Source organism: Methylobacterium carpenticola, from assembly GCF_042748905.1.
GTDB classification, from domain to species: Bacteria; Pseudomonadota; Alphaproteobacteria; order Rhizobiales; family Beijerinckiaceae; genus Methylobacterium; species Methylobacterium carpenticola.
Window position 1 is genome coordinate 6,564,888 of the sequence record NZ_JBHZEO010000001.1, and the last position, 56,700, is coordinate 6,621,587.

General features: G+C 72.5%; 49 protein-coding genes and 2 tRNA genes (2 of these 51 running past the window's edge). 26 read left to right on the plus strand and 25 right to left on the minus strand.

Annotated features, from left to right (window positions below; all coding sequences use genetic code 11):
• A protein-coding gene (locus ACE101_RS30375; RefSeq protein WP_379137955.1) for a hypothetical protein crosses the window boundary here: on the minus strand, window positions 1-119 show its beginning. It extends 193 nt beyond the left edge of the window; 119 of the gene's 312 nt are visible here — the first part of the coding sequence; it begins with the start codon at window positions 117-119; its stop codon lies off the left edge, out of view.
• Between the two features lie 151 nt (window positions 120-270).
• Window positions 271-1,686, minus strand: coding sequence for a DHA2 family efflux MFS transporter permease subunit (locus tag ACE101_RS30380; RefSeq protein WP_379137958.1), 1,416 nt, complete (start codon window positions 1,684-1,686; stop codon window positions 271-273).
• An 86-nt stretch (window positions 1,687-1,772) separates the two neighbouring features.
• Here ACE101_RS30380 and ACE101_RS30385 point away from each other — a divergent pair, with 86 nt between their 5' ends.
• Window positions 1,773-2,345, plus strand: coding sequence for a DUF2239 family protein (locus ACE101_RS30385; protein WP_379137960.1), 573 nt, complete (start codon window positions 1,773-1,775; stop codon window positions 2,343-2,345).
• Window positions 2,346-2,366: 21 nt separating this feature from the next.
• On the opposite strand, the gene metW is transcribed toward ACE101_RS30385, so the two are convergent.
• A complete protein-coding gene (metW, locus tag ACE101_RS30390; RefSeq protein ID WP_379137963.1) occupies window positions 2,367-3,029 on the minus strand; it encodes a methionine biosynthesis protein MetW in 663 nt (220 codons plus the stop codon).
• Window positions 3,026-4,198, minus strand: coding sequence for a homoserine O-acetyltransferase MetX (metX, locus tag ACE101_RS30395; protein ID WP_379137966.1), 1,173 nt, complete (start codon window positions 4,196-4,198; stop codon window positions 3,026-3,028). The genes metW and metX overlap by 4 nt, the downstream gene beginning before the upstream one ends.
• Window positions 4,199-4,376: 178 nt before the next feature.
• Between metX and ACE101_RS30400 the strand changes: the two genes are divergently transcribed.
• A complete protein-coding gene (locus ACE101_RS30400; RefSeq protein WP_379137969.1) occupies window positions 4,377-5,228 on the plus strand; it encodes a chorismate mutase in 852 nt (283 codons plus the stop codon).
• Window positions 5,229-5,357: 129 nt separating this feature from the next.
• Here ACE101_RS30400 and ACE101_RS30405 read toward each other — a convergent pair whose 3' ends face one another.
• The 9 genes from ACE101_RS30405 to ACE101_RS30445 form a co-directional block, all read right to left on the minus strand.
• Window positions 5,358-5,519 carry a hypothetical protein gene (locus ACE101_RS30405; protein ID WP_379137972.1) on the minus strand — a complete coding sequence of 54 codons (162 nt, stop codon included), beginning with the start codon at window positions 5,517-5,519 and terminating at the stop codon, window positions 5,358-5,360.
• 395 nt (window positions 5,520-5,914) lie between these two features.
• Window positions 5,915-6,322, minus strand: coding sequence for a tol-pal system-associated acyl-CoA thioesterase (gene ybgC, locus ACE101_RS30410; RefSeq protein ID WP_379137974.1), 408 nt, complete (start codon window positions 6,320-6,322; stop codon window positions 5,915-5,917).
• Complete coding sequence (locus tag ACE101_RS30415; RefSeq protein ID WP_379137977.1) at window positions 6,319-7,275, minus strand: metallophosphoesterase; 957 nt, start codon at window positions 7,273-7,275, stop codon at window positions 6,319-6,321. The genes ybgC and ACE101_RS30415 overlap by 4 nt, the downstream gene beginning before the upstream one ends.
• Entirely contained in the window at window positions 7,268-8,371 is a 1,104-nt protein-coding gene (ruvB, locus tag ACE101_RS30420; RefSeq protein ID WP_379137980.1) for a Holliday junction branch migration DNA helicase RuvB, read from the minus strand. Before ruvB ends, ACE101_RS30415 begins: the two co-directional genes overlap by 8 nt.
• Before the next feature lie 60 nt (window positions 8,372-8,431).
• The gene (locus ACE101_RS30425) at window positions 8,432-8,890 is read right to left on the minus strand and encodes a hypothetical protein (RefSeq protein ID WP_379137983.1); all 459 of its coding nucleotides are present in this window, start codon (window positions 8,888-8,890) and stop codon (window positions 8,432-8,434) included.
• An 842-nt stretch (window positions 8,891-9,732) separates the two neighbouring features.
• Window positions 9,733-10,230 carry a bacterioferritin gene (gene bfr, locus ACE101_RS30430; protein WP_379137986.1) on the minus strand — a complete coding sequence of 166 codons (498 nt, stop codon included), beginning with the start codon at window positions 10,228-10,230 and terminating at the stop codon, window positions 9,733-9,735.
• Window positions 10,231-10,365: 135 nt separating this feature from the next.
• The gene (locus ACE101_RS30435; protein ID WP_379137990.1) at window positions 10,366-13,461 is read right to left on the minus strand and encodes an efflux RND transporter permease subunit; all 3,096 of its coding nucleotides are present in this window, start codon (window positions 13,459-13,461) and stop codon (window positions 10,366-10,368) included.
• Between the two features lie 149 nt (window positions 13,462-13,610).
• Entirely contained in the window at window positions 13,611-14,702 is a 1,092-nt protein-coding gene (locus ACE101_RS30440) for an efflux RND transporter periplasmic adaptor subunit (RefSeq protein ID WP_379137993.1), read from the minus strand.
• Window positions 14,702-15,796 carry an efflux RND transporter periplasmic adaptor subunit gene (locus ACE101_RS30445; RefSeq protein ID WP_379137996.1) on the minus strand — a complete coding sequence of 365 codons (1,095 nt, stop codon included), beginning with the start codon at window positions 15,794-15,796 and terminating at the stop codon, window positions 14,702-14,704. Before ACE101_RS30445 ends, ACE101_RS30440 begins: the two co-directional genes overlap by 1 nt.
• A 284-nt stretch (window positions 15,797-16,080) precedes the next feature.
• On the opposite strand from ACE101_RS30445, the gene ACE101_RS30450 reads away from it, so the two are divergent.
• Together ACE101_RS30450 and ACE101_RS30455 are read left to right on the plus strand one after the other, a co-directional pair.
• Window positions 16,081-16,692: a TetR/AcrR family transcriptional regulator gene (locus ACE101_RS30450; RefSeq protein ID WP_379137999.1), complete on the plus strand. Its 612-nt coding sequence runs from the start codon at window positions 16,081-16,083 to the stop codon at window positions 16,690-16,692.
• Window positions 16,693-16,886: 194 nt separating this feature from the next.
• Window positions 16,887-17,171 carry a hypothetical protein gene (locus tag ACE101_RS30455; protein WP_379138001.1) on the plus strand — a complete coding sequence of 95 codons (285 nt, stop codon included), beginning with the start codon at window positions 16,887-16,889 and terminating at the stop codon, window positions 17,169-17,171.
• Window positions 17,172-17,184: 13 nt separating this feature from the next.
• Here the strand turns inward: ACE101_RS30455 and ACE101_RS30460 are convergent, their stop codons facing one another.
• Window positions 17,185-18,252, minus strand: a complete 1,068-nt coding sequence (locus tag ACE101_RS30460; RefSeq protein ID WP_379138004.1) for an AI-2E family transporter — start codon at window positions 18,250-18,252, stop codon at window positions 17,185-17,187.
• A gap of 110 nt (window positions 18,253-18,362) precedes the next feature.
• Window positions 18,363-18,818 carry a molybdenum cofactor biosynthesis protein MoaE gene (locus ACE101_RS30465; protein ID WP_379138006.1) on the minus strand — a complete coding sequence of 152 codons (456 nt, stop codon included), beginning with the start codon at window positions 18,816-18,818 and terminating at the stop codon, window positions 18,363-18,365.
• Between the two features lie 129 nt (window positions 18,819-18,947).
• Here ACE101_RS30465 and ACE101_RS30470 point away from each other — a divergent pair, with 129 nt between their 5' ends.
• Entirely contained in the window at window positions 18,948-19,985 is a 1,038-nt protein-coding gene (locus tag ACE101_RS30470; protein ID WP_379138009.1) for a gamma carbonic anhydrase family protein, read from the plus strand.
• A gap of 22 nt (window positions 19,986-20,007) precedes the next feature.
• Here ACE101_RS30470 and ACE101_RS30475 read toward each other — a convergent pair whose 3' ends face one another.
• Entirely contained in the window at window positions 20,008-20,181 is a 174-nt protein-coding gene (locus ACE101_RS30475) for a hypothetical protein (protein ID WP_379138012.1), read from the minus strand.
• Between the two features lie 330 nt (window positions 20,182-20,511).
• Between ACE101_RS30475 and ACE101_RS30480 the strand changes: the two genes are divergently transcribed.
• Complete coding sequence (locus ACE101_RS30480) at window positions 20,512-21,444, plus strand: 50S ribosomal protein L11 methyltransferase (protein WP_379138015.1); 933 nt, start codon at window positions 20,512-20,514, stop codon at window positions 21,442-21,444.
• On the opposite strand, the gene ACE101_RS30485 is transcribed toward ACE101_RS30480, so the two are convergent.
• Window positions 21,425-21,892, minus strand: a complete 468-nt coding sequence (locus ACE101_RS30485) for a hypothetical protein (RefSeq protein ID WP_379138018.1) — start codon at window positions 21,890-21,892, stop codon at window positions 21,425-21,427. The genes ACE101_RS30480 and ACE101_RS30485 overlap by 20 nt on opposite strands.
• 123 nt (window positions 21,893-22,015) lie before the next feature.
• Here ACE101_RS30485 and ACE101_RS30490 point away from each other — a divergent pair, with 123 nt between their 5' ends.
• The 3 genes from ACE101_RS30490 (at window position 22,016) to ACE101_RS30500 (ending at window position 23,982) form a co-directional block, all read left to right on the plus strand.
• Entirely contained in the window at window positions 22,016-23,449 is a 1,434-nt protein-coding gene (locus ACE101_RS30490) for an NAD-dependent succinate-semialdehyde dehydrogenase (RefSeq protein WP_379138021.1), read from the plus strand.
• A gap of 148 nt (window positions 23,450-23,597) precedes the next feature.
• Window positions 23,598-23,674: transfer RNA gene (locus ACE101_RS30495), tRNA-Arg, on the plus strand.
• Between the two features lie 231 nt (window positions 23,675-23,905).
• A tRNA-Arg gene (locus ACE101_RS30500) sits at window positions 23,906-23,982 on the plus strand.
• 192 nt (window positions 23,983-24,174) lie between these two features.
• On the opposite strand, the gene ACE101_RS30505 is transcribed toward ACE101_RS30500, so the two are convergent.
• Window positions 24,175-24,600, minus strand: a complete 426-nt coding sequence (locus tag ACE101_RS30505; RefSeq protein WP_379138024.1) for a MerR family transcriptional regulator — start codon at window positions 24,598-24,600, stop codon at window positions 24,175-24,177.
• A 71-nt stretch (window positions 24,601-24,671) separates the two neighbouring features.
• Between ACE101_RS30505 and ACE101_RS30510 the strand changes: the two genes are divergently transcribed.
• The 12 genes from ACE101_RS30510 to ACE101_RS30565 all read left to right on the plus strand — a co-directional run bounded on the left by ACE101_RS30510 (window position 24,672) and on the right by ACE101_RS30565 (window position 38,407).
• Window positions 24,672-25,823, plus strand: a complete 1,152-nt coding sequence (locus tag ACE101_RS30510) for an SDR family oxidoreductase (RefSeq protein WP_379138027.1) — start codon at window positions 24,672-24,674, stop codon at window positions 25,821-25,823.
• 329 nt (window positions 25,824-26,152) lie between these two features.
• On the plus strand, window positions 26,153-28,072 hold the full coding sequence (locus ACE101_RS30515; protein WP_379138030.1) for a methyl-accepting chemotaxis protein: 1,920 nt from the start codon (window positions 26,153-26,155) through the stop codon (window positions 28,070-28,072).
• Window positions 28,065-29,390, plus strand: a complete 1,326-nt coding sequence (locus ACE101_RS30520; RefSeq protein WP_379138033.1) for a chemotaxis protein CheW — start codon at window positions 28,065-28,067, stop codon at window positions 29,388-29,390. The genes ACE101_RS30515 and ACE101_RS30520 overlap by 8 nt, the downstream gene beginning before the upstream one ends.
• The gene (gene cheB, locus ACE101_RS30525) at window positions 29,387-30,460 is read left to right on the plus strand and encodes a chemotaxis-specific protein-glutamate methyltransferase CheB (RefSeq protein WP_379138036.1); all 1,074 of its coding nucleotides are present in this window, start codon (window positions 29,387-29,389) and stop codon (window positions 30,458-30,460) included. Before ACE101_RS30520 ends, cheB begins: the two co-directional genes overlap by 4 nt.
• A complete protein-coding gene (locus tag ACE101_RS30530) occupies window positions 30,460-31,062 on the plus strand; it encodes a HEAT repeat domain-containing protein (RefSeq protein ID WP_379138039.1) in 603 nt (200 codons plus the stop codon). Before cheB ends, ACE101_RS30530 begins: the two co-directional genes overlap by 1 nt.
• A gap of 1 nt (window position 31,063) precedes the next feature.
• Window positions 31,064-31,939, plus strand: a complete 876-nt coding sequence (locus tag ACE101_RS30535) for a CheR family methyltransferase (protein WP_379138042.1) — start codon at window positions 31,064-31,066, stop codon at window positions 31,937-31,939.
• Window positions 31,932-32,324 (plus strand): response regulator, encoded by a 393-nt coding sequence (locus tag ACE101_RS30540; RefSeq protein ID WP_379138045.1) that lies wholly within the window; start codon window positions 31,932-31,934, stop codon window positions 32,322-32,324. Before ACE101_RS30535 ends, ACE101_RS30540 begins: the two co-directional genes overlap by 8 nt.
• On the plus strand, window positions 32,321-34,543 hold the full coding sequence (locus tag ACE101_RS30545; RefSeq protein ID WP_379138048.1) for a chemotaxis protein CheA: 2,223 nt from the start codon (window positions 32,321-32,323) through the stop codon (window positions 34,541-34,543). The genes ACE101_RS30540 and ACE101_RS30545 overlap by 4 nt, the downstream gene beginning before the upstream one ends.
• Window positions 34,540-34,782 (plus strand): hypothetical protein, encoded by a 243-nt coding sequence (locus tag ACE101_RS30550; protein ID WP_379138051.1) that lies wholly within the window; start codon window positions 34,540-34,542, stop codon window positions 34,780-34,782. The genes ACE101_RS30545 and ACE101_RS30550 overlap by 4 nt, the downstream gene beginning before the upstream one ends.
• A 115-nt stretch (window positions 34,783-34,897) precedes the next feature.
• Entirely contained in the window at window positions 34,898-35,281 is a 384-nt protein-coding gene (locus tag ACE101_RS30555) for a response regulator transcription factor (RefSeq protein WP_379138054.1), read from the plus strand.
• Window positions 35,278-35,916: a chemotaxis protein CheX gene (locus ACE101_RS30560; RefSeq protein ID WP_379138057.1), complete on the plus strand. Its 639-nt coding sequence runs from the start codon at window positions 35,278-35,280 to the stop codon at window positions 35,914-35,916. The genes ACE101_RS30555 and ACE101_RS30560 overlap by 4 nt, the downstream gene beginning before the upstream one ends.
• A gap of 46 nt (window positions 35,917-35,962) precedes the next feature.
• A complete protein-coding gene (locus ACE101_RS30565) occupies window positions 35,963-38,407 on the plus strand; it encodes a PAS domain-containing protein (protein WP_379138060.1) in 2,445 nt (814 codons plus the stop codon).
• 32 nt (window positions 38,408-38,439) lie between these two features.
• Here ACE101_RS30565 and ACE101_RS30570 read toward each other — a convergent pair whose 3' ends face one another.
• Complete coding sequence (locus tag ACE101_RS30570; RefSeq protein ID WP_379138063.1) at window positions 38,440-41,139, minus strand: bifunctional diguanylate cyclase/phosphodiesterase; 2,700 nt, start codon at window positions 41,137-41,139, stop codon at window positions 38,440-38,442.
• 459 nt (window positions 41,140-41,598) lie between these two features.
• Between ACE101_RS30570 and ACE101_RS30575 the strand changes: the two genes are divergently transcribed.
• On the plus strand, window positions 41,599-42,519 hold the full coding sequence (locus tag ACE101_RS30575) for an alpha/beta fold hydrolase (RefSeq protein WP_379138066.1): 921 nt from the start codon (window positions 41,599-41,601) through the stop codon (window positions 42,517-42,519).
• A gap of 46 nt (window positions 42,520-42,565) precedes the next feature.
• Here ACE101_RS30575 and ACE101_RS30580 read toward each other — a convergent pair whose 3' ends face one another.
• From ACE101_RS30580 to ACE101_RS30600, 5 genes are all read right to left on the minus strand, one after another.
• Window positions 42,566-42,844 (minus strand): GCG_CRPN prefix-to-repeats domain-containing protein, encoded by a 279-nt coding sequence (locus ACE101_RS30580; protein ID WP_379138069.1) that lies wholly within the window; start codon window positions 42,842-42,844, stop codon window positions 42,566-42,568.
• A gap of 302 nt (window positions 42,845-43,146) precedes the next feature.
• Window positions 43,147-43,854 (minus strand): response regulator, encoded by a 708-nt coding sequence (locus tag ACE101_RS30585; protein ID WP_379138072.1) that lies wholly within the window; start codon window positions 43,852-43,854, stop codon window positions 43,147-43,149.
• Window positions 43,855-43,978: 124 nt separating this feature from the next.
• Entirely contained in the window at window positions 43,979-44,767 is a 789-nt protein-coding gene (locus tag ACE101_RS30590) for a substrate-binding domain-containing protein (protein WP_379138074.1), read from the minus strand.
• Window positions 44,768-44,878: 111 nt separating this feature from the next.
• A complete protein-coding gene (locus ACE101_RS30595; protein ID WP_379138077.1) occupies window positions 44,879-46,186 on the minus strand; it encodes an MFS transporter in 1,308 nt (435 codons plus the stop codon).
• A gap of 457 nt (window positions 46,187-46,643) precedes the next feature.
• Window positions 46,644-47,738: an ABC transporter substrate-binding protein gene (locus tag ACE101_RS30600; RefSeq protein ID WP_379138079.1), complete on the minus strand. Its 1,095-nt coding sequence runs from the start codon at window positions 47,736-47,738 to the stop codon at window positions 46,644-46,646.
• A 127-nt stretch (window positions 47,739-47,865) separates the two neighbouring features.
• On the opposite strand from ACE101_RS30600, the gene ACE101_RS30605 reads away from it, so the two are divergent.
• Both ACE101_RS30605 and ACE101_RS30610 read left to right on the plus strand, forming a co-directional pair.
• Window positions 47,866-48,531, plus strand: a complete 666-nt coding sequence (locus tag ACE101_RS30605) for a response regulator (RefSeq protein WP_379138081.1) — start codon at window positions 47,866-47,868, stop codon at window positions 48,529-48,531.
• Window positions 48,528-49,931, plus strand: coding sequence for a sensor histidine kinase (locus tag ACE101_RS30610; RefSeq protein WP_379138084.1), 1,404 nt, complete (start codon window positions 48,528-48,530; stop codon window positions 49,929-49,931). Before ACE101_RS30605 ends, ACE101_RS30610 begins: the two co-directional genes overlap by 4 nt.
• A 53-nt stretch (window positions 49,932-49,984) precedes the next feature.
• Here ACE101_RS30610 and ACE101_RS30615 read toward each other — a convergent pair whose 3' ends face one another.
• On the minus strand, window positions 49,985-52,294 hold the full coding sequence (locus ACE101_RS30615; RefSeq protein ID WP_379138087.1) for a PAS domain-containing protein: 2,310 nt from the start codon (window positions 52,292-52,294) through the stop codon (window positions 49,985-49,987).
• A gap of 232 nt (window positions 52,295-52,526) precedes the next feature.
• Between ACE101_RS30615 and ACE101_RS30620 the strand changes: the two genes are divergently transcribed.
• Both ACE101_RS30620 and glgX read left to right on the plus strand, forming a co-directional pair.
• Window positions 52,527-55,472 carry a response regulator gene (locus tag ACE101_RS30620; RefSeq protein WP_379138090.1) on the plus strand — a complete coding sequence of 982 codons (2,946 nt, stop codon included), beginning with the start codon at window positions 52,527-52,529 and terminating at the stop codon, window positions 55,470-55,472.
• A 287-nt stretch (window positions 55,473-55,759) separates the two neighbouring features.
• Window positions 55,760-56,700, plus strand: the beginning of a protein-coding gene (gene glgX / locus ACE101_RS30625) for a glycogen debranching protein GlgX (RefSeq protein ID WP_379138093.1). The gene runs 1,303 nt beyond the window's last position; only the first 941 of its 2,244 coding nucleotides appear in the window; its start codon is at window positions 55,760-55,762; its stop codon lies off the right edge, out of view.

Sequence of the window (56,700 nt, forward strand, 5' to 3'; positions counted from 1 at the left end):
ACCGCACCGAGGGCGAAGGCCGGACCCGCCCGCCAGCGCGCCTCGGCCGGAGAGGCGCCCGCGAGGGCGACGCCCGCCAGGGTCATGGCGGCCACGGTGGTGGACACGATGCGCTTCATGGCAGTTTCCCTTGAGACGAATTCGTTCGCAATCGGCCCCGAAGGCCGCGGGCGGCGCGCGATTTCGCCACCGCCAAGCTCACTCCACCTACGTACAGCCGCGCGACTGAACGGAGACTGAAAGCGGAGCCGGGCGCGAATTCATCTCGCGTCAGGTCGCGTCCGCAGTCGGCCGGGTCTCGATGCGGCGGTGGCCGGAGACCTCGGCGCCCGCCGTCGGCGAGAGCCGCGCGAAGGCGAAGGTCGACAGGCCCGAGACGACCGCCACCGCCAGGAAGGCGGGCCAGAAATCCTCGCTCCGCACCGCGGCCCGGCCGTGCCATTGGGCGGCGCTCTCCAGCGCGAAGGCCCCGAACGCCACCCCGACGCTGAGCGAGAGCTGCTGGGCGACGCTGGCGAGGCTCGTCGCCGCGCTCATGTCCCGCGGATCGACATCCGCATACGCGATGGCGTTGACGGCGGTGAATTGCAGCGAGCGGAAGCAGCCGCCGACCAGCAGCACCGCGACGATCAGGGCGTGCGGCGTCGCCGGGGTGAAGAGGCCGCTCGCCCCGAGGAGGAGCGCGGCGATCACCGCGTTGAGCGTGAGCACCGTGCGGAAGCCGAGGGCGCGCAGGATGCGCGCGGCGAGCGTCTTCATGAACAGGGCGCCCGCCGCCGCCGCGAAGGTGAGCAGGCCCGAATGCAGCGGATCGAGGCCGAAGCCGAGCTGGAGCATCAGCGGCAGCAGGAAGGGGATCGCCCCGGTGCCGATGCGGAACAGACTGCCCCCGGTGATCGCCGCGCGGAAGGTCGGGTAGCGCAGGAGATCGAGGCGGATCAGCGGATGGGCGATGCCGCGGGCGTGACGCCAGTAGAGGGCGAGGAGCAGCAGCCCGGCCCCCGTGCAGCCCCAGGACACCGCCGGCGGCAGCAGGTGGCGCCCGCCCGAGGCGAGGCCGAGCATCAGGCTGGCGAGGCCCGCGCCCGAGAGCACGAAGCCGGTCGTATCGAGGGGCGGGCGCTCGGCCTCGCGCAGATCGGCGAAGTAGCGCGTCGCGAGCAGGATGCCGGCGAAGCCGATCGGCAGGTTGATGAAGAAGATCCAGCGCCAGTGCAGCGTCGTGGTGATGAGGCCGCCGAGCGGCGGGCCGATCACCGGGCCGACGAGGGCCGGGATGGTCAGGGTGGCGAGCGCCTGGACCAGCTCGGCCTTCGGCACGCTGCGCAGCAGCACGAGGCGCCCCACCGGCACCATCATGGCCCCGCCCATGCCCTGCAGGAAGCGCGCGCCCACGAACCAGCCGAGCGAATCCGCCGCCGCGCAGGCGAGCGAGCCGGCCATGAACACGGCGAGCGCCCAGCGGAACACCGTGCGGGCCCCGAACCGATCGGCCATCCAGCCGCTGACCGGGATGAAGATCGCGAGGCTCACCAGATAGGCGGTGAGCGCGAGCTTGAGGGCGATCGGATCCTCCCCGAGATCCGCCGCGATCGCCGGCAGGGAGGTCGCGATCACGGTCGAATCCGTGTTCTCCATGAACAGGGCCGTGGCGACGACCAGGGGCACGATCCGGGCGGGGCGCATGGGCCGACGGCCTCCCAATTTTATCCGGGTGATATTGACGACAGGATATCACCCGGGTCATTCCTCCGGCAGAGGAGGATGACGCGATGGACCCATGCTCGACTTGCACGGCCTTCCAGGGGGAACGGCGGCTCGCATCCGGAGTGCCCTGGGAGGTGGCCCTCGCGGTCAAGGCCGCCCAGGGCGGGGCGGACGGAACGCCGGTCCAGGTCTTCGACGACCGCAGCGGCCGGCCCCTCGACTTCGACCTGCGCGGCAGCGACGCGGAGATCGTGGCCCGGCTCAGGCCGGCGGAGGCCGCGCCCGAGGCGCCGCGGATGCCGGGCCGACCGAAGCTCGGCGTCGTCGCCCGCGAGGTGACGCTGCTGCCGCGGCACTGGGACTGGCTCGCGGCCCAGCCCGGGGGGGCCTCGGTGACCCTGCGCCGGCTGGTCGAGGCCGCCCGGGCCGGGGGGAGCGGGCGCGAGCCGGTGCGGCAGGCGCAGGAGGCCGCCGACCGCTTCATGGGGGCGATGCTGGGCAACGCGCCGGGCTACGAGGAGGCGGCGCGGGCGCTCTATGCGGGGGACGGGGCGCGGTTCCGGGCGCTCACGGAGGATTGGCCCGTGGCGCTGCGCGACCATGCCCGCCGCCTCGCGGGCCCGGCCTTCGCCGCCTGACGCCCCCTGGAAGCCCGCGCCTCACCGCCGGCGCAGCAGGAACACCCCCTGGGCGCCGACGAGATTCCAGATCCACCAGGGCAGGGAGAAGCGCATCGGCTCGCCCTCCGCGTCGAGAGCGGAGGCGCGCTCGATGCGGGCGCCCACGAGATGGCACAGGCCCACGAAGTCGCGGATCGTGCAATGGTGGATGTTCGGCGTCTCGTACCACGTGTCCGGCAGGTACTCGGTCACCGGCATCCGCCCGCGCAGCAGCAGCTCGGTCCGGATGCGCCAATGGCCGAAATTCGGGAAGGACACGATCGCCTTGCGGCCGATGCGCAGCAGGTGCTCCAGCACGATCTTCGGGTGGCGCGTCGCCTGGATCGTCTGCGACAGGATGACGTAGTCGAAGGCGTCGTCCGGGTAGTCGGCGAGGTCGGTGTCGGCGTCGCCCTGGATCACCGGCAGCCCGCGGGCGAGGCAGGCATTGACGCCCTCGCGCGACAGCTCGATGCCGCGCCCGTCGACGCCGCGCCGGTCGCGCAGCAGCGCCAGCAGCGAGCCGTCGCCGCAGCCGACATCGAGCACCCGCGCCCCCGCCTCGACGAGGCCGAGGACCACCCGATGGTCGGCGCGGGCGGTCGCGAGGCCCGGCTCCTCGGGCAGGCCCGCCGGGGCCAGCGGTTCGGCGCTCGCGCTCACAGGCCGCGCTCCCGGGCCGCCGCCGCGATGAAGCCGCGGGCCGCCGAGAACATCGTCGGCTCGTCGAGCAGGAAGGCGTCGTGCCCCTTGTCGCTCTCCACCTCCACGAAGGCGACCCGCGCCGCCGCCGCGTTGAGGGCGTGGACGATCGCCCGCGAATCGGAGGTCGGGAACAGCCAGTCGGAGGTGAAGGACATCACGCAGAAGCGCGTCGGCGTGCCCTGGAAGGCCTTCGCCAGCACGCCGTCGTGGTCCGCCGCGAGATCGAAATAGTCCATCGCCCGGGTGAGATAGAGATACGCGTTGGCGTCGAAGCGCTCCACGAAGCTGATGCCCTGGTGGCGCAGGTAGCTCTCGATCTGGAAATCGGCGTCGAACGAGAAGGTCGGCGCCGCCCGGTCCTGGAAGCGGCGGCCGAACTTCCGGTGCAGGGCCGGCTCGGACAGGTAGGTGATGTGCGCGCCCATGCGCGCCACCGCGAGCCCCTTGGCGGGCCGCGTGCCGACATCGAGGTAGCGCCCGCCGTGCCAGGCGGGATCCGCCATCACGGCCTGCCGGCCGACCTCGTGGAAGGCGATGTTCTGGGCCGAGTGGCGGGCGCCGGTGGCGATCGGCATGGCGGCGAAGACCCGCTCGGGGTAGCTCGCCGCCCATTGCAGCACCTGCATGCCGCCCATCGACCCGCCGATACACAGGAACAGGTCGGGGATGCCGAGGCGGTCGAGCAGCATGGCCTGCCCGCGCACCATGTCGCGGATGGTGACGAGGGGGAAGTCGAGCCCGTAGGGATGGCCGTTCACGGGGTTGATCGAGGCCGGCCCGGTCGTCCCCATGCAGGAGCCGACCACGTTGGCGCAGATCACGAAGTAGCGGTCGGTGTCGACGGGCTTGCCCGGCCCCACCATGGTCTCCCACCAGCCGGGCTTGCCGGTGACCGGGTGGCGGGTCGCCACGTGCTGGTCGCCGGTGAGCGCGTGGCAGACCAGCACGGCGTTGCTCCGCGCGGCGTTGAGCGTGCCCGCGGTCTGGTAGGCGATCTGCCAGGGCGCGAGGGCCATGCCCGCATCCATCGCCAGCGGCTCGTCGGGGCCGAACTGGGCGACGGGGCTCGTGGGCTCCACCGCCTGCGAGGCGGTGTCGGAGCCGGGTCTGAGGGCGGTGATGGCCATGATCGGGCTTGGGCCTTCCGAGGTCGCCCGCTCCCGGAGGGCGGACGTTATAGCGGTCGGAAAATTCGTTTCGCCGGACGGTTGAGTTAGGACCTTCCCGGCCGTCCGTCAATCGAGGGTGACGGCCGGGGCGCCGCGGTCGTAAGACGGCGGACAAGATTCTTGGGTGGCGCCCTGCATGACCTCTCCTGCCCCGACCACCGACCTCGCCGCGCTCCGCGCCGAGATCGACCGCATCGACGCGGCGATGCACGACCTGCTGATGGAGCGCGGACGGATCATCGACCGCCTGATCGCGGTCAAGCGCACCTCCGCCTCGGGCTCGGCCTTCCGGCCCGGCCGCGAGGCCTCGATGATGCGGGCCATCGCCGAGCGGCATGCCGGCCTCCTGCCCCTCGACACGGTGGAGGGGATCTGGCGGGTCATCATCGCGACCTTCACCTATGTCCAGGCGCCCTTCGCGGTGCATGCGGACGTCTCGGGGGGCGACGCGCCGATGCGCGATTCGGCCCGGTTCCATTTCGGCTTCACGGTGCCCTACCGGCCGCATCCGAGCGCCAAGGCGGTGATCGCCGCGGTGGCGGATTCGCGCGGGGATCTCGGCATCTTCCGGCTCGACCAGGGCGTCACCGCGGGACCGTGGTGGGAAGATCTCGCCGGGCCGGGGCGGCCGAAGGTGATCGCGCGGCTGCCCTTCATCGAGCGGCCGGGCCATCCGGCCGGGACCCCGGTTTTCGTGATCGCCCGTCCCCTCGACGACCCCTCGGCCGCCCAGCGCGACTGGGTGCTCTACGCCGCCCGCTTCGAGCGATGGCGCGAGGGGGCCGAAGGCATCCTGGCGGAACTCGGGGCCGAGGTGGTGGCGAGCGCCGGCCTGCGCGGCGGCCTCACCCAGCTCCTGGCGCTGCCCGGAACGGTGGCGCCCGAGACCCTCGGCGCGGCCCTGGCGGAGGCCGGAGCCCCGCCCTCACGGCTCGACGAGATCGGCAGCCACGCCGCGCGGTTCCGGGTGGAGCGGGCGACCGCCTGAGGGCGGCGCTCAGCCGCCGCCGAGGGCATCGGCAGTGTTCTGGGCGAGCCGGAGCGCCAGCGGAATCGCGCCCGCGCTTGAGCAGGATGAAGAGGCTCTGCGCCCCGGCCCCGTCGCAGCCCGAGGCCATCATGATGCCGCCCGGCGCGGCTTGCTTCGGCCCGGGCGGCGCAGCGGCGTCGAGGCCCGCAGGCGGGTCGGCCGGCAGCCGGGGCGCATCATCACGCAGCGGGAGGCGCCCTGCGCCGAGACGAGCCCGCGCTCGGCGGCGCCCGGCAGATCCCGCGCCACGGCCCGGCTGATCGCCGGGCTCGGATCGAGGAGCCAGCCCAGCGGCGCCGCACGGTCTCGGGCAGGGCCGCGAAGTCTTGCGGCTCTCGTCGGCGACGAGGTCGACGAGGGCCGGAACGGCACCCGTCTGGTCGAACACCGCGACGGCGACGTGCCGGAGGTCGGCGCCGCGTCGGCCCCGCTTCAGATCGTCGGCCGTCTGCTTGGCGAGAGCGCGCAAGCCCGCGCGTGTCACGATCATTCGTCGGCATCGGACGGGAACGTCGCGGGTCGGCAGCGGAAACCGGCCCGATTCTCATCCTCGATCACCGGCAGGCGCCGCGCGGCCTCACAGAGGGTATGGCCATTCGGGCGGATGCCAATTCTCCCCCGCGCGAAGGCAGGGGGATGGGCCGTCAGGCCGGCGCCCGTCCCTCCAGGATCGCCCTCAGCCCGTCCGGCAGGCGGGCCGGGCGGCCGCCGATCAGGGCGGCGACGCGCACATCGGCGGTGAGCAGCACCTGCTCGCCCCGCAGGATCCGCTGCGCCACGAGGATCGAGGCGCCGCGCACCGCGGCGGTGCGGGTCTCCACGGTGATCACGTCGTCCATCCGGGCCGGCATCAGCCAGTCGATGGTCATCCGCCGCACGGCGAAGAACAGCCCCTCCCCGCCCGCGTGCAGGGCCGACTGGTCGATGCCCGCCGCGCGGAGGAGTTCCGTGCGCCCGCGCTCCAGGAAGCGCAGGTAGCTCGCGTGATAGACGAGCCCGGAGAAATCCGTGTCCTCGTAATAGACGCGGATCGTGATCTGGTGGGGGCTCACGCGGCGGCCTCCCCGCCGAGTTCCACGACCACGATCTCGGGCGGGATTCCGAGGCGGATCGGCGCGATGCTGAGGCCGAGGCCGCCCGAGACGACGAGGTCGGTGTGCTCGCGGACATGCCCGTAGGCGTAGCGCTCGCCGTAGCGCGAGGGCACGACGGGCGCGCGGCCGAACAGGCGGATCTGGCCGCCATGGGTGTGGCCCGAGAGGGTGAGCGCCACCCGCTCCGGCACTTGCGGGAAGATGTCCGGCTCGTGGGCGAGCAGGATCACGGGCGCGTCCGGCGGCACCTTGGCGAGGGTCGCGTCGAGGTCGTCGAGGCCGATGCAATCGCCCGGACCGCCCTTCCGGCGCAGCAGGCGGGGGCGGGGCGTCAGGGCGAGCTGGTCCTGCAGGCCTGCGATCCAGAGCGGCCCGCCGGGCACGGCGAGCGGCACCGCGTCGTTCTCCAGGAGCCGGATGCCGTGGCGCACGAGCGCCTCGCCGGCCCGGGTCGGGCCGCCGCCCCGCTCCTGCGCCTCCGCGTCCTCCCACCAATCGTGGTTGCCGAGAACCGCGTGGACGCCGAGCGGGGCACGCAAAGCGGCGAGCGGCTCGGCCCATTCGTCCGGCGCGAGGCGCCGGGTGACGAAGGGCTGGCCGGCCACGAAGTCGCCCACGAGGGCGATCAGGTCGGGCTTGAGCGCGTTCGCCGCCGCGACGAGGCGGGCGATGCGCGCCGCACTCATCCAGGGCTCGCAGGCGTGGATGTCGGCGAGCACGGCGATGCGCAGCCGCAGGCCGGCCGGCCAAGGTGCGCGCGGGCGGATCGCGTAGCGGGTGACGACGGAGTCGAACGGCTCGACGCCCACCCCGTAGGCCGTGGTGGCGAAGCCCGAGAGCCCGACGATGCCGGCCCCGCGCACCACTTGGCGGCGCGTGAACCAGCGGCGCGGCCGGTGCGGATCAGTCATCCGCGTCGCCGGTGAAGAGGCCGTACTGCACGCTCGGGTCGCGGTTCGGCTCCGGCAGGCCGAGATGCCGGAAGGCGTGGGGCGTGAGCACCCGCCCGCGGGGCGTGCGCTGCACGAAGCCCTTCTGGATCAGGTAGGGCTCGATGATCTCCTCGATGGCGTCCCGCGGCTCGGAGAGGGCCGCCGCGATGGTCTCGACCCCGACCGGCCCGCCGCCGAAGGAATGGGCGATCGTCCCGAGATACTTGCGGTCCATGGTGTCGAGCCCGGCCGGGTCGACGTCGAGGAGGCGCAGGGCCCGGTCCGCGATGGCGCGGGTCACGGTCGGGGCATCCTCCACGATGGCGAAGTCGCGCACGCGCCGCAGCAGCCGCCCGGCGATGCGGGGCGTGCCGCGGGCGCGCTTGGCGATCTCGTTGGCGCCGTCCGGCGCCATGCCGATGCCGAGCACCCGGGCGCCGCGCGTCACGATCGCCTCGAGTTCGTCGATCTCGTAGAATTCGAGCCGGATCGGGATCCCGAAGCGGTCGCGCAGCGGGGTGGTGAGCAGGCCCGCCCGGGTCGTCGCCGCGACCAGCGTGAATTTCGGCAGCTCGATCTTCACCGAGCGGGCCGCCGGCCCCTCGCCGATGATCAGGTCGAGCTGGTAATCCTCCATCGCCGGATAGAGGATCTCCTCCACCGCGGGATTGAGGCGGTGGATCTCGTCGATGAAGAGCACGTCGCGCTCTTCGAGGTTGGTGAGCTGCGCGGCGAGGTCGCCCGCCTTGGCGATCACCGGTCCGGAGGTCGAGCGGAAGTTCACGCCGAGTTCGCGGGCGACGATCTGGGCCAGCGTGGTCTTGCCGAGGCCGGGCGGGCCGACGAAGAGCACGTGGTCGAGGGCCTGGCCCGTCTTGCGGGCGGACTCGATGAAGACCTGCAGGTTCGCCCGGGCCGCGCGCTGGCCGGTGAAGTCGGCGAGGCTCAGGGGACGGATCGACGCGTCGATGTCGTCCTCGCGGCGCTCGGGTGTGAGGAGGGCTCTGGGCTTGCTCAAGGGGGGCTCGGACGGATCATCGCGAACGGCGGCGCCGCCGGCGCCCGCCTCCTGCATGTAGTCATCCGTGCGCGGCGCACAACGCGACCGATCGCACCGCCCCGCCCCGCTCCGCCCTCAGCGCCAGACCGGATGCGAGTCGATCCAGTTCGGCGCACTCGACACCGTCACCTGCGAGACGCCACCGCAGACCGGCAGCCGGATGACGATCGTGTTCACCTGGGCGTTGGTGCGCGAGGCCGCGTTGACGAGATAGATGAAATCCGCGTTGCGCTTGATCTCGGCAAAATGAGACACGTCGACATTGCGGTAGATCGGCATCTCCACCCAATCCGCGCCGCGGCGCTGGTAGGCACCGCCGGTATAGAGATAGACATCCGAGTATTTGAGGCAGTACGGAACGCCGAAGGCGCGAGTCACGACGACCCAGGCCGGAGGACCGAGCTGGGCGGCGAGCATCGCGACGGCGAGGATGCCGGCCGCCATCCAGACCTGGCGAAGGCGAAGCCAGTGGCCGAGGGTGCGCAGCCATGCCCGCCGGAAGCGGCGCGGGCGTTCGATGGCTTGGCTCGTCATCCGCACCTCCCGTCGGCGTTCGCGGCCCTCTCATCCGCCCACCTTAAGACTCCGGTTCTCCGCAAGAAGCGAAAGCACACGGCACAATTCGATCCAAAACCGTCGTCTGGTTATAATTAAAGTTTTGGCATCCCAGCGCATCCACCGGATGCCCGGCAGCCCGCATCCGTTCGAAACCAATGGGTCGGTGAACGAATGCGTGTGGGGCAGAGTGGGCGACGGTGATTAATTTATCGTGCGATGCGTCATACGGTTTCCGGATGATCGCTTCGCGATGCGGAAACCGGCCTCGCTCAGGCGCCGCGCGGGCGCGTGATACGGTTTCCGAAAGTGATCTTCCGGAAACCGTATCAGGCCGGCGAATGCGGCGTGCGGTGCGGATCGGCCGGAGGCGGCGCCCGGGCGGTCGGCAGGTTCTGGACGATCCGTTCCGGCAGCCGGAAGCCGCACGCAGATCTTGACGACCCAGGCTGCATGGTCTTCGCCCCGCCCCTCATGCTGAGGCGGCGCGCAGCGCCGTCCGGCCGGCACGCACCCCGCAACGCGGATCCCAAGGCTTGGCGGCTGGGATTCCCGGTCAGGGGTGCTTCGAGGGCGCTGCGCGCCACCTCAGCATCGGGAGCGTGACGAATGCCGCGGAAGCGCCCGCATCACGGCTTCGATCGACCGAGAGGGCGCGAAGCCGGTGCGGCGTCATGCGATCCGCGAGGCGGCACGCCCCCGGAACGAGGGAGGCGCCGGCGGGAATGACGGCGCCTCGTCCCGGCTCGGGCGCGCGGAGCGCAGCGCCGAGCCCTGCAAGCTGACGATGCGGCTTCTGGACGGATCGTCCGGGAACCGGCTCACTCCACTTCCGGCTCGATCCGCTCCAGGCCGCCGATGTGGCGCTGGGCGTAGAGCTGCACGCCGATCTGGTTGATCAGCTCCAGCTGTGTCTCCAGGAAGTCGATGTGGCCTTCCTCATCCGTGGCCAGATCCTCGAACAGGATCTTGGACACGCGGTCGTTGATCGACTCGGCGTACTGCGCCGCTTCGAGATAGAGCGCCCGGGCCTCGTTCTCGGCCGCGAGATCGCACTCGATGATCTCCTGCACGTTCTGGCCGATCTTCAGCGGATCCAGCTCCTGCAGGTTCGGGAAGCCCTCGAGGAACAGGATGCGATCGATGAACCGGTCGGCGTGGTTCATCTCCTCGATCGACTCCTTGCGCCAGAACTTGGCGAGGTCGACGTAGCCCCAGTCGTTCAGCATGCGGAAATGCAGCCAGTACTGGCTCACGGCGGTCAGCTCGCTGCGCAGACCGCGGTTGAGGTACTCGATGACCTTCGCGTCGCCCTTCATTCCCAATCTCCTCTCGCGCCGCGCCGTCTCGCCTTGCGGCACCGGGTTCGACCGGCCGGCGGCGGCCCCACATGGCATGCCGTGGGGCGGCAGCCAAGAGCCGGTATTAGAATAATTCTAAAATCTTGCGGGCCGTCAACCCTGCGGCTGCGCGGGGAGCGCGGCCTGCCCCCCGTCCGCCCTCTTCCACCCGCGCGGCGGCGCCTTGATGCGGTACCAGCCGACATAGAGCGCGGGGAGGAAGAACAGGGTCAGGAAGGTCGCCGCCACGATGCCGCCGATCATCGCGTAGGCCATCGGCCCCCAGAACACCTCGCGGGCGATCGGGATCATGCCGAGGCTCGCTGCGGCCGCCGTGAGCATGATCGGGCGCATGCGGTGGCAGGTGGCCTCCACCACCGCGTCCCAGGGCGCCATGCCGGCCTCCTCGTACTCGTCGATCTGCGTCACCAGGATCACCGAGTTGCGGATGATGATGCCGATCAGCGCCAGCACGCCCAGGATCGCCACGAAGCCGAGCGGCGCGCCGGAGGGCAGCAGCGCCGCCACCACGCCGATGAGGCCGAGGGGCGCCACGCTCGCCACCAGGACCATCTTCTGGACGCTCTGGAGCTGCACCATCAGCAGGAAGGCCATGACGAGGAGCATCACCGGCACCACGGCGGCGATCGGGCCCTGGCCCTTGGCGCTCTCCTCGACGGCGCCGCCGATGGCGAGGTCGTAGCCGTCCGGCAGCTCGGCCGTGAACCGGTCGATCTTGGGCTGGAGGTTCGCCACGACGGTGGCGGGCTGGGTCGCGTCGGTGATGGCGGCCCGCACCGTGATGGTAGGCTGGCGGTCGCGGCGCCAGACGATCGGCTGCTCCAGGTCGTAGCGGATCTTCGCGAAGGCGAGGAGCGGCACGGTGGAGCCGTTGGCGAGCGGCACCTGCAGGCTCTGCAGCGTGTCGACGGAGCGGCGTTCGAGGGCGAGCGCCCGGCCGACCACGTTCACGAGGTAGATCGAGTCGCGCACCTGCGTGATCGTGGTGCCGCCCACGACGCCGTTGAGGATCGTCGCGATGTCCTTCGAGGTCACGCCGAGCTGGCGGGCCTTGTCCTGCAGGATCTCGACCTTGAGCACCTTGCCGGGCTCGTTCCAGTCGAAGGTCGGCACGCCGAGGCTCGGATGGGTGCCGAGCACGCCCGCGAGCTTGAGCGCCTGCTGGCGCACCACCTGCAGGTCCGGGCCGCCGAGGCGGTACTGCACCGGCCGGCCCACCGGCGGGCCGAGGTCGAGGGGATGCACGAACACGTCGGTGCCGACGAAGTCGCGGCGGGCGAGGTCGTTCAGCCGGGCGATGGTGCGGTCGCGCGCCTCGATCGAGGTGGTCTCGATCACGATCTGCCCGAAGAAGGCGTTGCCGAGCTGCTGGTCGAGGGGAAGGTAGAAGCGGATCGCCCCCTGGCCGACATAGGAACTCCAGTGCCGGATGGCGGGATCGCCCTTCAGGGCGGCCTCGAACCGGTCCATCTGGGCCTTGGTCTCGCCGATGCTGGCGTTCTGCGGCAGGGTCAGATCGACCAGCACCTCGGTGCGGTCGGAGGAGGGGAAGAACTGCTGCTGCACGTGGGCCATGCCGACGAAGGAGAGCGCGAGCAGCCCCAGCGTCGCCGCCACCGTGAGCCAGCGGAAGCGCATGGCCGGCAGCAGCATGGCCCGGAAGATCGCGAGCAGCCGGCTCGGCTTCTCGTGGTGGCCCTTCATGGTCTTGGGCAGGATCTTCACGCCGATGAGCGGCGAGAACAGCACCGCCACCACCCAGGAGACGAGGAGCGAGGCCGCCAGCACCACGAACAGCGAGTAGGTGTATTCGCCCGCCGCCGAGCCGTTGAAGCCGATCGGCAGGAAGCCCGCCACGGTGACGAGCGTGCCGGTGAGCATCGGGAAGGCGGTGGAGGTGTAGGCGAAGGTCGCCGCCCTGTGCAGGCTGTCCCCGGCTTCGAGGCGCGCCACCATCATCTCCACGGTGATCATCGCGTCGTCGACGAGGAGGCCCAGCGCGATGATGAGCGCGCCGAGCGAGATGCGCTGCAGCGTCACCCCCATCGCGTCCATGATCACGAACACGATCGCGAGGACGAGGGGGATCGAGAGCGAGACCACGAGGCCCGCCCTGAGGCCGAGGCTCAGGAACGAGACCACGAGGACGATCACCACGGCCTCGACGAGGGCCTTGGTGAAGCCGCCCACCGCCTCCTCGACGATCTTCGGCTGATCGGAGACGAGGTGGATGCCGACGCCGACCGGCAGCTCGCCCTCGACCTGGCGCATGCGCGCCTTCAGGGCCTCGCCGAATTCGAGGATGTTGCCGCTCGCCTGCATCGCGATGGCGAGCGCGATCGCCGGCTGCCCGTTGTAGCGGAACAGCATCTCGGGCGGATCGGTGTAGCCCCGGTGGATCTCCGCCACGTCCGAGAGGCGGAAGAAGCGGTCGTTGAGGCGCAGGTTGATGGCCTGGAGGCTGCTCTCGTCCGCGAACTGGCCGCCCACCCGCACCGAGACGCGCTCGGGATCCGCCTGGATCACCCCCGACGGCTCGACCGCGTTCTGCGCCTGGAGCGTGCCGATCACGCTCTGCATGTCGATGCCGAGGGCGGCGAGCTTGCGGGTCGAGAAGTCGAGATAGATGACCTCGTTCTGCGCGCCGACGATCTCGGTCTTGCCGATGCTCTTGACCTTGAGCACGGCGGTGCGGACGCGCTCGACGTAGTCCCGCAGCTGGCGCATGGACAGCCCGTCCGCCGTGAAGGCGTAGACGTTGCCGTAGACGTCGCCGAACTCGTCGTTGAAGAACGGCCCCTGCACGCCCTGCGGGAAGCTCGTCTTGATGTCGCCGATGCGCTTGCGGACCTGATAGAACAGCCAGGGAATGGTCTTCGGCGGCGTGGTCTCGCGCAGCTGGACGAACACCGTGGCCTGGCCCGGGGTCGTGTAGCTGCGGGTGTAGTCCACCGCGTTGATCTGCTGGACCTCCTTCTCGATCCGGTCGGTGACCTGCTGGAGCGTGTCGCCGATGGTGGCGCCGGGCCAGCGCGCCTGCACCACCATGGTCTTGATCGCGAAGGCGGGATCCTCCTCGCGGCCGAGCCGCTCGTAGGCGAGCGCGCCCGCGACGATGGAGATCGCCATCAGGAACCAGACGAAGGAGCGGTGCGCGAGCGCCCATTCGGAGAGGTTGAAGGATTTCATGGGCCGGTCCGGCTAGGCATCATTCGCCGAAGCGGTCGCCGGGTCGGCGGCGACGATGATGCGGGAAGAAGAGGCTCAGCAGGATCGGACGAAGCCGTTCTGCCGAGGCGGTTCGGCGGCGGGCGCGTGCGGGCCCGGGTCGGGACGGATCACAATCCGGTCTCCGGCAGGCGCACGGCCTGCCCGTCCGAGAGACTGTGCACGCCCGCCACCACGACCCGCTCGCCGGCCTGGAGCCCGTCCCCGACGAGCACCCGCTCCTCGCTGCGGCCGACGAGCGTGACCGCGCGCCGTTTCACCGCCCTGCCATCGGGCGTCACGATCCAGACCATCTGGGTCCCGCCCTCGTCGAGGAGGGCGGTGGCGGGCAGCGGGATGCGCGGGGCGATCCGCCGCTCCAGCGCCACCGCGACCGTGGTGCCGAGGCGGAAGGCGTCGGGCGGGTCGATCAGCGTCATGCGCACCCGCCGGGTGCGGGTCGAGGATTCGGCGAGCGGCCCGATCTCGCGCACCCGGCCGCGCACGGTGATCGCGGGCACGGCCAGCAGCGTCACGGTGAATTCGGCATCCCGCTTCACCTCGCCCATCAGGGCGTCCGGGATGTCGACCACCGCCTCGCGGATGTCGGGGCGGGCCACCGTCACCACGGCCTGCCCGGCGGGGACCACCTGCCCGACCTCGGCGCTCCAGGCGGTGACGACGCCGTCGAAATCGGCGGTGAGGGTCGCGTAGCCGAGTTCGTCCTCGGCCTTCTGGAGGGCCGCCCGGGCCTGCGCGAGGCGGGCATTGGCGGTGTCGCGGTTGGCCACCGCCGCGTCGAGCTGGGCCTGCGTCACCGCGCTGCCGCTCTCGAACAGGGTGCGCTGGCGGGCCTCGGCGGCGGTGGCGTTGGTCACCTGCGCCTGCGCGTCGGCGACGTCGGCGCGGGCCCGCTGCAGGGCGAATTGCTGCACGGTGGGATCGAGGGCGGCGAGCCGCGTGCCCTTGCCCACGAGGTCGCCCACGTAGACGTCGCGCGCGACGATGCGGCCGCCGATGCGGAAGCCCATCTGGGTCTGGTAGCGCGGCTCGACGGTGCCCGCGAAGGGACCGAAGGTCTCGGTCTCGTGCAGGGCGGTGGTGACGGTGAGGACGGGACGCACCGGCGGGGGCGCCTCGGCGGCCTTCTGCTGGCAGCCGGCGAGGGCGAGCACCGCGGCGGCGAGGGCGAGCACCGCGGCAGCGAGGGACAGGCGACGCATCACGGGGAGCCCTCACCGACCACGGCGACCTGCTGGCCGGGACGCAGGAGCTGGATGCCCGCGGTCACCACCTGCTCGCCTGCCTCGATGCCGCCCGAGAGCACGATCGCCGAGCCCGCGTAGCGCGCGATGCCGACGGGCTTGGGCGCCACGGTCCGGGTCTTCGGATCGAGCACCCAGACGGCCGGCGCGTCGTTCCAGCGGAACAGCGCGCTCCAGGGCAGGGTGACGGCCTCCTGCGGCCGGAAGCGCCCGCGCCCCAGCACCACCGCGCCGAGCGTCATCGCGGGGGGCACCGAATCGAGGGCGATCTTCACCCGCACGCCGCCCGTGCCGGGATCGATGGTGGGCGAGATCTCCCGCACGGCACCGGTGGTGCGGATGCGCGGATCCGATTGCAGGATGATGTCGATCCGGCCCTCCGCCGGGCGCGTCGTCAGCAGGGTCTCGGGCACGATGAAGACCGCGTCCCGCGGGCCGTCATGCGCCAGCGTGAACACGGTCTGGCCCGAGGAGACCACCTGCCCGGCCTCCGCGTTGCGGGCCGTGATGATGCCGGCGACGCCCGGCTTCAGCTCCGTATAGGTGAACTGCTCCTTGGCCGAGCCGAGGGCCGCGCGGGCCGAATCGACGGAGGCCTGCGTGGTGCGCAGGTTCTGCTCGGCCTGGTCGTAGGAGCTGCGGGTCGTGTAGCCGCTGCGCATGAGCGCCTGCTGGCGCTCGAAATTCACCTTGGCCTGGGTGAGGAGCGCCTCGGCCGAGGTCAGGGCCGCCTCGGCGGTCTCGACGTTGACCCGCTGCTCCTGCGGCTCCAACCGGGCCAACACCTGATCGGCGCCGACGTGATCCCCCACCTCGGCGAGGCGCTCCGCGATCTTGCCGGTGACGCGGAACGCCACGTTGCTCAGGAACTTCGCCTGGACGTCGCCGGTGAGTACGACCTCGCCGGCGACGGCGTTGCGCGCCGCCGTGACGGTCTTCACCTCGGCGAGCGAGGCGGGCTGCGGCGCGTCGCCGGCCGCGGCCGGCCCGGCCAGGGCCGCCAGGAGCGCCGCCGCCAAAGGCGCGGCGAGCGGGATCGGGCGGAGTGGCATCGTCGGATCTCGACTCCAGTGGGCTCCGGCGCGGAGCGGAGGTGAAGGAGCGGCCGCGAGGGGGCGGAGCGGCCGCTCCTTCCAGGCCTCCCGCCGACGCTGGGTCAACGGCAGACCTGTAGCACCGCCCCGGGCGGGGCAAGGCGCGAATTCATGTCGGCAGGCCCTTCCGGCCGCCCCGCCGCGTTGTGAGAGTGCGGGCGGGAGACTTGCTCCGACATGGGCCGACGTACTATTTACTGACCGGATAGTCAATAAGGGATGCGATGGGTGCGGAGCGGAGCGTGCGGCGCCAGCGGCGCAAGGAGGAGCGGCCGGGGGAGATCCTGGAGGCGGCCTTCGAGGAATTCGCCCTGAAAGGCTTTTCGGCGACGCGCCTCGACGACGTGGCGGCGCGGGCCGGCATCACCAAGGGCACGATCTACGTCTACTTCCCGAACAAGGAGGAGCTGTTCCTCGCGACCTTCCGCGAGATGGTGCGGCCGATGATCGAGCACATCCAGGCGCTGACCGCCTCGCCGGAGGGGCCGGCCCTGGAGATCCTCCGCGCGCATTTCCGCTTCGTCTACGCGCGCATGGTGGCGGACCGGCGGGGGCGCGAAATGCTGCGCATGCTGATGGCGGAGGCCGGGCGCTTCCCCGGCCTCGCCGAGCGCTGGCACGACGAGGTGATCGGCCCTTCGATCGCGGCGATGCGGACGGTGATGGCCTACGGCATTGCCCGCGGCGAGTTCCGGTGCAGCGCGGCGGAGGCCTTCCCCCACCTGCTGTTCTCCCCCGTCCTCACCGCCTCGACCTGGCTGAGCCTGTTCGGGGAGACGCAGCCGCTCGACCTCGACGGCTATGCGGCGGCGCATCTCGAGATGCTGAAGCGGACCCTCTGCGTCGAGGGCTGATGCAGGATCCGCCCGCCGGGTTCAGCGCGGCCCTTCGCGGCACGATACGCCCGGAGAGTGGGCCGATCGACGATGACAGTCGCAGCCGGGACATTCGTGACCCGTCCTGGACTGAACCGCCCCGACCGGTCGCGCGTCAGCGACTCTTTAGTGCCTTTCCGGCAGAAAGGCGGCGGAGTTGGAGTGCGCGTGGGATGAGCCGGATCGAGGTCGAGGACGGACTGCATCTGTGCTTTCCCGGACGGTGCGCCGAATTCGGCGAGGGCGTCGCCATCGGCTACCTCGTGGCGCGGCTCGCCTCGGGCGCGCCGCACTTCACCCGGCTGATCGCCCCCGAGACGCTGGTGCAGGTGCGCGACGTGGCGGAACGGTTCGGCTACCGGGCGCGGGTCGTGGCGGAAACGGCCGAGGGCTGCGAGGTCGCCTTCGCCCGCCCACCGGCGCGGCCGGCGCTGCGGCTCGTCGGCGACGCGCGCTGAGCGGATCCGGCCCTCACCCCTCCATCTCGTCCACGTAGAGCTTGTCGAGCAGCACCTTGGCGACCGCCATCAGCGGCAGCGCCAGGGCGATGCCCCAGAGGCCGAACAGCACGCCGAGCAGGATCTGGCCCGCGAAGATCGTGGCCGGCGGGATGTCGATGGCGCGCTTCTGGACGAAGGGCGTGAGCACGTAGCTCTCCAACATCTGGACCACGAGGTAGATTCCCAGGGCGCCGAGCGCGCCCTTGAGGCCCTGCGCCAAGCCGGCGAGCACGATGATGAGGCCGGCGATCAGCGCGCCGATGGTGGGGATGAAGCAGAGCAGGCCCGCCTGCAGGCCGAGGATCAGCGCCCCGTCGAGCCCGAGCAGGGACAGGCCGAGCCAGACGCAGACGAAGATCGCCGCCATGACGACGATCTGGCCGAACAGCCAGTGCCGCAGCGTCTCCCCGAGCGCGTCCGCGACCTCGGCGGCCCGGGGCCGGTGGCGGCGGGGCACGAAGTGCAGCAGGCCGTCCCGGTAGGCCTGCGGCTGGGCGGCCAGGAAGAGCCCGAGCGCGATCACCACGAAGATGTTGCCGATCGCCCCGAACACCCGCACGGCGATCGACGAGGCCTGACCGAGCATGCGCCCGGCGCTGGACAGGAGCGCGCTCGGGTTCGGCAAGCCGCGGGCCTCGCCCCCCTCCCCCCTCCGGTCGCCCTCCTGCGGCTGCGCGAGATCGAGCGCGCTCGTGTCGACGCCGCGCTCCCTCAGCCAGTCGCGCACGGTCTGGCTCTGCTGCTTCAGCGTCCGGCCGAGGGTGTCGGCCTGTCCGGCAAGGGTCGCTCCGCCGAACCCCACGAGGCCGAGCACGAGGCCGGTGAGCACCACGCTCACCATGGCGAGCCGGACGCCGTGGCCGAGGGGCAGGAAGCGGCCAAGAACGCGCGCCAGCCCGTCGAGGAAGACGCCGAACAGGATGCCGGCGAAGATCAGGAGCAAGGTGTCGGCCGCCTGCCAGGCGAGGCCGAGCCCCGCGGCGAAGAGCACGACCCCGATCCCCGCGAGAAGCCGCGGCCGCACGCCCGAATCCATCATCGCGGACCCCCCGACAATCCCCTCGGCCGCGCGACACGGGGCGCCCGCGCCCTCTCACCCAGCGGCAAGGGGATAAGTCCCGCCGCCGGCCAAGGTTCACCCGCGCGTGGTCACCAGCGGCCGGCGGCCGCCTCGTCCTGCGCCGTCGCCTCGACCCAGCCGCCCACCGTCCCGTCCGCGAGATGCTCGCGCTTCCAGAACGGCGCGCGGGTCTTGAGGTAATCCATCAGGAAGCTCGCCGCCTCGAAGGCCGCGGTCCGGTGGGCGGAGGCGGTGAGGACCAGGACGATGCCCTCGCCGGGCCGGATCAGCCCGTGCCGGTGGATCACCGTCGCGGCGTCGAGGGGCCAGCGCCCGGCCGCCTCCTCCATCACCCGTGCCACTTCCGCCTCGGCCATGCCGGGGTAATGTTCCAGTTCGAGGGCGGCGAGGCGTCCGCCCTCGTCGCGGCACAGGCCCGTGAAGGTCACGACCGCCCCCGCCCGCCCGCGCGCGGCCGCGGACAGGGCCGCGATCTCGGCCGCGACGTCGAAGGGCTCGGACTGGATGCTGAGGTGCGGCGTCATGGGGGCTGCCTACCACAGGCGGCGCGGGGGTGCGATCCGGGCTGGCTGGCCGATGCCTCCGGTGCGAGAAGCGGCCGGCCTTGCCCGAGCCAGCCTTGCTCGAGCCCGCCTTGTCCGAGAGAGTGTCCCGTGAGCCCCGACCTGCTGCTTCCCTACGACGGCATCGCGCCGGTCTTCGCCACGCCCCCGCTCCATTGCGGGCGCGGCAGCACGGTGATCGGCCGCACGACCCTCGGGGCCGGGGCGTGGATCGGCGCCGACGCGGTCAGCCGCGGCGACGGCCACGACATCATCGCGGGCGACCGGCTCTGGCTCGGCCCCCGGGCCACGCTCCACATCGCCCAGGACAAGTATCCCTGCATCCTCGGCGACCACGTCACGGTGGGGGTCAATGCCGTGGTGCATGCCTGCACGGTCGGCGACGATTGCGTGATCGAGGCGGATTGCGTGATCCTCGACGGCTCGGTGATCGAGGACGGGGTGCTGATCGAGGCCGGCAGCGTGGTCTATCCGCGCTCGACCCTCGCCGGCGGCTTCGCCTATGCGGGTGCGCCCGCCGCGCCGGTCCGCCCGCTCGCTCCGGGCGAACTCGCGGAGCGCGCCGCCCGCCTGCGCGGCAGCGGGGATCCGGCCTCGCCCGCGCCGGCCCCGGCCTCGCCGGCCCCGGAGGCGCGCGACGCCACGGTCTTCGTCGCCCGCACCGCGCGCCTGCGCGGGCCCGTCGATCTCGCCCCGGGCGCGAGCGTGCTCTTCGCCTGCGACCTCGCCGCGGAGGGCGGCCCCATCGTGCTCGGGCCGAACGTCAACGTGCAGGACAACAGCGTCATCCGCACCACCGCGGACGGGCTGGTGATCGAGCGGGACACCACGCTCGGGCACAACGTCCGCGTCGCGGACGGGCATATCGGCGCGCGCAGCCTCATCGGCATCGGCGCCGTGCTGGCGCCCGGCACCGTGGTCGGCGAGGATGTTCTGGTGGCCGCGGGCGCCCGGACGGAGCCCGGCCAGGTGCTGGACTCGGGCTGGCTCTGGGGCGGGCGCCCCGCCCGGCCCCTCGCCCCCCTCGACGCGGACAAGCGGGAGATGATGCGCCGCATCGTGCAGCAATATGCCGGCTACGGCCGCGCCTACCGGAAGGCGCAGGGGACGCCGCCCTCCGCGGGCTGAGGTGGCGGAGGGCCGGCGGGCGTCAGGCCTTCGGCTGGCCAGCCGGCTCGGCCGGTTCCGTGGCGGCGATCTCGGCCCGGTGCAGGCGGCTCAGGAGCACCAGCAGGTGGCCCGGCAGGGCGGTCTCGTCGGTGCTGATCGGGTTCACCCGGATCGGTTGGGGCACGCGGCGGGCCAGGGGGGAGGTTGGGGTCACGGGATCCTCTGTGGGCCGAAGGGGCTCACGAACTCGAACACGCATCGCGAAGTCCTTCTGGGGCCGGCTTCTGCGGCCGGCGCGGCAATGAACGCGGCGACTCACCCCCGGTTCCCGCCGATTCTGATGAGGGGCCATGACGGGGCGGTGACGATGGGCGACCGCGCCGCCGGGGCCCCCGGCGGACCGGTGGCGGCGCCTCCGCGAGGGTGGTAAGCAGGCGCGCCTCGGCCGGGCCCTCCGCGCATCCGCTGAGCACCCTGCCCGTGTCGCCGGTTTTCGCCGCAGAACCAGGGGCACCCGTCCGCAATCGGCTGTAAGATTCCGCCCATGCTCGAAGGCCTCCCGCCCCATCGCCCGACCCACGTGCTGCGCCTCGACACGAGCGAGCGCGCCGCCCGCGCCATGACCGACCTCCTCGGCGAGGTCTTCGACCCGACCGAGACGGCGGTCGCCGCCTTCGAGGCCGAGGACGGCGTGACGTGGCGCCTCGAAGCCTATTTCTCCGAGGAGCCGGACGAGGACGCGGTGCGCGACCTGATCCGCCCGATCGTCGGCGAGGCCGCCGATGCGGCGGTCTTCACGGCCATCGACCAGCAGGACTGGGTGCGCGCCTCCCTCGAGGGACTGAAGCCCGTGCGGGCGGGCCGGGTTCTGGTCCACGGCTCACACGATCGCGAGCACGTGCGCGCCAACGACCGCCCGATCGAGATCGAGGCGGCGCTGGCCTTCGGCACCGGCCATCACGGCACCACCCTCGGCTGCCTCCTCGCCCTCGTCGACGCGCTGAAGCACCGCCGCCTGCGCCGGGTGCTCGACGTCGGCACCGGCACCGGCATCCTCGGCCTCGCGGCGGCGCGCCTGCTCCACATCCGGGTGATCGCGGGCGATCTCGATCCGGAGGCGGTCGCCACCGCCCGCAGCAACGCGGCGCTGAATGGGCTGCGCCCCTACCTGACCTTCTACGAGGCGCCGGGCGTGCGCCACGCCCTCGCCGACCGGACGCGGCGCTTCGACCTCGTCTTCGCCAACATCCTGGCCCGGCCGCTGACGCGCCTCGCGCCCTCGCTCACCCGGGTGGTGGCCCCGGGCGGCACGCTCGTCCTGTCGGGGCTGATCGCCCGGGACGTGCCCGGCGTGCTCGCGGCCTACGCGGCCCAGGGCTTCGCCCTGCGCCGCCGCCGGCTGATCGAGGGCTGGGCGACGCTGGAACTGCGGCGCGGGGGCGCCGCCCCCCGGCCGCTCAGCGGATGGAGATCCTGACGTCGAGGTTGCTGGCGGTCCCGTCCGGATAGATGACGAGGACGCGGAAGCGGTCGAGGCCCTCGTAGCCCTCGGCCGCCTCGAAGACCATCTTCAGGCCGTCGACCTTGCGGACGTTGCAGGCGGCGAGCGGCGAGGCGGCGGCATAGCGCGGGAAGGACTGGCCCGGCGTCAGCGTCACGGTGCCGTGCTCCGGCTTCGAGACGAGGCGGGCCACCACCGGCTCCTGCGTCGAGCAATCCGGGAACAGGGCCGTGAAGAATCCGATGGTCCGGGCCTCGTTCATCGGCACCACGCGATTGTACGGCGTCGCGGCGATCTCGGGGAATTCCGAGGCGGGCGGCGGGACGGGCGAGGGCGGCGCGGCGGGCTGGGCCCCGGCCGCCGAGACGGCCAGCAGGAGCGCGCAGCCGGCGCCGCGCAAGGTCGAGCACGCAGGACGGATCACAGCCGATCTCTCCGTTGAGGTCCCTGGATGCAGGGCCGGTATCCGGCAAACCCCCATGCGCTCCCCATCCGGATGCGCTAGACGCGGCAGATCGCCCCCCGCGTGATGAGGATATGCCGCACGATGTTTCCCGATGTCCATCTGCACATCGCCGGAGAGTGGCGCCGTGGCGCCGACGGCCAGACCCTTCCGATCCTGAACCCGGCGACGGGTGAGACCCTGAGCCAGCTGGCCGTGGCGACCCGTGACGACCTCGACGCGGCGCTCGCCGCCGCCGAGCGGGGCTTTGCCGCGTGGCGCAAGGTCTCGGCCTTCGAGCGCAGCAAGGTGCTGCGCAAGGCCGCCGACCTCCTGCGCGCCCGGGCCGACGAGATCGCCCGCATCATGACCCTGGAGCAGGGCAAGCCCCTCGCCGAGGCCCGCGTCGAGGTGATGGCGGCCGGCGACACCATGGACTGGTTCGCCGAGGAGGGCCGGCGGGCCTATGGCCGCGTGATCCCGCCGCGCGCCGAGGGCGTGATGCAGATCGTGCTGCGCGAGCCGGTCGGCCCGGTGGCGGCCTTCACGCCCTGGAACTTCCCGATCAACCAGGCGGTGCGCAAGGTCGCGGCCTCGCTCTGCACCGGCTGCTCGGTGATCCTGAAGGGCCCCGAGGACACGCCCGCGAGCTGCGCGGCGCTGATCCAGGCGCTCCTCGACGCGGGCGTGCCGGGCGACGTGGTCGGCCTCGTCTACGGCGATCCGGCGACGATCTCCTCCTACCTCATCGCGCATCCGGTGATCCGGAAGATGTCCTTCACGGGCTCGACCGCGGTGGGCAAGGAACTGGCGGCGCTCGCCGGCCGGCACATGAAGCGGGCGACGATGGAACTCGGCGGCCACGCCCCGGCGATCGTCTTCCGCGACGCGGACGTGACGAAGGCGGTGCAGGTGCTGGGCGCCAACAAGTTCCGCAACGCCGGCCAGGTCTGCGTGGCGCCCACCCGCTTCCTCGTGCACGATTCGGTGTTCGACCGCTTCGTCGGCGACTTCGTGGAACTCGCCCGGAACCTGAAGGTCGGCGACGGCCTGGAGGCGGGCGTGACCATGGGCCCGCTCGCCCATGGCCGGCGCATCGAGGCGATGGAATCCTTCGTGGCCGACGCGCAGGACAAGGGCGCCACCCTGCGCACCGGCGGCAAGCGCATCGGCAACCGCGGCAATTTCTTCGAGCCGACGGTGTTCACCGACGTGCCCCTCGACGCCCGGATCATGAACGAGGAGCCCTTCGGGCCGATCGCGGCGATCCAGCGCTTCTCGGACGACGAGGAGGCCTTCACGGAGGCGAACCGCCTCCCCTTCGGGCTGGCCGCCTACGCCTATACGCGCTCCTCCGAGACGGCGACCAGGCTCGCCACGCGCATCGAGAGCGGCATGCTGTCGATCAACCATCACGGCATCGCCCTGCCCGAGACGCCCTTCGGCGGCGTGAAGGATTCCGGCTACGGCAGCGAGGGCGGCTCCGAGGCGATCGAGGGCTACCTCAACACCCGCTTCGTCACCCAGGCCGCCTTCTGACGGCCTCCTTCGGCCGGCGCCTCCCGGGCGCCGGCCGCTGTCACGGCGCCCGGGCGATTTTCTGGGTTGCCGGATTTTCTGGGTTGCCAAGCCGGCGCGAACCCTCTAGATCACCGCTCACCGGCGACGGCAATTGCCTCCCGGTCAGGCGCCCGTAGCTCAGCTGGATAGAGCACCAGACTACGAATCTGGGGGTCAGAGGTTCGAATCCTTTCGGGCGCGCCATTCCCAATCCTCGCGAAGAATGATCTTGAGAAGCCGAGATGGCTCTCGAGCTGCCGCAAGGAGAGATTCTCGACAATCTTCAGTCAAAACCGGCCGGCCCCGCGCCACGGTCGGCGCCCGTGCAAGCTCATCAACGGCCGACCTCCGCAAAATCGTCGGGCGCATGTTGCCAAGCCGGCGCGAACCCTCTAGACCACCGCTCACCGGCGACGGCAATTGCCGCCCGGTCAGGCGCCCGTAGCTCAGCTGGATAGAGCACCAGACTACGAATCTGGGGGTCAGAGGTTCGAATCCTTTCGGGCGCGCCATCTTCTTCGATATGAGCGATCAGAAGGCGGTAAGGCGCGAGGCTATGCGCTGATCCGGCTGCCAATACTTATGCGATCGCCACCGAACCTCGCCGAAGCCGCGCGCGGCGAAAAACTTCTTGTTACATCAAAGAACTATGATGATCTCGTCGCGTTCATCGTGGTCGAGCGTCGCGATCAGCTTTGACCCTCCTATGAATTCCGCGTCGCAATCTCCGTGAGGCACAACGCCTTCCCTGAAAAGCGGGGTTCGTCGCCGGGCTTGCCGCGCGCCATCCAGCCGCGCTTGGCGCGCAGATAATCGAGCAGCTTGGCCAAGTCCGCCGCCTTCTGTTCAAGCTTGGCGACCTGCGCGTCGATGATCGCCATCTCGCGCTCTGCCGATAATCCGTCGCTGAGAAGTTCGCGCGCGATCTCCGCGATCTCCCTGAGCGGCATGCCGAGGGATTGCGCGAACCGGATCATCAGCGCGGTGGAAACATCCCGCTCCGTGAAAACCTGATAGGGGTTGCGACCTCCCCGGACGCCTGTTTCCGGCGCCAGAAGACCTTTGCGGACATAGAAGCGAACCGTGTCCTGGCTGAGGCCGGCGCGTTTGGCAAACTCTCCGATCAACATCGAAATCACCGTTGACCATGGACCATGCTCCAGCCTTATCGAACGGGCTCCTTCGATTGTGGAGCTGAATCGTGACGGACGGTGCGGACAAGGCAGAAGGCGTTCCCCTCGCCTTCGTGACGGGGGCAACAGGTCTGCTCGGCAACAATCTCGTGCGCGAACTGAGCGCGGCCGGATGGCGGGTACGGGCGCTGGTGCGCTCGCCCGACAAGGCGCGGCAACAGTTCGGAGGGCTCGACGTGGAGATCGTGCGCGGCGACATGCTGGATGTGCCCGGCTTTGCCGCCTCGCTCGCCGAGGTCAGCACGGTGTTCCACACCGCTGCCTATTTCCGCGATTCCTACAAAGGCGGCAGGCATTGGGATGCGCTCTATGCCGCCAATGTCGAAGGGACCCGCCATCTGCTCGACCACGCCTATCGCGCAGGGATAAGGCGCTTCGTTCATACGAGTTCGATCGCCGTGCTGCATGGTGCGCGGGGAGCGGTCATCGACGAGACGATGCTGCGCGACGAGCGCGACGCGGATGACTATTACCGCAGCAAGATCCTGTCGGATCGTGTCGTGCTTGCCTTTCTCGATGCGCATCCGGATTTCCGGGCCGTCATGGTGCTGCCCGGCTGGATGCATGGACCGGGGGATATCGGGCCGACCTCGGCGGGGCAGACGGTCATCGACGTGGCGCTTCGGCGGCTGCCCGGGGTGCCGCCGGGTTCCTTCTCGGTGGTCGATGCCCGCGATGTCGCGCGGGCGATGATCCTCGCCGACGAGAGAGGACGGCGCGGTGAGCGCTATCTGGCGGCCGGTCGGCACATGACGATGGCCGATCTCCTGCCGCTGATCGCCGAGGCAACGGGCGTCCCGGCGCCCAGCCGCCGGATTCCGCTGTGGCTGATGCATGCACTCGCCGCCGGCTACGAGATCTATGCCCGGCTGAGCGGACGCCCGGTCCTGCTGAGCTGGGCGATGGCGCGCACCGTCGCGACCGAGAATGAGCGGTCACGCTACGATCCGGCCAAGAGCGAACGGGAACTCGGCCTGCATTTCCGCCCGGTGAAGGAAACCCTGAGCGACGAGGTGGCGTGGTTCCGCGGAAGCGGTCTCATCCCAAGGTGTCGAACCGGAAGGCTGGGTCCGGCTTCGTCTCCAGGAGGATTTCGGCGAGGCGGTGCTACCGCGGGTGCTCGGCCGATTCGCCCGTGCGCACCCGAAAGCCAGGATTGAGAGCCGGATCGCGCAACGGCGAATTGCCTGCCGAGATCGCCTCCGGACAACGCGATCTCGCGCTGGATTGGGACGCCGGGGCCGCCGCATCGGTCGAGCGGATCGCAACGATGCCGCTGTGTCGGCTTGGAGCGTTGGCTTGGAGCCGCAGACGAGGAACCCGTCTGCGGGCCGGACGGCGATCAGCCACTGCCGCGCGTCGCACTGGAAGCGCCGTGCCTGCGACGGACGATCGCCTGCGAGCACGTGATCGAGACGGCTCGCCGGCGGCTTGACCCGCGCGAGCGCGCTCCGGCACACCAAGGCCCTCGCGCGGCGTGGATGGTCCGATGGCGTTGGTGAAGAAGACGAAGCTCGCCTCCCGGGAGGAGCCGCCCGCGCCCGTCGCGGCGCCTCGGGCGGAGGCGGCGGCCGGAACCGGACGCCAGCGCGCCGGAACCCGGAAGCAGAAGGTCACCGAGCGCCTCGCCGCCGCCGCACAGGAACTGGCGGCGGGCATCACCGAAGCCTCGGCCGCCTCGGAGGAACTCCGGCGGGCGATGACGCTGATCGCGGCCGGCGCCGAGGAGGCCGCGGGCGCCGCCCAGCAATCCCTCGCCGCGGTCACCACGATCGTCGGGCGGCTCGCGCAGGCCCGCGAACGGGCTGACATGTCCCGGCAGCGGACCACGGCCTTCCAGGCGCTGCTGATCGAGGCCAACGCGCAGGTCACCCAGTCGGTCGCGGCGATCCAGACCAACGCCGCGCGCCAGACCGCCACCGTCGCCACGGTGACGGATCTCGACCGGGGCGCCGCCCTGATCGGCGAGGTCACCGGCGCGGTCGGCTACGTGTCCGACCAGACCAACCTGCTCGCCCTCAACGCCGCCATCGAGGCGGAGCGTGCGGGCGCCGAGGGCCGGGGCTTCGCCATCGTGGCGGACGAGGTGCGGGCCCTGGCCGAGACCGCCGAGGCGGGCGCCCGCGACGCCCAATCCCTCGCGGAGGCGATCCGGGCCGAGGTCGGCGCCATCGGGGCGGGGATCCGGGCCGCGGCGGAGCGGGCCGTGGCCGATGCGGCGGCGGGGGAGCGCGTGACGCGCGAGCTGGACGCGGCCCGCATCGATCTCGGGGCCCTCGCGGATGGCACCCAAGCCATCCTGGCCGCCGCGATCGAGGCCGAGACGACCTTGCGCGAGGCCCAGCGCGGCGCCGAGCAGATCGCCGCCGCCGCGGAGCAGCAGGCCACCGCTGCGGTCGAGGCCCAGCAGGCGGTGTCCCAGCAGACCCTCGCCCTCGAGCAGAGTCGGATCACGGCCCAGCACCTCTCGGGCCTCGCGGAGGAGGTGCGGCGCGGCCGCGGCCGGCAGACGTCGCGCGCCGAAGAGGTGGCCGCCTCGGCCGACGAATTCGCTGCGACCATCCAGGAACTCTCCGGCGCCGCGACCCAGATCCTCGCGGCGGTCGACCAGATCAGCCGCGGCACCGGCATCCAGAGCGCCGCCGTCCGCCAGTCGAGCACCGCCCTCGCGGAGGTCGAGCGCGGCGCCGGGCGCGCGCGGGCGAGCGCCACCGCGGCGCTGGAGCGCGTCGCCGCCCTCGGCCGGGCGATCCGCGAGGCCCGCGCCAGCCTGATCGGCCTCGCCGAGGGGGTGACGCGCGCCTTCGACGAGACCTGCGCCGGCCTGGAGCGGGTCGGCGCTCTCGAATCCAGCACCCGTCGCATCGCGACCATCGTCGATTCGATCGCCCTCGTGGCGGCTCAGATCAGCATGCTCGGCGTGAGCGGCTCCATCGAGGCGACCCGGGCCGGCACCGAGGGGCAGGGCTTCGCCGTGGTCTCGTCCGACATCCGGGCGCTCGCCCGCGAGGCCGCCCGCAGCGCCGAGCGGATCCGCGACACGGTGCGCACGGTCCAGGACGGCGCCGCGGCGGTCCGGCGGGCGCTGGAGCAGGCCGCCGCCGCCGGGGAGACCGAGATCCGGCGCAACCGCACGCTGCTCGGCCATCTCGCCACCGTCGAGGACGACGTGGCGGCGCTGGAACGGGCGAATGCGGAGACCGCCGAGGGCGCCGACACGATCCTGCGCATCACGGGCGAGATGACGACGGGCGCGGGCCAGATCGCCGTGGCGGCCGAGGAGGCCGACCGCGCCGCCACCGAGGCCGCCACCGCCGCCCGGCAGCAGGCCCGCGGCGCGGAGGATCTCGCCGCCGCGGTCGAGGAGATCGCCGCCCTTTCCGGCGAGTTGCGGCTCGCGGATGCTTGATCCCACCGCTCTCGGCCACGGCGCTCCGGCGCGCTTCCTCCTCGTCGCGCTCGGTCAGGATCGCGCCGCGCTTCCGGGCGGGCGCGTCCGCGCGATCCTGCCTGCACCGCCCCTGACGCGCCTGCCGGGCCTGCCCTCGGCCGTGGCGGGGCTCGCGCCCTTGCGCGGAGCCGCTCTGCCGGTTCTCGATCTGCACCGGCTCCTGAACCGGGACGGCGCGCCCGCGGGCAAGCCGGGTCGCCTGGTCGTGGCCGATGCGGGGGAGCCGGTCGGGCTCCTCATCGACCGCGTCGTCGGCCTGAGCGGGGGCGACGCTCTCGCCGGGGCCGGGATCCTCGACCTGCCGCGCCTCGTCGCGGCCCTCGCCCTCCCGGCCTCGGTCATCCGGCCACCGCCCGGCCGCACGGCCGCTGCGACGCCCGAGGCCGCGGCGGAGGTCGCCCTGATCGAGGTCGGGACGGCGGGCCGGTCCTACGCCCTGCCGCTCGCCGAGGTCACGGAGATCCTGGCCCTGCCGCCGGAGGGGACGAGCGGCCGGCCCGCCCCCGGGGAGATGGTCCGGCGCGGGCGCATCCTGCCCCTGCGGCCGCTCGCGCATCTGCTCGGCCTTGAGGCGGAACCGGGCATGGCGAACGGGCGCGTGGTGGTGGCCCGGGGTGTCGGGATCGGGGTCGAGGCGGTCGGATCGGTCCTCCGGCTGCCGCCGGGAACGATCGATCCGCTTCCGGAGGTTCTGCGCCACGGGCGGAGCGGCGCCGTCGCGGCGGTCGCGCGCCGCGGCGAGGGCGACCTCCTCCCGGTCCTGTCCCTCGACGGCCTGCTCGCGGCACTCGGTCCGGAGACCCCGGCCGCGGCCCTCGTCGAGCCGCCGCGCGTCCCGCCGGGCGAGACGGTCGTCGTGGTCGCGGTCGGGGATGGGCGCTACGGGCTGCCCTCCGGCGCGGTCTCGGCGATCCGGCGCGTGCCTGCGGCGATCACCCGGCTCCCCTGGGCGCCGGCCGGCGTCGCCGGCCTGATCGACCTGCGCGGCGCCGCCATCCCGGTCATCGATCTGCGGGGCCGGCTGGGGCAGCCGGCGGGCGCGGCGGATGCGCGCGCGCGCATCCTCATCCTGGGCAGCGGGGAGCAGCGCGCGGGCCTGCGCGTCGACGGGATCCTCGGCCGACGCGCCCTCCCCCCGGGCGCGGTCCGCCCGCCGCCGGAGGGCCTCGATGCCGCGGTCACCCGCGCGGCGGATCTCGGGGCGGGGGAGCTGCTCCCGCTCCTCGATCCGGAGCGGCTCCTCGCTCCCGGAGCCCCGGCGAGGACGGCCGCATGATCCGGCTCCTCGTCGTCGACGACTCGGCGCTGATGCGCAAGCTCCTCGGGGAGATCTTCGCGGCGGAGGGGGATTTCGAGGTCGCGGTCGCCCGCGACGGCCGGGAAGCCCTCGACGTCCTGGAGCAGTTCCGGCCCGACGTCGTCACCCTCGACATCACCATGCCGGGGCTCGACGGCCTCGCCTGCCTCGACCGGATCATGCTGGAGCGGCCCTGCCCGGTGGTGATGCTGTCGGGCCTCACCGCCGAGGGGGCCGAGGCGAGCCTGGAGGCGCTGGCGCGCGGGGCGGTCGACGTGGTCGCCAAACCGGCGGGAGCCGTCTCGCTGGCGATCGACGATCTCGCCCCCGGCCTCGTGCGGAAGGTGCGGGCGGCCGCGCAGGCCCGGCCGCGTCCCGCGCTCGGCCTCGCCGCGCGCGTGCGGGCGCGCCACGCCGCGCTCCGGCCCCCGGCCCCGTCACCGGCGAATCCGGAACCCCGCGCGCCGTCCTCCCCCCTGCCCGGCCTCGTCCTCGTCGGCTGCTCGACCGGCGGACCGCCCGCCCTCGACAGCCTGCTGTCGGCGCTACCCGCCGGCTTCCCCTGGCCGGTCATCATTGCCCAGCACATGCCCGGCAGCTTCACCGGGCCGCTGGCGCGGCGCCTCGACGGGCTCTGCGCCCTTTCCGTGCAGGAGGTGACGCGGCCGACCCCCCTGTCGGCGGGGCACGTCTATGTCGGACGGGGCGACGCGGACGTGATCGTCGCCCGCCGCCCGGCCGGCCTCGTCGCCGCGCCGGCCCCCGCCCATCCCGACCATCCCTGGCACCCCTCGGTCGACCGCCTCGTCGCGAGCGCCCTCGGCCATGTCGAGGCCGCCCGCCTCGTCGGCATCCTGATGACCGGCATGGGGCGCGACGGCGCGCGCAGCATGGCGGAACTGCGCGCCCGCGGCGGGCGCACCATCGCCGAAGCGGAGGAGAGCGCGGTGGTCTGGGGCATGCCGGGGGAACTCGTCCGCGCCGGGGGCGCGACCCGCATCGCGCCGCTCGACGCGATTCCCGCCGAACTCCTGGCCTGGATCGGCTGATGCCCCTCGTCCGCCGCGATCCCCCGGGCGCCCGCCCACCCGCCGAGACGACGGCCGCACCCGCCGATCTGCACGCCCCGGAGCCCGACCGGCGGCTCGCCGCCGCGCGGGATCTCGCCGGCCGCCCCGGCGCCGCGACGATCCTCGGCCCCGCCCTCGCCGCCGAGACGGTGCTGCGGGTGCGCGAGGCGCTGCTGCGCGCCCTCATCGCCTGCGGGGCGGAGGGCGCCGCGGCGCTGGCCCCGCATCTGCGCGCGGAGGAACCGGCCCTGCGCAACGCCTGCGTCGAGGCCCTGCAGGACATGCCGGCCGACGTGCTTCCCCTGCTGCCGGGCCTGCTCGCTGATCCGGACGCGGATGTGCGGCTGCTCGCCGCCGCGATCGCCCGGACGCAGGAGCCCGGCACCGCCACGGCGCTCCTCGCCGGGCTCCTGGAGCGGGAGACGGACGCCAATGTCTGCGCCGCCGCGGTCGAGACGCTCGCCGAGACCGGGACGGCGCAAGCCGTCCCGGCCCTGCGGGCGGCGCGGGCGCGCTTCTCCGCCACTCCCTTCCTGCCCGGCGCGATCGACACCGTGATCGCCCGCCTCGCCGGCGCCTGACATGACGGACATGGGCCCTTCGGGCGCTCCCAGCCTCTCGGAGGCCGATTTCGGGCGGCTCGCGGACTTCTTCTACCGGCGCACCGGCATCCTGCTCACGCCCGGACATCGCGCGCTCGTCGACCGGCGCGTGGCGGAGCGGATCGCCGCCACCGGGGCCGCCTCCTTCACGGAGTATTTCGCGCTCCTGCGCGCCGGAAGCGGCGGCGCCGTCGAGAGCCTGATCAATGCCCTGACGGTCAACGAGACCTATTTCTTCCGCGAGGAATACCAGCTGCGCTGCCTCACCGCCTCGCTCGTCGGGCAGGTCACGGCGGGCCGGGCGCCGGGCGAGGCGGTGCGGATCTGGTCCATGCCCTGCGCGACCGGGGAGGAGCCCTATTCGCTGGCGATCTGGCTCCTGGAGCACTGGCCCGAGGTCGATCGCTACGAGGTCGAGATCGTCGGCTCGGACATCGACACCCGGGTCCTCGCGGCGGCCGAGGCGGGCCGCTACGGGGAGCGCGCGCTGATGCGCCTGCCCCGGGATCTGGTGCGCCGCTACTTCGTGCCCGAGCCCGATGCCGGGGACGGCCCCCACTGGCGCATCATCGGCGAGCTGCGCGAATCCGTGCGCTTCACCCCCTGCAACCTGATGGACGAGCGCGCCATGGCGGCCCAGGGCCGCTTCGACATCGTGTTCTGCCGCAACGTGCTGATCTACTTCGACGACGCCTCGCGCCGCACCGCCGCCGGGAACCTCTATGACAGCCTCGCGCCGGGCGGCTTCATCTGCCTCGGCCACACCGAATCGATGAGCCGGATCTCGCCCCTGTTCCGCGTCTGCCGCACCGCGGACGCCATCGTCTACCAGCGGCCGGAGGAGGACCATGCCTGAGACCGTCGCCGGCCCCCGCATCCTCGTCATCGACGACGCGAGCCTCGTGCGCCGCTACTACCGCGACGCGCTGGAGCGGGCCGGATTCCGGGTGGACGAGGCGCTCAACGGCATCGAGGCGCTGGAGCTGCTGCTGTCGAGCCCCTACGACCTCGTGGTCGTGGACGTGAACATGCCGAAGATGGACGGTCTCACCTTCCTGCGCGCCCTGCGCAGCCGCCCGGACCCGGTGCGGGCGGTCCCGGCCCTGGTGACGAGCACGGAATCCGGCGCGCACGACCGTCTGGCCGCCCGCGCGGCCGGGGCGAACTTCTACCTCGTGAAGCCCCTCGCCGAGGACGTCCTCGTGGCGCATGCGGCGGCTTTGAGCGGGTGGCACCGGTGAAGGACCTGATCGCGCAGTTCCTCATCGAGGCGCGGGACCTCATCGGGTCGGCCGCCGACGACCTCCTCGCCCTCGAAGCATCGCCCGGGGATGCGGCGGCCCTCGACCGCGCCTTCCGGGCCTTCCACACGCTGAAGGGCTCGGTGGGCCTGTTCGACTATCCCCCACTGCTCGCCGTGCTCCACGCCGCCGAGGACGGGCTCGGGGCGGCCCGGGCCGGAACCCGCGCGATCGATGCCGCCCTGACCGACAGGCTCCTCGCGATCCTCGACGCCACCGCGTGCTGGACCGAGGCCATCGCGACGGCGGGCGCGCTGCCCGCCGGCGCCGCGGACGAGGCCGGGCGGCTCGTCGCGCATCTGCGCGGCGCCGAGGCCCCGCGGGATCCGGCAGCGCCGGCACGGGAAGCCTCCGCGCCGCCCGACTGGGTCCTGCCCCTCCTCGACCGGGCGGAGGCGGCTCCGGCCGGCGCTGCCCTGCTCGCCCTCCGCTACCGGCCGCATGCCGAGTGCTTCTTCACCGGGGACGATCCGCTCGGCCTCGTGCGGCGGCTCCCCGGGCTTCTGGCCCTGCGCGTGACGCCCGCCGAGCCCTGGCCTTGCGAGGGCGAGGTCGACGTCTATCGCTGCAACCTCGACATTGCGCTCCTCACGGCGGACCCGCCGGAGAGCGTCGACGCGGTCTTCCGCCTCGTCCGCGATCAGGTCACGCTCGTCCCGGTGGCGCCGCGCCCCGCTCCGGCCCGGCCGTCCCTCACCACCGGGATCCTCGCCGAGCAGATGAGCCTCCTCGCGACGGCGGGCGATCCGGACGGCGAGGCCGGCCGGCACGAGGCGGCGGCCCGCGCCGCCGCCAACGCCCTGCGGGCGGAGGGCCGCACGGCCGCGGCCGAGGCCGTCCTCGCCGCCGCCCGGGACGGCGCCGCGGCCCTGGCGGAACGGCTCGCCTCCCTGGGAGAGGCCGGCCCGGCCTCCTGGGCGGCCGGTTCCGCCGAGGTCGCAGGCGGGCCCGACCGCACCCTGCGGATCGAGGCCGACCGGCTGGACGCCCTCGTGGCGCTCACGGGGGACCTCGTCGTCGCCCGCAACGCACTGAATCATCTCGCAGGGCGTGCCGAGGCCGGGATCGACCCGGCCGCACTCTCCCGTGCCCTGCGCGAGAGCGACGCCCGGATCGGTCAGCTCGTCGGGGAATTGCATCGCGGCGTCACCGCCCTGACGCTCCTGCCGCTCGCCACCGTCTTCCGGCGCTTCGCCCGGCCCCTGCGCGAAATCGCCCGCGGCCTCGGCAAGGAGGTCGCCCTCACGGTCGAGGGCGGCGAGGTGGGAGCCGACAAGGCGGTCGCAGACGCCCTGTTCGAGCCGCTGCTGCACGTGCTGCGCAACGCGGTCGATCACGGCCTGGAATCCCCCGATGAGCGCCGGCTCGCCGGTAAGTCGCCGACCGGCCGGATCACCCTGCGGGCGGCGCTGCTCCGCGGCCGGCTCGCCGTCAGCGTCTCGGATGACGGGCGCGGCATCGACCCGGCCCTCATCCGCCGCCGGGCCGGAGCGCGCGGGCTGCACGGCGACGCGGCGCTGGCGACCATGAGCGACGCGGCGGCGATCGACCTGATCTTCACCCCCGGCTTCTCCACGGCGGAGCGCGTGAGCGACCTCTCGGGCCGCGGAATCGGCATGGATGCGGTGCGGGCGGCGATGGAGCGGCTCGGCGGGCAGGTCTCGGTGGAGAGCCGCGTCGGCGCGGGCACCACGATCCGGCTCCTCCTGGCCCAGACCATCGCCCTCACCCGGATCATGCTGGTGAGCGTGGGCCCGGAGCGTTACGGCGTCCCGCTCTCGGCCCTGGCCGAGGTGGCACAGGTGCCGCGGGCGCGCATCCGCGATCTCGGCCCCGGACTCGGCGCCGCGGTGAGCCTGCGCGGCCGCACGGTGCCGGTGCTGGGGCTCGGCGGGCTGCTCGGGCTCCCGGCGCCCGAGCCCGGGGACGGCACCGCGCGGCTCCTCGTGGTGCAGGCCGGCCCCGAGATCGTGGCGCTGGAGGTCGATCGCTTCGGCGAGCGGCTCGACGTGCTGACGCGCCCGCTTGCCGGCCTCGCCGCCGCGGCGCCGGGCTTCTGCGGCACCACGCTGCTCGGCGACGGGCGGATCCTGCTCGTGCTCGACCCGCCCGCTCTCGTCGCCCTGGCCGGCGGCCCCGCACCCGGAGACATCGCATGAGCGTGCAGCTCTCCGCGGAGGGAGACGTCGTCCTGCTCGAGGGCAATTGCCCGGTCGAGGATGCCGAGCCGCTCGCGGCCCTGCTCCTCGGGCATCCGGACGCGAGCGTCGACTGGAGCGCCTGCACCCGGCTGCACACCGCCGTGGTGCAGGTGATGCTGCGCCTGCGACCGCCACTGCGGGGCAGCTGCGGCGACCCCTTCGCCGCGCGCTGGCTCGACCCGCGCGGGAACACGTAGAACGCGCAGGCGTGCGGGCCAGCTTCCATTTGGGCTTCACCTCGACCGCGTGGGACGCATATACGCGGAGAGCCGGCGGCCGCGCCGACCCTCGCCACACCGCGTGATCGCCCGCATGCCCGTCACCGCCCTCATCGTCGACGACAGCAAGCTCGCCCGCCTCGTCGTGGCCAAGCTCCTGCGCCAGCTGAAGCCCGACTGGGCCCTGGCCGAGGCCGCGAATGCCGACGAGGCGCTGGCGCTGATCGCCGGGCAGCCGATCGACGTCGCCCTCCTCGATTTCAACATGCCGGGCCGGGACGGCCTCGACCTTGCGGGCGCCCTGCGCGCGGCGCGCCCGGAGATGCCCATCGCGGTGATCTCGGCCAACATCCAGGACGAGATCGTCGCGCGCACCCGGGGCGTCGGCGCCACCTTCCTTGCCAAGCCCCTGACCGAGGACGCCCTGTCCGGCTTCGTCTCCGGGGCGTCCCTGCGCCTGCGGAGGGCGGCGTCGTGACCGCGTCCGTCGCGCTCTCGGCGCTCCAGCAGGACGCCTTCACGGAACTCGTCAATATCGGCGTCAGCCGCGCGGCCGCGAGCCTGCGCAAGATGATCGGCGTGCAGGTGCTGCTCTCGGTCCCCTCGATCGAGATCGTCTCGCGGGCGGATGCGGCGCGCCTGGTGGCCGAACGCGAGGCCTCCGATCTGGTGGTGATCCACCAGGGCTTCGAGGGCGCCTTCTCGGGCCGCGCCCTGCTGATCTTCCCCCAGGAGACCGGCCGCGAACTCGTCCGCGCCGTCACGGGCGAGGAACTCTCCGCCGAGGAGATCGCGGCGCTGGAGGACGAGGCCCTCACCGAGACGGGCAACATCATCCTGAACGGCTGCCTCGCCACCATGGCGAACATGCTCCAGCAGACCCTGACGATGTCGCTGCCCGAGGTGCTGCGCGGCGACGGCGTCCGGATCTTCCAGCCGCTCGCCGGCGGCGATGCGTCCGCGCTCGTCCTGTTCCTCTACATCAACTTCTCGGTGCGCGAGCGCGACATCCGCGGCTACATCGCGATGCTGATGGACCTGCCGTCGCTGGAGAACCTGAAGGTCCTGATCGACGACTTCATCGCGCGCGCCATCGGCGAGACGGGCGGCTGATGCGGGCGCCCCGAATCCCGCCGATGCGGCCCCGCGGGCGGCGATCATGAGCGAGCGGCCCGGCCCCGACCCGAAGGCGGCCCCGGACCGGACCGGCGAGGCCCTTGCGGCGGTGCGCCGGCGCGCCGGCCCGTTCATCACGGTGCTGGAGCGCACGCGCCAGCCCATGATCCTCACGGATCCGCACCTGCCCGACAACCCGATCGTGTTCGCCAACGCCGCCTTCCAGGCGCTCACGGGCTACGCGGAGGAGGATCTGGTCGGGCGCAACTGCCGCCTGCTGCAGGGGCCCGGAACGGACCCGGAAACGGTCGCGCGGATCCGCGCCGCCGTCGCGGAGGGCCGCGAGGTCCGCTCCTCGATCCTGAACTACCGGAAGGACGGCAGCCCGTTCTGGAACGAGCTCTTCGTCGCTCCCGTCTTCGACGAGGCCGGGAACCTCATCAACTTCTTCGCCTCGCAGGTGGACGCGACGCTGGCCCACGAGGCCGAGGCCGCGCAGAAGCGCCTCGGCGCAGCCGAGGACCGCCTCGCCGAGGTGCAGCGCCACCTCGCGCTCACGCTCTCGGCGGCGGGGATCGCCGGCACCTGGGATTGGGACATCCCCGGGCGGCGGCTGCAGGTGGACGAGCGCTTCGCGGCCCTGCACGGCATCACCGTGCCGGCGGTGCCGGGCAGCGTGCCCACCAGCGCCTTCTTCGCCAGCATCCACCCCCTCGACCGCACCCGCATCCGCCTCGCCGTCAGCGGCGTGCTCAACGGGGCGGAGGTCTTCGACAAGGAGTACCGCCTGCGCGCCCCCGACGGCACCGTGCGCTGGGTGCATGCGCGCGGGCGCTGCCTCTACGGGCCGGACGAGGCGCCCGTGCGGTTCACGGGCGTCCTCGTGGAGATCACCGACCAGAAGCGGGTGGAGGAGCGCCTGCGCATCGCGCAGACCGCCGGCCGCGTGGGCGCCTTCGAATACGTGCCGGGCTTCGCCACGGTGGCGGTCTCGCCGCAATTCTGCAGCCTGCTCGGCCTGATGCCGGCCGAGATCCTGGCGACCAGCACGGTCAACGCCCTGGTGGTCGAGGGCGACCCGCCGCTGATGGACCCGGCCCTGCGCGACGTCGGCGAACTGCCCTATACCGAGACCCGGCTCCGCCTCGCCGACAGCGGCGAGATCCGCTGGCTCGCCCGGCGCGGCGAGGCGATCCGCGACAACGAGACCTCGGACCTGCGCCATGTCGGCGTCGTCTACGACGTGACGGCGGCCAAGCACGCGGAGGGGGCGCTCCGCGAACTCAACGACACCCTCGAGATCCGGGTCCGCGAGGCCATCGCCGAGCGCGAGCAGGCCGAGGAGCAATTGCGGCAGGCGCAGAAGATGGAGGCGGTGGGCCAGCTCACCGGCGGCATCGCCCACGACTTCAACAACCTGCTCACCGGCATCGTCGGCGCCCTCGACCTGATGCAGACCCGCCTCACCGAGGGCCGCACCGAGAATCTCGGCCGCTACGCGGGCCTCGCCATGACCTCGGCCCAGCGGGCGGCGGCCCTCACCCACCGCCTGCTGGCCTTCTCGCGCCGCCAGCCCCTCGAAGCCAAGCCCGTCGACGTGAACCGGCTGGTCAGCTCCATGGACGAGCTCCTGCGCCGCACGCTGGGCGAGCACATCCGCCTGGAGATCGTGGTGGCGGGGGGCCTTTGGCTCACCCTCTGCGACCCCAACCAGCTCGAGAACGCGGTCCTCAACCTCGCCATCAACGCCCGGGACGCGATGCCGGACGGCGGCGGCCTGACCATCGAGACCGCCAACGCCTTCCTGGACGACGCCTACGCGGCGCGCGAGATCGGCGTGAAGGCCGGCCAGTACGTCTGCGTCTGCGTGAGCGACACCGGCATCGGCATGCCGCCGGAGGTGATCAGCCGCGCCTTCGACCCGTTCTTCACGACGAAGCCCCTCGGCCAGGGCACCGGGCTCGGCCTCTCGATGATCTACGGCTTCGCCAAGCAATCCGAGGGGAACGTCAAGATCTACTCGGAGCCCGGGCAGGGCACGACGGTGAAGCTCTACCTGCCGCGCTACCGCGGCGAGATCGACCCGCCCGCCGCCCCGCGCCGGGAGGCGCCGCGGGCCGAGCGCGGCGAGACCGTCCTGGTGGTGGAGGACGACGCCACCGTCCGCACCCTCGTCACCGAGGTGCTGCAGGAACTCGGTTACGACACGCTGGAGGCGCCGGACGGGTCGGCCGGGCTGCACGTCCTGCAATCGGACGCGCATATCGACCTGCTCATCACCGATGTCGGCCTGCCGGGCATCAACGGCCGCCAGCTCGCCGATCAGGCCCGCCTCGCGCGGCCGCAGCTCAAGGTGCTGTTCATGACGGGCTACGCCGAGAACGCCGCCTTCGGCAACGGCCAGATCGGCCACGGCATGCAGATGATCACCAAGCCCTTCGCGGTCGACGCCCTCGCCACCAAGATCCGCGCGATCTTCGAGTCCTGAGCCGGGCACCCTCGGGCCCGCACGGCGACCGGTCAGGCCGCCTGCGACAGGGCGAACAGCTCGCCGAGATCCGCGCCCGGCCGCGGCCGGCTGAACAGGTAGCCCTGCAACTCGTCGCAGCCCTCCTCCCGCAGGATGTCGAACTGCTCGGGCGTCTCCACCCCTTCGGCGAGCACGCTCATGCCGAGGGCCTTGCCGAGGCCGATCACCGCCCGGACGATCTCGACGCTGCCGGTCCCGCGCGCGAGGTTGCGCACGAAGGACTGGTCGATCTTGATCTTGTCGAAGGGGAAGCTGCGCAGGTAGCTCAGGGACGAGTAGCCGGTGCCGAAATCGTCCATCGAGATCCGTACGCCGAGCGTGCGCAGCTCGTGGAGGACCGCCAGGGTCACGTCGTTGTCCTGGAGCAGCACCGATTCGGTGATCTCGAGTTCGAGCCGCCCCTCGCCGAGACCGGAGCCGGCCAGCGCCTGGCGCACCTCCTCCACCAGCCGGCCCTCGACGAACTGCACGGGCGAGAGGTTGACGGCGACCTTTACCGGCATCGGCCAGGCGGCGGCGTCCGCGCAGGCCCGGGCCAGCACCCAGGCGCCGAGGGGACGGATCAGGCCGATCTCCTCCGCCAGGGGAATGAACACGGAAGGACTGATGAAGCCCTCCTCGGGATGGGGCCAGCGCAGCAGCGCCTCGAAGCCGCGCAGCGTCCGGGTGCGCGCATCGACCAGCGGCTGGTAGTGCAGCTCGAACCGTCCCTCGTCGAGGGCGCGGCGCAGGTCGTTGGCGAGCCGGCGCCGGTGCTGGATGTCCGCATCCATCGTGGGATCGAAGAAGCGCCAGGTGCCGCGGCCGGAGGCCTTGGCCTGGTACAGGGCGATGTCGGCGCTGCGCAGCAGCGCCGCGGCCGAGGAGCCCGCGCTCGCCGTGGTGGCGATGCCGAGGCTCGTGCCGATCACCACCGGCTGGCCCTGGATCTGAAAGGGCGCGGTCAGCACCTCCACCACCCGCGCGGCGAGGGCGGCGGCCTCCGCGGGCTGGGCGATCTCCATCTGGACGATGGCGAATTCGTCGCCGCCGAGGCGCGCCAGCCGCTCGTTCTCGCGCATGATGCCCTTGAGCCGGCGCGCGACGAGCCGCAGGAGGTCGTCGCCGGCCGGATGGCCGAGCGTGTCGTTGACGATCTTGAACCCGTCGAGATCCAGGCAAAGCACGGCCGCCATGCGGCCTCTCCGCTGCCGGGCGAAGGCCTCCTCCTTCCACTCCCGCAGGAGGACGCGATTGGGCAGGCCCGTGAGGACGTCGTGCCGGGCCAGATAGGCGAGTTGCGCCTCGTTCCGGCGCCGCTCGGTCACGTCCTCGTGGGTGCAGACCCAACCGCCGCCTGGGATCGGGGCGTGCACGACGCTGATCGAGCGCCCGTCCGCGAGGTCGCAGGTGAAGCTGTCCGGGTCCGGGGGCGATGGGCCGGCCTCCGGTCCGCCCATGGCCCGGCGCGGCCGGAGCATGGCTTCGCCGCCCCGGGCCGCCAGGCAGCTCAGCAGGTTCCGCAACTGCGTTCCCGGCGCGCACAGATCCGGGGGCAGCGCGTGCATCTCGGCGAAGCGCACGTTCATCAGGACGAGGCGGTTGTCCCGGTCGAACAGGCACAGGCCCTGGGTCATGCTGTCGAGGGCGGTGCCGAAGCGCTGGTAATGCGCGCGGAGATCCCGCTCCCCGCGCTCGCGCATCTCGGCCGCCGTCCGCGCCGCCTCGGCCCGGGACAGCCGCTCCTGGCCGCGGATCTGCCGGATGCCGAGCACGACGAGGCCGAGGAGCCCGAGATCGAGGAACAGAGCCGCCGCGGCGAGCACCAGCGCTTGGCGCCGCCAGGGCGCGAGGCAGGCCGCGGCCGTGCGGCTGATGCTGAGATAGATCGGGTAGCTCCCGAGGCTGCGCGCGGCGATTACCCGGTCCTGCCCATCGATGGGGCTGACGTTGCGGATCACGCCGCTCGTGTGCCCGTTCGCCGCGATCAGGGCCGCTCCCGCGCCGCTGAAGCGGTTGCCGATCGTGCCCTCCCTGGCCGGATGGCGCGCCAGCATCACCCCGTCGGTCCGGAACATCGACAGGACGTAGTCCGGCGCCGGCGCGATCTGCCCGTACAGGCGCTCGAAGTACTGGAGTTCGACCGCGCCCAGGACGAGGCCGAGAAAGCGGCCGTCCGGGGCCGAGACCTTGCGGGCGATGTAGATGGTCCAGACGCCGTTGCCGCGGTTCGGCACCGGTTTGCTGACGAAACGCTGCAGCGCCGGATCCGCCACCAGCGCCTTGAAGTAGTCGCGGTCCGCGATGTTGACATTCGGGATCGGCCAGTAGCGGGAGAAGTTCCGCAGCTTGCCGGTGTGGTCGATCACCGTGACGGCGTTCACCTGCGGCAGCGCCACGACCCGGGCCTTGAGGAACTCGTGCAGGGACGGCTTCGAGGCCTGCTCGATGTAGCCCTCCTCGGTGGTGACGCCCGCGCCGAGGATCTCCTCCATCACCGATTGCTGGACGAGTTCGATCGCCTGGAGGGCCCGGTCGGCCTGCTCGGCGAGGACGACGGACAGGCTCGTCAGGCTGCGCTCCGCCTCCTCGATCGCCCGGTCATGCAGTTCCTTGATGAACAGGCCGATAGCGACCGCGATCACGATCGCGAGCATCGTGCCGGCCGTGGCCAGCACCCGCACCGATCGCAGCCGCGACACGGCTCCCATCGTTCTTGCCAGCTCCGAGAGCCGCGGCATCGCCGCCCACGTCATCGATGTCCCTCAACGGAGCGGCCCGGGTCACGCGACGTCAGCTCCATCCATCGCCAGATACCGCTCGACTTATGGCGTAAACGCGACGCTTCAGCCATCCACGATCATCAAGGCGGATTTTAGGTTAAAGTCGGGTTCCTCTCCGCGCCCGGTCGAGCGAGGCGGAAATGACTCTCGGTCTCCGGTCGCCGCAAGCACATCTTCGGCCCCGGACCAGTCGCCCGACGGCGAGCCGAGCACGATCACAGCGTCCGGCCCGCCCGAGCGGGATCGGCACCAGCGGCATGGTACAACCGGTCGGCACGGCGACCCCCCGGATTCCATGCGCGAGTCAGCCCGGGGGGATGGTTTGCGGTCCTGCGCCCGTACGGCCCGCGCCCGCTGTCGGACGCCGCGCCCGGAGAGGAGAGGTCCATGACGTCATCGGTGAGCGCATCCGCGGGGGCAACGATCCGTCACACGGCGATTCCGGTGCGCGGCATCCGGATGCACGTGGCGCGAAGCGGTGAGGGCCCGCCACTGGTGCTCCTGCATGGCTGGCCGGAATTCTGGGCGACCTGGGAGCCGGTGATGACCCGGCTCGCCGACCGGTTCTCCCTCGTGGTGCCCGACCTGCGCGGCTTCGGCGAGACGGGACGCGATCCGGCGGCGCCCCCCGACCCGACGGTCGATGCCGAGGCGCATGCCGCCGACCTCGTCGCGCTCCTCGACGCCCTCGGCCTCGGCCGCGTCGGCTTGGTCGGGCACGATGTCGGCGCCTACGTCATGCAGGCCTTCGCCCGCCGGCATCCGGAGCGGCTCGGCGGGCTGTTCTTCTTCAACTGCCCGACCCCCGGCATCGGCGGGCGCTGGGCCGAGGCCGGCCATCTCAAGGAGACGTGGTACCAGTACTTCCACCAGCAGCCCTTCGCGGCGTCGCTGGTCGGCACCTCTCGGGAGAGCTGCGCGGCCTATATCGGCCATTTCCTACGGCACTGGAGCGCCGATCCCGAGACGTTCGCGCCCGTCATGGACCGCTTCATCGACAACTTCCTGCGGCCGGGCAACCTTCAGGGCGGGTTCGACTGGTATCTCTCGTCGGCGCCGTCGCGCCGCAAGGTCATCGAGGGAACGGCACCGCCCCTGCCGCCGATCACCGTGCCGACCCGAGTGCTGTGGGGCGCGCGCGATCCGATCATCCGGGTCGAGTGGATGGATCGGCTGGGCGACACCTTCACGGACCTCGCGGCGGCCCGCGTCGAGACGGCGGGCCACTTCGTCCATAGGGAGGCTCCGGATCTCGCGGCCTCCGAGATCGCGCGCTTCTTCGCGGGGCGGCTCGGGGCTGCGGGCTGAGCGGGCAGGAGCCGCGCCCCGAGGGCGCGGCGCCGCCATCGCCTGATCAGCGGCAGACGCGGCGGGGCCCCCACGGCGTCGGGCGGATGATGCAGCGCGGCCCGTAGAAGCGGCGCGGTCCGTAAGCGGGGCGCGGGCCCCAGTTCGGGCGGCAGGCGCCCCAGCGATTGGGATGGAAGCCCGGGCCGCAGCCGCCGGCCGCCAGGGTCACGGCCGGGGCGTCGCCGACCAGCGCCGCATCGGCGAGCGGCAGCGCCTTGGCGGGGAGCGCGAAGCCACCGAGCACGGCGGCGACCGCGGCGGCCCGGACGAGGGTGAAGGTCATGGCATGGTCTCCTGTGTGGGAGGATGGCGCGGCTGAAAGAGGCCGCGCCGCGTTCCGGGCGCGGCCCGGACAGGCGGTCGGGCAAGGAGGTCGAGCATGGAGGTCGCGCATCGGCGCCACGGCTCGGCCGCCCGGGAAGACAGTTCGGGCGGAACCGCCCGCGGACAAGCCCGGGTGGGCGCGCAGCCCGCCTTTGGCCATCGCCCTCAGGTCCAGAGTGGGCCGGCCCGGGGCGGGCATCGCGCGCGTCGTGAAGCCCCTCCGCGGCGCACCCGTCGCGGCGGACCCGCCGGGGCGCCCGCTCAGTCCGGGGCACGCAGACGGTAGCCGACGCCGGTCTCGGTCAGGATGATGCGCGGCCGGTCCGGCTCCGGCTCGATCTTCGCGCGCAGCTGGCGGACATAGACGCGCAGATACTGCGGATCGGCCGCCGCGCCCCAGATCTCGCGCAACAGGAAGGCGTGGGTGAGCACCTTGCCCGCGTGCTGCACGAGGAGGCGCAACAGGTCGTATTCCTTGGGCGAGAGTTTCACCTCCCGCTCGCCGGTGCGCACGATGCGACGCACCAGATCCACGCTGAGATCGTCCAGCCGGAAGACCGGCCGCTCGCCCTGCTGCGCGAGCTGGTGGCGCAGGGCCGTGCGCAGCCGCGCGAGCAGCTCGTTCATGCCGAAGGGCTTGGTGACGTAGTCGTCGGCGCCGAGGTCGAGGGCCGCGACCTTGCCGGCCTCGTCGCCGCGGCTCGACAGCACCAGCACCGGCAGGGCGGGATGCGCCTCGCGGATCCGGCGCAGGAGATCGAGCCCGGCGACGTCCGGCAGGCCGAGATCGAGGATCGCGAGGTCGATGGCGGCTTCCGCCAGGGCCTCGGCTTCCGCCAGGGCCTCCTGCGCCGCCCGGCCGCTCCCGGCCTCCACGACCTCGTAGCCCTGGCTCGACAGCCCCGTGCGCAGGAGCTTGCGGATCGGTGGCTCGTCGTCGATCACGAGGATGCGCAGGCGGGCGCTCATGCGGGCTTTGTCCGGGGATGGATCGGCGGCGTGCGGGCGTCCGGACGCGGAGGTCGCCATATGGTCCGCCCGGAACGCCGGCACCCTGCCCCGGGGCGGCGCCCCGATCAACGCCCCCGCCGCCTCACGGCGCCGCCGGCAGGGGCTCCATCCCGGTCGCCCGGATGGCCTCGGCCGCCTCGGGCGAGGCGAGGAAGCGGATGAGGGCCCGCGCCGCCTCCGGCTCCCGGCTGCCCGCGACCTGCCCGGCCGAGAACACCGTGTAGAGCTGGACCTCCGCGGGCAGCAGCCCGGCGATGGCGATGCCGGGGATCGGCTTCAGCTCGCTCAGCTGCTGGAAGCCGATCTCCGCCTCGCCGCGGGCGACGACGGCGCCGACCGGCTCGGCCGGAATCATCCGCGCCTTGGGCCCGACCGCCTCGGCGATGCCGAGCTTGCGGAACAGCTCGTCCCGCACGTAGACGCCGCTCGCGCTGTCCGAATAGGCGATGGAGGACGCCGCGAGCAGGGTTTGCCGCAGGGCGTCGAGGGTGCCGATCTCCGGAACCCGGGCGCCCGCGCGCACGGCGACCGCCGTGCCCGCGCGGGCGAGGGCCCTGCGCGTCTCCGGCACGACCTTCCCCTGCTCCGCCAGCGCGTCGAGGGCGTAGCCGACCATGATGACGACGTCGATCGGCTCGCCGCGCGCGAGCCGCGCCGGCACCGCCTGCGGCGTGTGGCCCATCGAGGGACCCCATTCGGCGATCAGCCGGTGGCCGGTCTCGCGCTCGAAGACGGGGGCGAGCGCCCGGTAGGCGGCGGCGAAGCCGCCGGAGCTGACCACCCGGATCTCGGCGGCCCGGGCGGCGCCCCCGGCGAGGAGCGCGACGGCGAGGCCGCAGGCGGCGCGGAGCAGGATCGTGCGGCGAAACATGGCGTTCTCCCGAGGCCCGATATGCGAAGAGCCACGATCCGGACCGGGACCGTGGCTCCTTGGCTGCGGCGGCCGGTCACCCGGCGCGCCGCGCGTGGATCCGACGCCGGATCAGGCCGCCTGCCCCTCGGCGAGGGTGCCCTGGACGACCGGCCGCTCCCGGTAGACCAGGATCGTGGCGACGAGGCCGCAAGCCCCCGCGAAGGCGAGCCAGAAGGCCGGCGCGGCGCGGTTGCCCGTCTCCTCGATGAGCCAGGTGGAGACGAGGGGGGTGAAGCCGCCGAACAGGGCCGTCGCCAGCGAGTAGGCGAGCGAGAACCCGGCGGTGCGCACATGTGCCGGCACGATCTCGGTCAGCGCCACCACCATCGCGCCGTTGTAGCTGCCGTACAGGAACGAGAACCACAGCAGCACGATCAGCATGTTGGTGAAGGAGATGTTCGCCACGAGCCAGGCCAGCGCCGGATAGGCGGTGAGCAGGGTGAGCGCCGAGAACAGCAGGAGCAGCGGCTTGCGGCCGATCCGGTCGGAGAGCGCGCCCATCACCGGCAGCCAGAAGAAGTTCGACACCGCCACGCAGAAGGTCACGATCAGGCTGTCGGTGGCCGAGAGCTTCAGCACGCTCTTGCCGAAGGTCGGGGTGTAGACGGTGATCGTGTAGAAGGACACGGTCGTCATCACCACGAGCAGCATGCCGAGGAGCACGATGCGCCAGTTCTGGCCCAGCGAGCGGAAGACCTCGCCGACGCTCGGCCGGTGCTTGCGGTGCAGGAACTCCTGCGTCTCCTCCAGCGAGCGGCGGATGTAGAACAGGAACGGCACGATCATGCAGCCGATGAAGAACGGCACGCGCCAGCCCCAATCCGCCACGGCGGCGGGCGTCAGGGCCGCGTTGAGGGCGTAGCCGATCAGCGCCGAGGCCATGATGGCGACCTGCTGGCTGCCGGATTGCCAGGAGACGTAGAAGCCCTTGCGGCCCGGGGTCGCCATCTCGGCGAGGTAGACCGACACGCCGCCGAGTTCGACGCCCGCCGAGAAGCCCTGCAACAGGCGTCCGATCAGCACCAGGAAGGGCGCGAGCAGCCCGATCGTGTCGTAGGACGGCACGAAGGCGATCAGGATGGTGCCCGCCGCCATGATCGTCAGGGTGACGATGAGGCCCTGGCGGCGGCCGATGCGGTCGACATAGGCGCCGAGGAAGATCGCGCCGAGCGGGCGCATCAGGAAGCCGGCCCCGAAGGTCACGAAGGTGAGCATCAGGGAGGCGTAATCGTTGCCGGCCGGGAAGAACGCCTTGGAGATGTAGGTGGCGTAGAACCCGAACAGGAAGAAGTCGAACATCTCCAGGAAGTTGCCACTCGTCACGCGCAGCACGGTGGCGACTTTGGAGCGGGGCCGGGGATCGGCGGAATGGGCCAAGATGTCCTCCCTGGATGCCGGATCCGCTCGTTTTGAGCCGTCCGGTCGACGTGAATGGATGGGCGGCTCCGCCCGGCCCGCCCCCGGTGCACGGGGCGAGCGACGGCACCGCCGCGACACCCGGGACGGGCGGCGCTGCGTTGGGCCGGTGCGATCGATGCGAGGCCGCCGGACGGGGACGGGCCGCGCGGTTCAGCTTCGTGACGGGGCGGAAGTCGGGGTGGCTGGATCGTCCGGGGGATGGCCGGGCGGTCGATGCCCGGTCCCGTCGCGATCCAGGTCCAGCGGCAGGGAGGCCCGGGAGCCGGCGGTTTGCGGGAGCCTGGCTCCCCGCAGCGCGCGCGTCACTTGCATCCGGTGCCTCCCGCCTTGTTCGTTAAGAGGCACCCTAAGGAAAAAACCTGTCACCAACCTGTCGCGGTGAATTATTTTGCCGGAGCTGCCCTGTGCGGCCGCGTCAGCGCCCCTCGATGGTGCGCCGCCACTGGCGCAGGATCCGGCTGCGCTTGATCTGGTCGAGATAGGTCAGGAGTTCTGGACCGACCGTGATCGGGTGCGGCTCCGCCACGGTCGCGGCGGCGTCCCCGGGCCGGCGCGCGTCGAGCCGCGCCGGCGTCACGGAACTGGCGGCGAGCCGCGCCTGTCCCTCGCGGGAGAGCATGTAGTCGAGGAACAGCCGCGCCGCCGCCGGATGCCGGGCCGCCTTCGGGATGAAGGCGATGCGCGAGGTGATGAGGGTGTAGTCCGTCGGCAGCACCACGCCGAGATTCGGGTCGCGCTTGGCCCTCTCCAGGGCGTAGGCGCCGAACACGTCGAAGGCGAGCAGCGCCTCGCCGGCGGCGATCCGGTCCAGCATGGTGGTGGTCGCGGTGTAGAGCTTCGCCCCGACCTGCCCCAGGGCCCGCACGAGGTCCCAGGTCCGCGGCGTCACCTGGAGATTCTGGGCCAGGAACAGGAAGCCGACGCCGCTGCGCTCCGGGTCGTAGGCGGCGACCTTGCCCTGCCACGCCTCCGGGTTCTCGGTGAGGGCGCGAACGAGATCGGCATGGGTGCGCGGCACCCGCTCCGCGGGCAGGAGCGCGCGGTTGTAGGCGATGGCGACGGGCTCGGCCGTGACGCCGTAGGCCTCGTTGCGCCACACCGCCCAGGACGGCAGCGCGGCGGCCTCGGGCGAGACGTAGTGCGCCGCATAGCCGTCGTTCACCAGCTTCACCTGGAGGTCCATGGCCGCGCTCCAGATGATGTCCGCCGTGCCCGCCCCGGCCCCGGCCTGGGTCAGGAACTCCTCGTAGAGGGTCGATGAATTGAGCTTGGCATAGGCCACCGTCAGGCCCGGGTAGCGGCGGCGGAAGCCGTCGAGCAGGGCGGCCGCCTCCGCCTCGTCGGTGGTGGCGCGGATCACCACCGCCCCCTCGCGCAGGGCCGCCCTGACCTCCGGACGCGAGGGGTCGGCCGGCGCCTCGCCCTCGGCGCCGGCCGGCGCCGGGCGGACGGCCGGCCACAGGAGCGCGGCCAGCATCACCAGCACCCCCGCGGTCCTGCGCAGGATCACGCCGCCTCCCGACCGTCGCGCATCGTCACCCCTCTTGGCCGACCCTCTTGCCGACCGACACCGGAGGCTACACAGGCTCGGGAGGGAATTCCAAGCCGCGCCGGCGGGTCGCCTTGAGGAGGCGGGGATGCGGGTACTCGTGGTCGAGGACGATGCCGCCCTGGCCCGGGGTCTGGTGGCGGCGCTCCGGCTCTCGGGGCTGACCGTGGACCACGAGGCGGACGGGCAGGAGGCGGCGCGGCTCGCGCTCTCCGAGCCCTACAGCCTGGTCGTCCTCGACGTCGGCCTGCCGGGCCTGTCGGGCTTCGAGGTGCTGCGCCGCATCCGCGCGGCGGAGAGCGCGGTGCCGGTGATGATCCTGACCGCCCGCGACGCGGTGACGGACCGGGTGCGCGGCCTCGACCTCGGCGCCGACGACTACCTGCTCAAGCCTTTCGCCCCGGAGGAGTTCGAGGCGCGGGTGCGCGCCCTGATCCGGCGCGGCCAGGGCGTGCCGAACCCGGTGCTGCGTTGCGGCGCCCTGGCGCTCGACCGCAGCGCCGGCCTGGTCACCCTCGCCGGCGAGCCCGTGACCCTGCGGCGCCGGGAACTCGCGGTGCTCACGGTGCTGATGGGGCGGGCCGGCAAGGTGGTGCCGAAGGAGCGGCTGAGCGCGGAGGTGTTCGGCTTCGACGAGGCGGTGGCGCCCAACGCCCTCGAACTCTACGTGGCCCGCCTGCGCAAGAAGCTGCAGCCGGGCGGGCCGGAGATCCGCACCATCCGGGGCCTCGGCTACCTGCTGGATGCCGGATGAGCGCGCGGCGCCCCTCGCTGCGGCGCGGGCTGATGGCGCGCATGCTGCTGCCCGCGGCAGCCCTCGCCCTCGTCCTCGGCTTCGGCGGCGCCCTGGTGATCCGCGACGTGGTCGAGACGACCCACGACCGGCTCCTCGACGGCTCGGTGCTCGCCATCGCCGAGCGCCTCGCCGTGGACGACGAGAACGAGGTGACGGTGGACCTGCCGCGGGTGGCGCTCGGCATGCTGGAGAGCCAGGCGCAGGACCGGATCTATTACAGCGTGAGCTACGGCGGGCATCTGGTGACGGGCTACCGGGACCTGCCGCGCGCCGCCGTGGCGGAACTGGAGCCGGGCGTCACACGCAACTGGGACTCGGTGATGCGCGGGGCGCCCGTGCGGGTCGCCGCCCAGGCCCGGCGGCTCTACGGCAAGCCCGAACCGGTCCTCGTGCAGGTGGCGGAGACGCGGGAGGCGCGCGAGGCGCTCATGACCCGCCTGCTCGGGGGCCTGATCCTGCTCGAAGCCGGGCTTCTCGGCCTCGTCGGCGTGCTCACGTGGCACGGGATCGGCCGGGGCCTGGAGCCGCTCAACCGGCTGAGCGCCGAGATCGACGCCCGCGCGGTGCCGGGCGCCATCAGCCTCGGACCCCTCGACGCCTCGCAGGTCCCGGTGGAGGCGGCGGCCCCCGTGCTCGCCTTCAACGCCCTGCTCGCCCGGCTGGAGCGGACGATGGCGGCGGTGCGCCGCTTCACGGCGGATGCCTCGCACCAGATGCGCACGCCGCTCGCGGTGCTGCGCACCCATTGCGACCTTGCGCGCCGCTACGGGGTGGCGGCAAGCCCCGAGGGCCGCGCGGCCCTCGACGACATCGAGGGCGCGGCCCGGCGGCTGGAGCATCTGCTCGCCCAGCTTCTCGCCCTCGCCCGCGCGGATGAGGGCGCGCTGCCCCTCTCGGAGGTGGATCTCGGCGAGGCCGCGGCACAGGCGCTGGCCGAGCGGGTGCCGCAGGCGCTCGCGGGCGGGATCGAGGTGGCGCTGGAGCGGCCCGACGATCCGGTGCCCATCCTGGCCCATCCGACCCTGGTGGGCGAGATCATCGGCAACCTCGTGGACAACGCCATCCGCTACAACCGGGCGGGCGGGAGCGTGGTGGTGCGGGTGGTGCGCGACGCGGCGGGCGCGCGCGCCGAGATCGAGGACGACGGGCCGGGCATCCCGCCCGCCGAGCGCGAGAAGGTGTTCGAGCGCTTCCACCGCATCGTGCGGGCGGGCGCGCCGGAGGGCAGCGGCCTCGGCCTCGCGGTGGTGCGCGCGCTCGCCGACCGGATCGGCGCCGCCGTGACGCTGGAGGATGCGGCCCGGGGCGGCCCGGGGCTGCTCGCGCGGGTGGCGTTCCGGAGCGGCACCGGGCCGTGAGGCCGAAAGCGGCGGATCGCCGGGAGCGAGTGACCTCGCAGGCCCGGTGCGGCTCACCCGTCCGCCAGGAACGCCTGCAAGGGCGCGCGGGCGCGGCAGATCACGCCGGCCGGCTCGTAGGCGAGCGAGAGCGTCCCGCCCACCTGCCCGGTGAGGCCCCGCTCGATCAGCCGCGAGCCGAAGCCCTTCCGGTCCGGCGGTGTCACCGGCGGGCCGCCGCGCTCCTCCCACAACAGGCAGAGGTCCGGCCCCTCCGCGCCCTCGGCGAGGTCCCAGGTGAGGCGGACCCGCCCCTCCGGCACCGAGAGGGCGCCGTACTTGGTCGCGTTCGTGGTCAGCTCGTGCAGCATCAGGGCGAGCGACAGGGCCGCCCGGGCACCGATCTCGATGACGGGGCCCGCGGCGTCGACCCGGTCGGCGACCTCCGCGCGGATGCCGATCCCGCGGTTCACGACCTCGGCCAGGGAGGCGCGTTCGAGCACTCCGTCGAGCAGGATGTCGTGCGCCTTGCCGAGCGTGATGAGCCGCGCGGCCAGCACCTCGCGCACGGTCTCGAGATCGGTGGCGCCGCGCATGGTCTGGACGGTGACGGCCTGCACCATGGCCATCAGGTTCTTCATGCGGTGGCTGAGTTCCTGGTTCAGCAGCGCCTGCATCGCCTCGGCGCGCTTGCGCGCGTCGATGTCCGAGATCGCCGCCACCGCGCCGGTCAGCCGCCCCTCGGCATCGCGCATCGCGGCCGCGGCGACCGAGATCCAGGCGCGGGTCCCATCCCCCCGCTGGTACTCGACCTCGGCCGCGGCGTGGTCGAGCCCCTCGCGGATGACCCGGGCGAGCGGGTAGTCCCCGCCCGCCATCCGGCGCCCATCCGCGTGGAAGCCGATCCACTCCCCGTAATCCTCCGCCCCGGCCGAGCGCAGCACCGGGTGGCGCAGGATCGTCTCCAGGCGCCCGTTGCCGCCGAGGATGCGTCCGGAAGGCGCCTCCGCGAACAGGATGCCCACCGGCACCGTGTCGAGCACGGTGCGCAGCCACGCCTCGCTCGTCTGCTGCGCGGCCTCCGCGCTGCGGATCCCGGTGAGATCGAGCATCGCGCCGATCATGCGCACCGCCCGGCCCTGCTCGTCGCGGATGACGTAGCCGCGGTCGAGCACGGGGGCGTAGGATCCGTCCGCCCGCTCGAAACGGTAATGGTCGCTCCAGGCGCTGCCGGTGCCGTCGATGGTGGCGTGGATCGAGGCGTCGATGCGGGCGCGGTCCTCCGGATGGATGCGGGCGATCCACCACTCGCCGGTCGGCTCCGTCGTCTCCGGCCCGTGCCCGTAGGCCTCGGTCAGGGCCTCGTTCCAGAGCACGTGGTTGGTGGCGAGGTCCCAGTCCCAGATCGCGTCGGTGGTGGCCCGGGCGGCGAGGCGGTAGCGCTCCGCGGTGGTCTTGAGCGCGAGGTCGGCCCGCTTGCGTGCGGTCACGTCGCGCACCGTACCGATGAAGCGCACCGTCGCGCCGCCCTCGACGATGGCCTGCCCCCGGGCGGCGAGCCAGCGCTCCTCGCCCGTGTCGGCGGCGATCACCCGGTACTCGGTATCGAAGGTCCGGGTGCCGGAGGGGTCGAGGGCCCGGCGCACATCCGCATCGGCCCGCCCCCGATCGGCCGGGTGGAGATGCCGCAGGAAGGTGTCCTCGTACCCGACCGGGCCCCGCTCGGGGACCCCGAACAGGGCACGCACCCGGGCGTCCCAGCGCAGCTCGCCCGAAACGGGGTTGAAATCGAACACGCCGATGCCGGTCGCCTCGGCGGCGAGCCGCAGCTGCTCCTCGGCCCGGGCGCGGGCGGCCAGGGCCTGCCCGCGGTTCTCGACGGCCCGCCGCAGCTCCAGCTGCATCATCACCTGGCGGGCGAGCGCCCTGAGCCCGCCCTGCTGCTCGTCCGTCAGCCCCTCCGGACGGGGCTGCGTGTCGATCACGCAGAGCGCCCCGAGGGTGAGCCCCTCCGGCGTCCGCAGGGGTGCCCCGGCATAGAAGCGGATCCGCGGCTCGCCGGTCACCAGCGGGTTGTCGCGGGTGCGGGGATCGCCGGTGAGGTCGGGAATGATCAGCACGTCCTCGCCGGTGAGCGCATGCGCGCAGACCGAGCGGCCGAGATCCGTCTGGCAGGCGGCGAAGCCGGTCCGCGCCTTGAACCATTGCCGGTCCTTCGCGACGAGGCTCACCAGGGCGACGGGGGTGCGGCAGATCTGGGTGGCGAGCTGGACGACGTCGTCGAAACCCTGCTCGGGCTTCGTGTCCAGAATGTCGTAGCGGTCGAGCGCGGCGAGGCGCGCGGGATCGACGATCGCGTCGGTCGGGCCGGCCTGGGAATTCATGCGACGCCTCACCGGAAAACGTCTCTCCGCACAATCCGGGTGCCGTCTCCGCCGAGACCGGGCCGTCCCGAATACCTCATCCGCCGGCGCGCCGCACCGGGTCGGCGGAACAGGACGCGGAAATTGTTTGGTCGCCGGCGCGGCACACGATGAAATCCGGCCGGGGCCGCGGTGCGATCGGCGAAGATCCGCGTTGTCGGTCACGCAGAGCGTGACAATGCCGCAAGGGACCATGACGATCGGGACCGCCTTTTCGAGCCGCCGGCTCCACCGCATCCTCCGCCTCCGCCCGTCCGTCCCGGCGCTCGCCACGCTCCTCATCGGCGTCGCGGTCGCCGCCGGGATCTGGAGCGCGGTCCGGAGCGAGGCCACGCGGGCCGAGACCGCCCGGCTGACCGGCGTCGTCGCGCAGAACGAGCGCGTGCTCTCGACCCTGAAGGATCTGGAGACGGGGCTGCGCGGGTTCATCCTCACCGGCGACCCGGGCTATGCGGAGCCCTACGAATCGGCCCTTGGCCGGATCGACGGCGAGCTGGCCGCCCTCGAAGCCGTCGACCTCGATCCCGCCCGGCGCGAGGCGCGCCGCCGGCTCATCCAGGCGGAGCGGGCCTACGCGGCCCGCGCCATCGCGGCGCGCCGGCAGGAGGGGGCGGAGGCCGCCATGGCGATCGTGCGCACCGGCGAGGGCAAGCGCACCATGGACGCGATCCGGGCCCTGACCGCCGCGGCGCAGCAGGATGCGGCGGCCGCGCTGGAGCAGCTCGTCGCCCGGGAGCGGGTCGGCGCGCCGCTGCGGCTGGCACTGGCGGCCGCGGCGGCCCTCGCGGCGGTCGGCCTGCTGGGGCGCCTCGCCCTGGTGCGCCGCCGGGAGGGGCGCCGGATGGCGGCGCTCCTCGACGGCGTCCTGGAGAACGCGCCCGTGGGACTCGGCTTCCTCGACCGCGACCTCACCATCCGCCACATGAACCGCGCCCTGGAGAGCATGAGCGAGCGCGGCTTCGGGGCGGATGTGGGTGATCCGATCTGGGCGCTGCTGCCCTCCTTGCGCGACGACCTCGCGCCCAAGCTCGCGGCGGCGCGCGACGAGGGCCTCGTCACCGCCAACGTGGAGGTCGGCGTGCCGACGCCGAGCGCGCCCGGCAGCGTGCGCTACTTCCTGATGAGCTTCTTTCCCTTAAGGCGCGACGTGGACGACCGCCACGCCCAGGCGGACGGGGTCGGAGTGGTGATGTCCGACATCACCCTGCGCAAGCTCTCGGAGGCGCGCACCAGCGAGAGCGAGGAGCGCTTCCGCTCGCTCACCGAGGCCACCTCGGCCATCGTCTGGCGCACGACGCCCGAGGGCGTCTTCACGCCCGCCACCTCCGAATGGACGCGCTTCACAGGCCAGACGCCCGAGGAGGCCGCCGGCCAGGGCTTCCTCGATGCGCTGCATCCGGAGGACCGCGCCAAGACCAAGGCGGCCTGGGAGCATGCGGTCGAGACCCGCACGCTCTACACGGTCGAGCACCGCCTGCGCCGCCACGACGGGATCTACCGCTACATGGAGGCGCGCGCCGTGCCGGTCCTGGAGAAGGACGGCCAGGTGCGCGAATGGGTCGGCGCGCACACGGACATCACCGCCCGCAAGGAGGCGGAACTCGCGCTCGAAACCGCGCGCGAGGCGGCCGAGGAGGCCAACCGCGCCAAGAGCCAGTTCCTGGCCAACATGAGCCACGAGCTGCGCACCCCGCTCTCGGCCGTCATCGGCTATTCGGAGATGCTGCAGGAGGAGATGGAGGATCTCGGCGCCGACACCCTGCTGCCCGACATGCGCAAGATCGAGTCGAATGCCCGCCACCTGCTCGGCCTCATCAACGACGTGCTCGATCTCTCGAAGATCGAAGCGGAGCGGATGGAGATCTTCGCCGAGGATTTCGACGTGGCCGACACGGTGCGGGACGTCGCCGCCACGGTGGGATCGCTGGTGGCCAAGAAGGACAACCAGCTCGAGATCAAGCTCGGCCAGGATCTCGGCCAAGCGCATACCGACGTCACCAAGCTGCGCCAGTGCCTGATCAACCTGCTCAGCAACGCGGCGAAGTTCACGCAGGGCGGCCGGATCGTCCTCTCGGCGGAGCGGAGCCGCCGCGACGGCAGCGCGTGGCTGCGCTTCACCGTGACGGATACCGGCATCGGGATGAGCGCGGAGCAGCAGGCCAAGCTGTTCGAGCGCTTCACGCAGGCCGACGCCTCCACCACGCGGCGCTTCGGCGGCACGGGGCTCGGCCTCGCCATCACCCGCGCCTTCGTCCAGATGCTGGGCGGCGAGATCCGGGTCGAGAGCCGCGAGGGCGAGGGCACCACCTTCACCATCGACCTGCCGGCCCGCTACCGGGAGGAGGCGGACGGGGACGCGGCTCCCGCCGAGGCGGTCCCCGTCCGCACCGCGGCGGCGGACAGGGCGAACGATCTCGTCCTCGTCATCGACGACGACGCGGCGACCCGCGATCTCCTCACCCGGTTCCTGCACCGGGACGGTTTCCGGGTCGTCGCCGCGGCGGACGGGCGCGCCGGGCTCGAGCAGGCCCGGGCCCTGCGCCCGCGGGTGATCCTGCTCGACGTCACCATGCCGCGGATGGACGGCTGGGCGGTGCTGCGGGCGTTGCGGGCCGATCCCGACCTCGGCGCGACCCCGGTGATCATGGTGACGGTGCTCGACGAGCAGAACCTCGCCTTCTCGCTCGGCGCCACCGACTACCTGCACAAGCCGGTGGCCTGGGGGCAGCTCAAGGAGGCGATGGAGCGCTTCCGGCCGGCGATTCACGAGGGACCGGTGCTGGTGGTCGACGACGACCCGGACGTGCGCGAGCGCATCACCGGCCTGCTGACGCGGGAAGGCTGGCGGGTGGCCTCGGCGGCGAACGGCCGGGCCGGCCTCGACGCGGTGGCGGTGCGCAAGCCCGGGCTGATCCTGCTCGACCTGATGATGCCGGAGATGGACGGGTTCGGCTTCCTGCGCGGCCTGCGGGCGCGGCCGGAATGGCGCGACATCCCGGTCGTCGTGCTGACCGCCAAGGACGTCACCGCCGACGACCGGCGGCGGCTCGCGGGCCAAGCCGATCACGTGCTGCAGAAGGGCGGGCTCAGCATGGCCGACCTCGCCGCCACGGTCCGCTCGCTCCTGGCGCCGTCGTAGAGGGTCAGCGGGGGGTGACGGCCGAGGCCGCGGGCCTCTCCCCGCCCCGCTTGCCCAGGGCTGCCCGGCAGACCGCTTCCTTAATGTCACCCTCGCCGCCGCGGAAGCTTGGCCGTCGAATGAAGCCGAGTCGAGCCCCCGTCATGCTCGGGATTCTCGCTCCTTCCCCGGGACCTTTCCCCTAGGACGGACGTTGAGCGACCTGGCGGAACTTGGCAGCACAGGACGCGCCGCCGCCAGCGCGGATGCGAGGAGCCGAAATGGCCGGGAACGAGGGAGCCAGCCTGATGGCGGGTCCACATGTCATGCAGCGGGCGCGCATCCGGGAGGGCCAGCCGTTTCCCTTGGGAGCAACCTGGGACGGGCTCGGCGTCAACTTCGCCCTGTTCTCCGCCCACGCCACCAAGGTCGAACTCTGCCTGTTCGACGATGCCGGCGAGACCGAGATCGAACGCATCCCCCTGCCCGAATACACGAACGAGATCTGGCACGGCTACCTGCCGGATGCCCGCCCCGGCACCATCTACGGCTACCGCGTTCACGGGCCCTACGAGCCCGAGGCCGGCCACCGCTTCAACCCCAACAAACTCCTCATCGACCCCTACGCCAAGGCCCTCGTCGGCTCCATCGAGTGGAACCCCGCCCTCTTCGGCTACCGCATGGAGAGCGGCGACGACCTCAGCTTCGACGAGCGCGACAGCGCCCCCTACATCCGCAAGTCCCGGGTCATCGACCCGGCCTTCACCTGGGGCCGCGACCAGAAGCCCAACGTCCCCTGGGACAAGACCATCATCTACGAGGCGCACGTCAAGGGCTTCACCAAGCGCCACCCAGCCGTGCCCGAGCGCCTGCGCGGCACCTACGCCGGCCTCGGCTCGCCCGCGGTGCTCGACTACATCCGCAGCCTGGGCGTGACCTCGGTGGAACTGCTGCCGGTTCACTCCTTCGTGCAGGACGACTACCTGCGCCAGAAGGATCTGTGGAACTACTGGGGCTACAACACCATCTCGTTCTTCGCCCCGGCCCGCCGCTACGCCGCCGTGCCCGACTTCGCCTTCTCCGAGTTCAAGGAGATGGTCGCCCGCCTGCACGGCGCCGGCCTCGAGGTCATCCTCGACGTGGTCTACAACCACACGGCGGAGGGCAACGAGCGCGGGCCGACCCTCTCCTTCAAGGGCATCGACAACGCCTCCTACTACCGCCTCCTCCCCGACCAGAAGCGCTACTA

Excerpts from the sequence above, each read along its gene's own strand:
- cheB (WP_379138036.1), top strand. The coding sequence starts at position 29,387 with ATGATCCGGCTCCTCGTCGTCGACGACTCGGCGCTGATGCGCAAGCTC.
- ACE101_RS30415 (WP_379137977.1), bottom strand. The coding sequence starts at position 7,275 with ATGACTGATCCGCACCGGCCGCGCCGCTGGTTCACGCGCCGCCAAGTG.
- ACE101_RS30590 (WP_379138074.1), bottom strand. The coding sequence starts at position 44,767 with ATGTTTCGCCGCACGATCCTGCTCCGCGCCGCCTGCGGCCTCGCCGTC.
- ACE101_RS30515 (WP_379138030.1), top strand. The coding sequence starts at position 26,153 with ATGGCGTTGGTGAAGAAGACGAAGCTCGCCTCCCGGGAGGAGCCGCCC.
- ACE101_RS30580 (WP_379138069.1), bottom strand. The coding sequence starts at position 42,844 with ATGACCTTCACCCTCGTCCGGGCCGCCGCGGTCGCCGCCGTGCTCGGT.
- ACE101_RS30490 (WP_379138021.1), top strand. The coding sequence starts at position 22,016 with ATGTTTCCCGATGTCCATCTGCACATCGCCGGAGAGTGGCGCCGTGGC.
- metX (WP_379137966.1), bottom strand. The coding sequence starts at position 4,198 with ATGGCCATCACCGCCCTCAGACCCGGCTCCGACACCGCCTCGCAGGCG.
- ACE101_RS30605 (WP_379138081.1), top strand. The coding sequence starts at position 47,866 with ATGCGGGTACTCGTGGTCGAGGACGATGCCGCCCTGGCCCGGGGTCTG.
- ACE101_RS30440 (WP_379137993.1), bottom strand. The coding sequence starts at position 14,702 with ATGCGTCGCCTGTCCCTCGCTGCCGCGGTGCTCGCCCTCGCCGCCGCG.
- ACE101_RS30610 (WP_379138084.1), top strand. The coding sequence starts at position 48,528 with ATGAGCGCGCGGCGCCCCTCGCTGCGGCGCGGGCTGATGGCGCGCATG.
- ACE101_RS30570 (WP_379138063.1), bottom strand. The coding sequence starts at position 41,139 with ATGGGAGCCGTGTCGCGGCTGCGATCGGTGCGGGTGCTGGCCACGGCC.
- ACE101_RS30585 (WP_379138072.1), bottom strand. The coding sequence starts at position 43,854 with ATGAGCGCCCGCCTGCGCATCCTCGTGATCGACGACGAGCCACCGATC.
- ACE101_RS30565 (WP_379138060.1), top strand. The coding sequence starts at position 35,963 with ATGAGCGAGCGGCCCGGCCCCGACCCGAAGGCGGCCCCGGACCGGACC.
- ACE101_RS30445 (WP_379137996.1), bottom strand. The coding sequence starts at position 15,796 with ATGCCACTCCGCCCGATCCCGCTCGCCGCGCCTTTGGCGGCGGCGCTC.
- ACE101_RS30480 (WP_379138015.1), top strand. The coding sequence starts at position 20,512 with ATGCTCGAAGGCCTCCCGCCCCATCGCCCGACCCACGTGCTGCGCCTC.
- ACE101_RS30460 (WP_379138004.1), bottom strand. The coding sequence starts at position 18,252 with ATGATGGATTCGGGCGTGCGGCCGCGGCTTCTCGCGGGGATCGGGGTC.
- ACE101_RS30575 (WP_379138066.1), top strand. The coding sequence starts at position 41,599 with ATGACGTCATCGGTGAGCGCATCCGCGGGGGCAACGATCCGTCACACG.
- ruvB (WP_379137980.1), bottom strand. The coding sequence starts at position 8,371 with ATGCAGGAGGCGGGCGCCGGCGGCGCCGCCGTTCGCGATGATCCGTCC.
- ACE101_RS30505 (WP_379138024.1), bottom strand. The coding sequence starts at position 24,600 with ATGTTGATCGGAGAGTTTGCCAAACGCGCCGGCCTCAGCCAGGACACG.
- ACE101_RS30465 (WP_379138006.1), bottom strand. The coding sequence starts at position 18,818 with ATGACGCCGCACCTCAGCATCCAGTCCGAGCCCTTCGACGTCGCGGCC.
- ACE101_RS30615 (WP_379138087.1), bottom strand. The coding sequence starts at position 52,294 with ATGAATTCCCAGGCCGGCCCGACCGACGCGATCGTCGATCCCGCGCGC.
- ACE101_RS30435 (WP_379137990.1), bottom strand. The coding sequence starts at position 13,461 with ATGAAATCCTTCAACCTCTCCGAATGGGCGCTCGCGCACCGCTCCTTC.
- bfr (WP_379137986.1), bottom strand. The coding sequence starts at position 10,230 with ATGAAGGGCGACGCGAAGGTCATCGAGTACCTCAACCGCGGTCTGCGC.
- ACE101_RS30385 (WP_379137960.1), top strand. The coding sequence starts at position 1,773 with ATGGACCCATGCTCGACTTGCACGGCCTTCCAGGGGGAACGGCGGCTC.
- ACE101_RS30425 (WP_379137983.1), bottom strand. The coding sequence starts at position 8,890 with ATGACGAGCCAAGCCATCGAACGCCCGCGCCGCTTCCGGCGGGCATGG.
- ACE101_RS30540 (WP_379138045.1), top strand. The coding sequence starts at position 31,932 with ATGCCTGAGACCGTCGCCGGCCCCCGCATCCTCGTCATCGACGACGCG.
- ACE101_RS30530 (WP_379138039.1), top strand. The coding sequence starts at position 30,460 with ATGCCCCTCGTCCGCCGCGATCCCCCGGGCGCCCGCCCACCCGCCGAG.
- ACE101_RS30620 (WP_379138090.1), top strand. The coding sequence starts at position 52,527 with ATGACGATCGGGACCGCCTTTTCGAGCCGCCGGCTCCACCGCATCCTC.
- ACE101_RS30520 (WP_379138033.1), top strand. The coding sequence starts at position 28,065 with ATGCTTGATCCCACCGCTCTCGGCCACGGCGCTCCGGCGCGCTTCCTC.
- ACE101_RS30455 (WP_379138001.1), top strand. The coding sequence starts at position 16,887 with ATGAGCCGGATCGAGGTCGAGGACGGACTGCATCTGTGCTTTCCCGGA.
- ACE101_RS30535 (WP_379138042.1), top strand. The coding sequence starts at position 31,064 with ATGACGGACATGGGCCCTTCGGGCGCTCCCAGCCTCTCGGAGGCCGAT.
- ACE101_RS30550 (WP_379138051.1), top strand. The coding sequence starts at position 34,540 with ATGAGCGTGCAGCTCTCCGCGGAGGGAGACGTCGTCCTGCTCGAGGGC.
- ACE101_RS30380 (WP_379137958.1), bottom strand. The coding sequence starts at position 1,686 with ATGCGCCCCGCCCGGATCGTGCCCCTGGTCGTCGCCACGGCCCTGTTC.
- ACE101_RS30555 (WP_379138054.1), top strand. The coding sequence starts at position 34,898 with ATGCCCGTCACCGCCCTCATCGTCGACGACAGCAAGCTCGCCCGCCTC.
- ACE101_RS30400 (WP_379137969.1), top strand. The coding sequence starts at position 4,377 with ATGACCTCTCCTGCCCCGACCACCGACCTCGCCGCGCTCCGCGCCGAG.